This window comes from Paenibacillus salivarius, assembly GCF_051307165.1.
GTDB lineage: Bacteria > Bacillota > Bacilli > Paenibacillales > Paenibacillaceae > Fontibacillus.
On the sequence record NZ_CP195592.1, the window covers coordinates 155,001 to 212,671 of the forward strand.

General features: G+C 52.2%; 49 protein-coding genes, 9 tRNA genes, 1 rRNA gene and 1 pseudogene (2 of these 60 cut by a window edge). 47 read left to right on the top strand and 13 right to left on the bottom strand.

From position 1 onward, the window contains the following. From ACSFXJ_RS00745 to hisJ, 26 genes are all read left to right on the top strand, one after another. A 23S ribosomal RNA gene (locus tag ACSFXJ_RS00745) occupies positions 1-1,788 on the top strand; it begins 1,143 nt to the left of the window's first position. Positions 1,789-1,853: 65 nt separating this feature from the next. Beyond that, a tRNA-Ser gene (locus ACSFXJ_RS00750) sits at positions 1,854-1,945 on the top strand. A gap of 23 nt (positions 1,946-1,968) precedes the next feature. Further along, a tRNA-Met gene (locus ACSFXJ_RS00755) sits at positions 1,969-2,045 on the top strand. Positions 2,046-2,054: 9 nt separating this feature from the next. Then, positions 2,055-2,130: transfer RNA gene (locus tag ACSFXJ_RS00760), tRNA-Val, on the top strand. Between the two features lie 17 nt (positions 2,131-2,147). Continuing rightward, positions 2,148-2,223: transfer RNA gene (locus tag ACSFXJ_RS00765), tRNA-Thr, on the top strand. A 14-nt stretch (positions 2,224-2,237) separates the two neighbouring features. Continuing rightward, positions 2,238-2,314, top strand: a tRNA-Asp gene (locus tag ACSFXJ_RS00770). A gap of 79 nt (positions 2,315-2,393) precedes the next feature. Next, positions 2,394-2,466, top strand: a tRNA-Phe gene (locus ACSFXJ_RS00775). Positions 2,467-2,508: 42 nt separating this feature from the next. Further along, positions 2,509-2,593, top strand: a tRNA-Tyr gene (locus ACSFXJ_RS00780). An 8-nt stretch (positions 2,594-2,601) separates the two neighbouring features. After that, positions 2,602-2,674 (top strand) — tRNA-Lys (locus ACSFXJ_RS00785). Positions 2,675-2,818: 144 nt separating this feature from the next. Beyond that, the gene (locus ACSFXJ_RS00790; protein ID WP_435923343.1) at positions 2,819-3,925 is read left to right on the top strand and encodes a PucR family transcriptional regulator; all 1,107 of its coding nucleotides are present in this window, start codon (positions 2,819-2,821) and stop codon (positions 3,923-3,925) included. Between the two features lie 118 nt (positions 3,926-4,043). After that, positions 4,044-5,162 carry an ABC transporter ATP-binding protein gene (locus tag ACSFXJ_RS00795; RefSeq protein WP_435923344.1) on the top strand — a complete coding sequence of 373 codons (1,119 nt, stop codon included), beginning with the start codon at positions 4,044-4,046 and terminating at the stop codon, positions 5,160-5,162. 183 nt (positions 5,163-5,345) lie between these two features. Continuing rightward, positions 5,346-6,287 carry an HPr(Ser) kinase/phosphatase gene (gene hprK / locus ACSFXJ_RS00800; RefSeq protein ID WP_435923345.1) on the top strand — a complete coding sequence of 314 codons (942 nt, stop codon included), beginning with the start codon at positions 5,346-5,348 and terminating at the stop codon, positions 6,285-6,287. Between the two features lie 11 nt (positions 6,288-6,298). Continuing rightward, positions 6,299-7,312, top strand: a complete 1,014-nt coding sequence (gene lgt, locus ACSFXJ_RS00805) for a prolipoprotein diacylglyceryl transferase (RefSeq protein ID WP_435925650.1) — start codon at positions 6,299-6,301, stop codon at positions 7,310-7,312. A gap of 4 nt (positions 7,313-7,316) precedes the next feature. Then, positions 7,317-7,973, top strand: coding sequence for a pyrophosphatase PpaX (ppaX, locus tag ACSFXJ_RS00810; RefSeq protein WP_435923346.1), 657 nt, complete (start codon positions 7,317-7,319; stop codon positions 7,971-7,973). Continuing rightward, positions 7,970-8,479, top strand: coding sequence for an acyltransferase (locus ACSFXJ_RS00815; RefSeq protein WP_435923347.1), 510 nt, complete (start codon positions 7,970-7,972; stop codon positions 8,477-8,479). The genes ppaX and ACSFXJ_RS00815 overlap by 4 nt, the downstream gene beginning before the upstream one ends. A gap of 126 nt (positions 8,480-8,605) precedes the next feature. After that, positions 8,606-9,805: an acyltransferase gene (locus ACSFXJ_RS00820; protein WP_435923348.1), complete on the top strand. Its 1,200-nt coding sequence runs from the start codon at positions 8,606-8,608 to the stop codon at positions 9,803-9,805. A gap of 80 nt (positions 9,806-9,885) precedes the next feature. Continuing rightward, positions 9,886-11,103 (top strand): acyltransferase, encoded by a 1,218-nt coding sequence (locus ACSFXJ_RS00825; protein WP_435923349.1) that lies wholly within the window; start codon positions 9,886-9,888, stop codon positions 11,101-11,103. Positions 11,104-11,338: 235 nt separating this feature from the next. After that, positions 11,339-12,541 carry an ATP phosphoribosyltransferase regulatory subunit gene (locus ACSFXJ_RS00830; RefSeq protein ID WP_435923350.1) on the top strand — a complete coding sequence of 401 codons (1,203 nt, stop codon included), beginning with the start codon at positions 11,339-11,341 and terminating at the stop codon, positions 12,539-12,541. A gap of 249 nt (positions 12,542-12,790) precedes the next feature. After that, a complete protein-coding gene (gene hisG / locus ACSFXJ_RS00835; protein WP_435923351.1) occupies positions 12,791-13,429 on the top strand; it encodes an ATP phosphoribosyltransferase in 639 nt (212 codons plus the stop codon). Between the two features lie 24 nt (positions 13,430-13,453). Then, positions 13,454-14,770: a histidinol dehydrogenase gene (gene hisD / locus ACSFXJ_RS00840; protein WP_435923352.1), complete on the top strand. Its 1,317-nt coding sequence runs from the start codon at positions 13,454-13,456 to the stop codon at positions 14,768-14,770. Next, positions 14,751-15,368 (top strand): imidazoleglycerol-phosphate dehydratase HisB, encoded by a 618-nt coding sequence (gene hisB / locus ACSFXJ_RS00845; protein WP_435923353.1) that lies wholly within the window; start codon positions 14,751-14,753, stop codon positions 15,366-15,368. The genes hisD and hisB overlap by 20 nt, the downstream gene beginning before the upstream one ends. Further along, entirely contained in the window at positions 15,369-16,019 is a 651-nt protein-coding gene (hisH, locus tag ACSFXJ_RS00850) for an imidazole glycerol phosphate synthase subunit HisH (RefSeq protein ID WP_435923354.1), read from the top strand. A gap of 365 nt (positions 16,020-16,384) precedes the next feature. Further along, the gene (gene hisA / locus ACSFXJ_RS00855; RefSeq protein ID WP_435923355.1) at positions 16,385-17,128 is read left to right on the top strand and encodes a 1-(5-phosphoribosyl)-5-[(5-phosphoribosylamino)methylideneamino]imidazole-4-carboxamide isomerase; all 744 of its coding nucleotides are present in this window, start codon (positions 16,385-16,387) and stop codon (positions 17,126-17,128) included. A gap of 21 nt (positions 17,129-17,149) precedes the next feature. Continuing rightward, positions 17,150-17,908, top strand: coding sequence for an imidazole glycerol phosphate synthase subunit HisF (gene hisF / locus ACSFXJ_RS00860; protein ID WP_435923356.1), 759 nt, complete (start codon positions 17,150-17,152; stop codon positions 17,906-17,908). Further along, a complete protein-coding gene (hisIE, locus tag ACSFXJ_RS00865; RefSeq protein WP_435923357.1) occupies positions 17,905-18,636 on the top strand; it encodes a bifunctional phosphoribosyl-AMP cyclohydrolase/phosphoribosyl-ATP diphosphatase HisIE in 732 nt (243 codons plus the stop codon). The genes hisF and hisIE overlap by 4 nt, the downstream gene beginning before the upstream one ends. A 16-nt stretch (positions 18,637-18,652) precedes the next feature. Next, on the top strand, positions 18,653-19,489 hold the full coding sequence (gene hisJ, locus ACSFXJ_RS00870; RefSeq protein ID WP_435923358.1) for a histidinol-phosphatase HisJ: 837 nt from the start codon (positions 18,653-18,655) through the stop codon (positions 19,487-19,489). Between the two features lie 33 nt (positions 19,490-19,522). On the opposite strand, the gene ACSFXJ_RS00875 is transcribed toward hisJ, so the two are convergent. After that, complete coding sequence (locus ACSFXJ_RS00875; protein WP_435923359.1) at positions 19,523-20,083, bottom strand: hypothetical protein; 561 nt, start codon at positions 20,081-20,083, stop codon at positions 19,523-19,525. 333 nt (positions 20,084-20,416) lie between these two features. On the opposite strand from ACSFXJ_RS00875, the gene ACSFXJ_RS00880 reads away from it, so the two are divergent. The 3 genes from ACSFXJ_RS00880 to ACSFXJ_RS00890 all read left to right on the top strand — a co-directional run bounded on the left by ACSFXJ_RS00880 (position 20,417) and on the right by ACSFXJ_RS00890 (position 24,723). Then, positions 20,417-22,168, top strand: coding sequence for a tetratricopeptide repeat protein (locus tag ACSFXJ_RS00880; protein ID WP_435923360.1), 1,752 nt, complete (start codon positions 20,417-20,419; stop codon positions 22,166-22,168). Positions 22,169-22,251: 83 nt separating this feature from the next. Beyond that, complete coding sequence (gene trxB, locus ACSFXJ_RS00885) at positions 22,252-23,208, top strand: thioredoxin-disulfide reductase (protein ID WP_435923361.1); 957 nt, start codon at positions 22,252-22,254, stop codon at positions 23,206-23,208. A 384-nt stretch (positions 23,209-23,592) separates the two neighbouring features. Next, the gene (locus ACSFXJ_RS00890) at positions 23,593-24,723 is read left to right on the top strand and encodes a stalk domain-containing protein (RefSeq protein WP_435923362.1); all 1,131 of its coding nucleotides are present in this window, start codon (positions 23,593-23,595) and stop codon (positions 24,721-24,723) included. A gap of 46 nt (positions 24,724-24,769) precedes the next feature. Here ACSFXJ_RS00890 and ACSFXJ_RS00895 read toward each other — a convergent pair whose 3' ends face one another. The 7 genes from ACSFXJ_RS00895 to ACSFXJ_RS00925 form a co-directional block, all read right to left on the bottom strand. Next, the gene (locus tag ACSFXJ_RS00895) at positions 24,770-25,372 is read right to left on the bottom strand and encodes a response regulator transcription factor (protein WP_435923363.1); all 603 of its coding nucleotides are present in this window, start codon (positions 25,370-25,372) and stop codon (positions 24,770-24,772) included. Further along, the gene (locus tag ACSFXJ_RS00900; RefSeq protein WP_435923364.1) at positions 25,369-26,556 is read right to left on the bottom strand and encodes a sensor histidine kinase; all 1,188 of its coding nucleotides are present in this window, start codon (positions 26,554-26,556) and stop codon (positions 25,369-25,371) included. The genes ACSFXJ_RS00895 and ACSFXJ_RS00900 overlap by 4 nt, the downstream gene beginning before the upstream one ends. Before the next feature lie 3 nt (positions 26,557-26,559). Next, on the bottom strand, positions 26,560-27,309 hold the full coding sequence (locus ACSFXJ_RS00905; protein WP_435923365.1) for an ABC transporter permease: 750 nt from the start codon (positions 27,307-27,309) through the stop codon (positions 26,560-26,562). A 2-nt stretch (positions 27,310-27,311) separates the two neighbouring features. Further along, entirely contained in the window at positions 27,312-28,220 is a 909-nt protein-coding gene (locus ACSFXJ_RS00910; RefSeq protein WP_435923366.1) for an ABC transporter ATP-binding protein, read from the bottom strand. 1,236 nt (positions 28,221-29,456) lie between these two features. Next, positions 29,457-30,191 (bottom strand): ABC transporter permease, encoded by a 735-nt coding sequence (locus ACSFXJ_RS00915; protein WP_435923367.1) that lies wholly within the window; start codon positions 30,189-30,191, stop codon positions 29,457-29,459. Continuing rightward, entirely contained in the window at positions 30,192-30,908 is a 717-nt protein-coding gene (locus ACSFXJ_RS00920) for an ABC transporter permease (RefSeq protein WP_435923368.1), read from the bottom strand. Beyond that, positions 30,905-31,819 (bottom strand): ABC transporter ATP-binding protein, encoded by a 915-nt coding sequence (locus tag ACSFXJ_RS00925; RefSeq protein WP_435923369.1) that lies wholly within the window; start codon positions 31,817-31,819, stop codon positions 30,905-30,907. The genes ACSFXJ_RS00920 and ACSFXJ_RS00925 overlap by 4 nt, the downstream gene beginning before the upstream one ends. A 196-nt stretch (positions 31,820-32,015) precedes the next feature. On the opposite strand from ACSFXJ_RS00925, the gene ACSFXJ_RS00930 reads away from it, so the two are divergent. Beyond that, complete coding sequence (locus ACSFXJ_RS00930) at positions 32,016-32,903, top strand: fructose bisphosphate aldolase (RefSeq protein ID WP_435923370.1); 888 nt, start codon at positions 32,016-32,018, stop codon at positions 32,901-32,903. Between the two features lie 1,080 nt (positions 32,904-33,983). Here ACSFXJ_RS00930 and ACSFXJ_RS00935 read toward each other — a convergent pair. The 3 genes and pseudogenes from ACSFXJ_RS00935 to ACSFXJ_RS00945 all read right to left on the bottom strand — a co-directional run bounded on the left by ACSFXJ_RS00935 (position 33,984) and on the right by ACSFXJ_RS00945 (position 36,860). Further along, positions 33,984-34,636 (bottom strand): annotated as a pseudogene (locus ACSFXJ_RS00935) (transcriptional regulator). 122 nt (positions 34,637-34,758) lie between these two features. Further along, positions 34,759-36,150 carry a HAMP domain-containing sensor histidine kinase gene (locus tag ACSFXJ_RS00940; RefSeq protein ID WP_435923371.1) on the bottom strand — a complete coding sequence of 464 codons (1,392 nt, stop codon included), beginning with the start codon at positions 36,148-36,150 and terminating at the stop codon, positions 34,759-34,761. A 32-nt stretch (positions 36,151-36,182) separates the two neighbouring features. After that, positions 36,183-36,860 carry a response regulator transcription factor gene (locus ACSFXJ_RS00945; protein WP_435925651.1) on the bottom strand — a complete coding sequence of 226 codons (678 nt, stop codon included), beginning with the start codon at positions 36,858-36,860 and terminating at the stop codon, positions 36,183-36,185. A gap of 222 nt (positions 36,861-37,082) precedes the next feature. Between ACSFXJ_RS00945 and ACSFXJ_RS00950 the strand changes: the two genes are divergently transcribed. From ACSFXJ_RS00950 to ACSFXJ_RS01015, 14 genes are all read left to right on the top strand, one after another. Continuing rightward, the gene (locus ACSFXJ_RS00950; protein ID WP_435923372.1) at positions 37,083-38,348 is read left to right on the top strand and encodes a DUF438 domain-containing protein; all 1,266 of its coding nucleotides are present in this window, start codon (positions 37,083-37,085) and stop codon (positions 38,346-38,348) included. A gap of 443 nt (positions 38,349-38,791) precedes the next feature. Then, positions 38,792-39,742 (top strand): ROK family glucokinase, encoded by a 951-nt coding sequence (locus ACSFXJ_RS00955; protein WP_435923373.1) that lies wholly within the window; start codon positions 38,792-38,794, stop codon positions 39,740-39,742. An 87-nt stretch (positions 39,743-39,829) separates the two neighbouring features. After that, complete coding sequence (rapZ, locus tag ACSFXJ_RS00960; protein ID WP_435923374.1) at positions 39,830-40,720, top strand: RNase adapter RapZ; 891 nt, start codon at positions 39,830-39,832, stop codon at positions 40,718-40,720. Positions 40,721-40,797: 77 nt separating this feature from the next. After that, complete coding sequence (locus tag ACSFXJ_RS00965; RefSeq protein ID WP_435925652.1) at positions 40,798-41,742, top strand: gluconeogenesis factor YvcK family protein; 945 nt, start codon at positions 40,798-40,800, stop codon at positions 41,740-41,742. Between the two features lie 5 nt (positions 41,743-41,747). Beyond that, entirely contained in the window at positions 41,748-42,677 is a 930-nt protein-coding gene (gene whiA / locus ACSFXJ_RS00970; RefSeq protein ID WP_435923375.1) for a DNA-binding protein WhiA, read from the top strand. 114 nt (positions 42,678-42,791) lie between these two features. After that, the gene (locus ACSFXJ_RS00975; RefSeq protein WP_435925653.1) at positions 42,792-43,061 is read left to right on the top strand and encodes an HPr family phosphocarrier protein; all 270 of its coding nucleotides are present in this window, start codon (positions 42,792-42,794) and stop codon (positions 43,059-43,061) included. Between the two features lie 553 nt (positions 43,062-43,614). Beyond that, positions 43,615-44,373 (top strand): SIMPL domain-containing protein, encoded by a 759-nt coding sequence (locus ACSFXJ_RS00980; protein ID WP_435923376.1) that lies wholly within the window; start codon positions 43,615-43,617, stop codon positions 44,371-44,373. Positions 44,374-44,620: 247 nt separating this feature from the next. Next, entirely contained in the window at positions 44,621-46,462 is a 1,842-nt protein-coding gene (locus ACSFXJ_RS00985; protein ID WP_435923377.1) for a S8 family serine peptidase, read from the top strand. A gap of 231 nt (positions 46,463-46,693) precedes the next feature. Then, positions 46,694-47,662 (top strand): ABC transporter ATP-binding protein, encoded by a 969-nt coding sequence (locus ACSFXJ_RS00990; RefSeq protein ID WP_435923378.1) that lies wholly within the window; start codon positions 46,694-46,696, stop codon positions 47,660-47,662. After that, complete coding sequence (locus ACSFXJ_RS00995) at positions 47,659-48,507, top strand: ABC transporter permease (RefSeq protein ID WP_435923379.1); 849 nt, start codon at positions 47,659-47,661, stop codon at positions 48,505-48,507. The genes ACSFXJ_RS00990 and ACSFXJ_RS00995 overlap by 4 nt, the downstream gene beginning before the upstream one ends. Next, entirely contained in the window at positions 48,507-49,313 is an 807-nt protein-coding gene (locus ACSFXJ_RS01000; protein ID WP_435923380.1) for an ABC transporter permease, read from the top strand. The genes ACSFXJ_RS00995 and ACSFXJ_RS01000 overlap by 1 nt, the downstream gene beginning before the upstream one ends. Positions 49,314-49,590: 277 nt before the next feature. After that, positions 49,591-50,634: an ABC transporter substrate-binding protein gene (locus tag ACSFXJ_RS01005; protein WP_435923381.1), complete on the top strand. Its 1,044-nt coding sequence runs from the start codon at positions 49,591-49,593 to the stop codon at positions 50,632-50,634. 116 nt (positions 50,635-50,750) lie between these two features. Beyond that, positions 50,751-51,659, top strand: coding sequence for a copper amine oxidase N-terminal domain-containing protein (locus ACSFXJ_RS01010; protein ID WP_435923382.1), 909 nt, complete (start codon positions 50,751-50,753; stop codon positions 51,657-51,659). A 68-nt stretch (positions 51,660-51,727) separates the two neighbouring features. Continuing rightward, on the top strand, positions 51,728-52,819 hold the full coding sequence (locus ACSFXJ_RS01015; protein ID WP_435923383.1) for a PdaC/SigV domain-containing protein: 1,092 nt from the start codon (positions 51,728-51,730) through the stop codon (positions 52,817-52,819). A 261-nt stretch (positions 52,820-53,080) separates the two neighbouring features. Here the strand turns inward: ACSFXJ_RS01015 and clpP are convergent, their stop codons facing one another. Next, on the bottom strand, positions 53,081-53,677 hold the full coding sequence (clpP, locus tag ACSFXJ_RS01020; RefSeq protein WP_331849246.1) for an ATP-dependent Clp endopeptidase proteolytic subunit ClpP: 597 nt from the start codon (positions 53,675-53,677) through the stop codon (positions 53,081-53,083). A gap of 231 nt (positions 53,678-53,908) precedes the next feature. Further along, positions 53,909-53,983: transfer RNA gene (locus ACSFXJ_RS01025), tRNA-Arg, on the bottom strand. Between the two features lie 383 nt (positions 53,984-54,366). On the opposite strand from ACSFXJ_RS01025, the gene ACSFXJ_RS01030 reads away from it, so the two are divergent. From ACSFXJ_RS01030 to ACSFXJ_RS01040, 3 genes are all read left to right on the top strand, one after another. Continuing rightward, entirely contained in the window at positions 54,367-55,422 is a 1,056-nt protein-coding gene (locus ACSFXJ_RS01030) for a sugar-binding transcriptional regulator (RefSeq protein ID WP_435923384.1), read from the top strand. 104 nt (positions 55,423-55,526) lie between these two features. Further along, positions 55,527-56,537 (top strand): type I glyceraldehyde-3-phosphate dehydrogenase, encoded by a 1,011-nt coding sequence (gene gap, locus ACSFXJ_RS01035; RefSeq protein WP_435923385.1) that lies wholly within the window; start codon positions 55,527-55,529, stop codon positions 56,535-56,537. 231 nt (positions 56,538-56,768) lie between these two features. Further along, positions 56,769-57,671 carry the 5' portion of a phosphoglycerate kinase gene (locus tag ACSFXJ_RS01040; protein WP_435923386.1) on the top strand. The gene runs 279 nt beyond the window's last position, so the window shows 903 of its 1,182 coding nt (coding positions 1-903); its start codon is at positions 56,769-56,771; its stop codon lies off the right edge, out of view.

Below are 57,671 nucleotides of genomic sequence, written 5' to 3' on the forward strand. Positions count from 1 at the left end.
AATAGCTCACTGGTCGAGTGACTCTGCGCCGAAAATGTAACGGGGCTAAACACACCACCGAAGCTATGGCTTGATGCTTTGCATCAGGGGTAGGGGAGCGTTGAATGCGGGTTGAAGTCAGACCGGAAGGACTGGTGGACTGCATTCAAGTGAGAATGCCGGTATGAGTAACGAAAAGATCAGTGAGAATCTGATCCGCCGAAAGCCTAAGGGTTCCTGAGGAAGGTTCGTCCGCTCAGGGTAAGTCGGGACCTAAGGCGAGGCCGAAAGGCGTAGTCGAAGGACAACAGGTGGAAATTCCTGTACCACCGTAAACCGTTATGAGCAATGGGGTGACGCAGTAGGGTAGTGACGCGAGCTGATGGATGCTCGTCCAAGCAGTGAGGCTGATGTGTAGGCAAATCCGCACATCGTTAAGGCTGGGCTGTGATGGGGAGGGAAAATTTACAGTACCGAAGGTCATGATCTCACACTGCCAAGAAAAGCCTCTAGCCAGGTGAAGGTGCCCGTACCGCAAACCGACACAGGTAGGCGAGAAGAGAATTCTAAGGCGCGCGGAAGAACTCTCGTTAAGGAACTCGGCAAAATGACCCCGTAACTTCGGGAGAAGGGGTGCCTCGGTAGGGTGAATAGCCCGAGGGGGCCGCAGTGAAAAGGCCCAAGCGACTGTTTAGCAAAAACACAGGTCTGTGCGAAGCCGCAAGGCGAAGTATACGGGCTGACGCCTGCCCGGTGCTGGAAGGTTAAGGGGAGTGGTTAGGGAGCAATCCCGAAGCTATGAACTGAAGCCCCAGTAAACGGCGGCCGTAACTATAACGGTCCTAAGGTAGCGAAATTCCTTGTCAGGTAAATTCTGACCCGCACGAATGGCGTAACGACTTGGGCGCTGTCTCAACGAGAGATCCGGTGAAATTTTAATACCTGTGAAGATGCAGGTTACCCGCGACAAGACGGAAAGACCCCATGGAGCTTTACTGCAGCTTGATATTGGACTTTGATACGATTTGTACAGGATAGGTGGGAGCCTAGGAAGCCGGAGCGCCAGCTTCGGTGGAGGCGCCGTTGGGATACCACCCTGATCGTATCGGAGTTCTAACCTGGTACCGTGATCCGGTGCGGGGACAGTGTCAGGCGGGCAGTTTGACTGGGGCGGTCGCCTCCTAAAGAGTAACGGAGGCGCCCCAAGGTTCCCTCAGAATGGTTGGAAATCATTCGAAGAGTGCAAAGGCATAAGGGAGCTTGACTGCGAGACTGACAAGTCGAGCAGGGACGAAAGTCGGGCTTAGTGATCCGGTGGTACCGCATGGAAGGGCCATCGCTCAACGGATAAAAGCTACCCTGGGGATAACAGGCTTATCTCCCCCAAGAGTCCACATCGACGGGGAGGTTTGGCACCTCGATGTCGGCTCATCGCATCCTGGGGCTGAAGTAGGTCCCAAGGGTTGGGCTGTTCGCCCATTAAAGCGGTACGCGAGCTGGGTTCAGAACGTCGTGAGACAGTTCGGTCCCTATCTGTCGTGGGCGTAGGAAATTTGAGAGGAGCTGTCCTTAGTACGAGAGGACCGGGATGGACGCACCGCTGGTGCACCAGTTGTTCCGCCAGGAGCACAGCTGGGTAGCTAAGTGCGGACGGGATAAGCGCTGAAAGCATCTAAGCGTGAAGCCCCCCTCAAGATGAGATTTCCCAACTAGTAAGACCCCTTGAAGACGACGAGGTTGATAGGCTGGGGGTGGAAGCACAGCAATGTGTGGAGCTGACCAGTACTAATCGGTCGAGGGCTTATCCAAAGAACTAAACACGCAAATGAAGTTTCGTATCCGGTTTTCAAGGATTAAACCTTGAATTATGGCTTGGAGAGATACCCAAGTGGCTATAAGGGGACCCTCTGCTAAGGGGTTAGACTGCGTAAGCGGTGCGAGGGTTCGAATCCCTCTCTCTCCGCCATTTGTACAAGCTTAATTATATATGGCGGCGTAGCTCAGCTGGCTAGAGCGTACGGTTCATACCCGTGAGGTCGGGGGTTCGATCCCCTCCGCCGCTACCATATTTACCTGGAGGCTTAGCTCAGCTGGGAGAGCATCTGCCTTACAAGCAGAGGGTCGGGGGTTCGATCCCCTCAGCCTCCACCATTTAAATTTCATAGCGTGCCGTTGTAGCTCAATTGGTAGAGCAACTGACTTGTAATCAGTAGGTTGGGGGTTCAAGTCCTCTCGACGGCACCATCTTTACCAAATGCGGAGCCGTGGTGTAGAGGCCTAACATGCCTGCCTGTCACGCAGGAGACCGCGGGTTCGAATCCCGTCGGCTCCGCCATTTTTACAAAAAGCATATTTCCACAGTGAAGTGGGAAAGTTACAACTTAACCACTTTATTTTTTTGACCAATTTCATATGGCTCGGTAGCTCAGTCGGTAGAGCAGAGGACTGAAAATCCTCGTGTCGGCGGTTCGATTCCGTCCCGAGCCACTTTATGTTCCTTAAGGCTACGGTCTTAATGCGGCATAACCTGGAGGCTTAGTGAAGTGGCTAAACACGGCAGACTGTAAATCTGCTCTCTACGAGTTCGGTGGTTCGAATCCATCAGCCTCCACCATTTTTTTTGAGCCATTAGCTCAGTTGGTAGAGCACCTGACTTTTAATCAGGGTGTCGAAGGTTCGAGTCCTTCATGGCTCATCTTAAAAGTCGTCAACTTCGGTTGGCGGCTTTTTTGCTTTTTCGACAAGCAACCGCCCGTATGGCATTACCGTTCGCCGTATGGGTTATGATAAAATGACTGTAATGTAAAGAAAATTATTCGAATGGGAAAGGCATTACAGAATGGAAATCAACGCGTTGAAAAAACAGGTGGAAGAGATTCTGGGTATTTCTTTGACCGTTTCGGTGATCGGGATGAACGAATGGAAGTCCATCATGGCTGGCGGTGCGGAAACCTATCCGGGCGCTTACCGCAGCAACGGCAGATTTGTTTGGTTGTTGAGGGAAAGTGCCGCTGAGGTGCAGATTATCGAGACGGAATCGGATAGCCTGACGGAAAGGGAAGCCGGATTGGTAGAGCTTTTGCTTGCCGGCGCAAAGGAACAGGAGCAGCGGATGAAGACTCCAAGTCCGAAAAAGGATGAGGAGGCCAAAAGCCTTCAGTTGGGGGAGTGGATTCAAAGCCGCTTAGAAGAGGGAGATTTTCAGCGTCAGGTCCCCGATGATTTTGCGTTAAAACCTCGCCTTGCGCATCCTTTGCTGCCGTTGTTGTTGAGCTGGGATAACCGGCCGGCACAGGAAGTTCCTTTTTCCAAGCTTTACAAACTTCTTCGAAGTTATTTTGGCGGCGATCTTCTGCTGGTTCCGCTAAAAGAAAGCTGGATGATCCTGGTGAGCGAAGCGCTGCTCGCGGACTTGCGAGAACAGAGCGAAGAGGGGGCAGACACGCAGCGTGAGCTTTTGGGCGCTTTATGCGAGGGATTGTATGAATTGATCTCTAACGAATTGGGCGTCGGCGGTTGCCATTTGGCCGTGCATGAGTTGTTCGTGAATGACGGGCAGATCGCGGAGGCCGCGGCTTTCTTGCATGAAACGCTGGTGATCGGCCATCTTTTCCGAGTTACGGAGCATATTCATTTGCCTTGGGATCTCAAGTTGGAGCGTTTGGTCTTCTCCATACCGGAAACGGAACGGCAACGTTTCGTTACTGAGGCGGGCGGGCACGCTGGAATATTCTCGGACGAAGAGATGATGGCAACGTTGGAAACCTTTTTTCAAATGGACTGCAATGTCAGCGAAACGGCAAAGCGTCTTTACATTCACCGAAATACGCTTCTGTATAGAATCGATAAGATCAAACAAGAGACGGGACTCGATGTCCGTACGTTTAGAGATGCCGTACTTATGAACCTAGAGCTGCTATTGTACAAAGTGACAAAAAGGGTTTAGGATTTTTGTGCAATTTGTGTATAGCGGTTTCATGCCCATAAAGGTAATATAGTAAGTGTAAATTGTATCCGATTTCATAAACCATTAAATATTAAATTATACTTAGGAGGCTATCCAAATGGCAGGCGTACGCTTAGAACACATTTATAAAAAATACCCAGGTGCCGACAAAGCAACAGTAATTGACGTAAACCTTGATATCAAAGACAAAGAATTCCTCGTGCTGGTAGGTCCTTCCGGTTGCGGTAAATCCACTACATTGCGGATGATCGCAGGTTTGGAAGAAATCTCCGAAGGCAAACTGTACATCGGCGACCGCGTTGTCAACGACGTGGCTCCGAAAGACCGCGATATCGCGATGGTATTCCAATCCTACGCTTTGTATCCGCACATGAACGTATATCAAAACATGGCGTTCGGTTTGAAACTGCGCAAAGTGAAGAAGGAAGAAATCGATCAACGCGTTCGCGAAGCAGCGAAAATTCTCGATATCGAGCACTTGCTTGACCGTAAGCCGAAGGCTCTTTCCGGTGGTCAGCGTCAACGGGTAGCCTTGGGCCGCGCGATTGTCCGCGATCCTCAAGTGTTCCTCATGGACGAACCTCTTTCCAACTTGGATGCTAAACTCCGCGGTCAAATGCGTGCGGAAATCACGAAGCTGGTTAAACGTCTTGAAACGACTTGCATCTACGTAACACATGACCAAACGGAAGCCATGACGATGGGTGACCGGATCGTAGTTATGCAAGACGGTATCATTCAACAAGCCGCTTCTCCTGAAGAGCTTTACAACCAACCGCAAAACATCTTCGTTGCCGGATTTATCGGTTCCCCGACAATGAACTTTATCAACGGTAAACTGGTTGATCAAAATGGATCCGTATACTTCCAATCCGATGCTTTGAAAGTGGAAGTACCTCAAGGCAAAGCTTCCATTTTGAAAGAAAAAGGCTACGTAAACGGCAAAGAAGTGATCATGGGCGTGCGTCCTGAAGATATCCACGAAGAGCCGATCTTCCTGGAAGGATCGCCTAACACGATCTTCACCGCAAGTGTAGACGTAACCGAGAACCTGGGTCACGAAATGCTCTTGTACTTGGCAAGCTCTTCCCCATTGATCGCACGCGTGGACGGACGTTCCAACACCCGCGAAGGCGACAATGTGAAATTGGCGATCGATATGAACAAAATTCATATCTTCGACAAAGAATCCGAATTGAACGTATTCTTTTCCTAATCGACAAGAATCCGCATCATGAACCGCCCTTCGGGGCGGTTTTTTAATATCGGGGAATTTTCGCGGGTTCCCTAATGTCAACGGATCGGGCGTTGTGATTGATTTACGCCCCAATTTCCTATACGATGAATACAACGACAGAGGCATTGTATGTGTTTACATATTGCAGAAAGGAAGAACCCCATGGCTAAAAAAGTAAAGGTATCGGAATTGGTGAACCAATTCGGGCTGGAGGTTGTTTCCGGCGAGCAGGGACTGAAACGGGTCATCACCGTAGATGATTTGTATCGTCCGGGGCTTGAAATGGCCGGGTATTTCGAATACCATCCGCCGGAGCGCGTTCAAATTCTCGGAAAAACGGAGCTGGCCTTCTATGAAATGCTTCCGCTTCAGGACCGCAAGGACCGGATGGAGCGGCTGTGCAGCAGCGATGAGACGCCATGCATCATTGTGACAAGATCCTGGGAAGTTCCGCAGGAGTTAATCGACATTAGCTCCCAAAAAAATATCCCCGTACTGCGAAGCAGTATGGCGACAACGATCCTGTCCAGCCGGATCACCAGTTTTCTGGAGCGGAAGCTGGCTCCGACAGCGACGATCCACGGCGTCCTTGTCGACGTCTATGGCGTCGGCATGCTGATTACGGGAAGCAGCGGCATCGGGAAAAGCGAAACCGCCCTCGAGCTCGTTAAGCGGGGCCACCGCCTGATTGCCGATGACGCGGTAGAAATCCGCCAAACCTCGGATAATCAGCTGCACGGCACGGCACCGGAGCTGATCCGCCATTTGCTCGAAATCCGAGGCGTGGGCATCATTAATGTCATGACCTTGTTCGGGGCCGGAGCGATCCGGAACAACAAGCGGATCACTCTCGTGGTTAGGTTGGAAGCGTGGCAGCAGGAGAAGCAGTATGATCGTTTAGGCCTGGACGAAGAGACGACGCGCATTATCGATACCGATGTGCCGCTAGTCACGATTCCCGTCCGTCCCGGACGAAATCTGGCGGTCATTATCGAGGTGGCTGCGATGAACTTCCGCCTGAAACGGATGGGATATAATGCGGCCCTTCAGTTTACGACGAAGCTGACGGAGACGATTTCGGAAGATATGGACGATTTGGATTAGGAGCGTGAATGATGGGCACTTTGTTATTGAATCCGATCGCTTTTTCGATCGGCGGTCTTGAAGTACATTGGTACGGTCTGATTTTGGGATTCGGTGCATTAATGGGGCTTCTGCTGGCCATTTGGGAAGGTAAACGGTTCAACATTCCGCAGGAGTTTTTTATGGATTTGCTGCTGCTGGGAGTGCCTTCGGCCATTATTGCCGCGCGGATCTACTATGTCGCTTTTATGTGGGACGATTACAAACACAACCTGATCGACATCTTTAAAATTTGGAACGGCGGTATCGCCATTTACGGAGCGTTGATCGGGGCTATTATTTGCGCGGTTATTTTTGTGCGCCGCCGCGGATATAACTTTTGGCGAATCGCCGATATTTGCGCGCCTTCGCTGATTATCGGGCAAATGATCGGCCGTTGGGGCAACTTTGTCAACCAAGAGGCGTACGGCGGTCCGACAACGGAGGTTTTCTTACGGGAACATCTCCATTTGCCTTCCTTTATCGTGGATCAAATGAATGTCCAAGGCATATTCCACCATCCGACTTTTTTATACGAGTCGTTGTGGAATCTGGTGGGCTTGATTATCCTCCTTGTTTTGCGGAGACAAAAGTTTTTGCGGGCCGGGGAGTTGTTCCTTTCCTACTTTATATGGTACTCGATCGGCCGCTTCTACATCGAAGCGCTCAGAACGGACAGCTTGGGCTTCCAAGGCGCCGATTGGCTTGCATCCTTCGTTAACGGGCTTTGGACGCCGATGACATGGTTCGGCTTCGAGCAGGGGTATTTGGCTCCTTCCTACGGCAATGTGAGAATATCGCAATTGCTCGCCATCGTGTTCGTCGTGGTTGCCGTGGCTTTGATCATCTACCGCCGCAAAACGGTTCGCGACCTGCCAAGGTATAGCGATCCGATCGTTTCGACGCGAGTAAAGGAAGTCGAACCCGAACTGCCGGTCAAGGAAGCATCGGTTTCCCCTAGAGAAAGCAATAGCGAAGGATCCAAGGAGTCATCAACAAAGGAGTAACCGCATGATTAACACTGTATTATTCGATCTTGACGGGACGATCATCGACACGAATGAACTGATTATCTCGACGTTCTTGCATGTACTGGACAAACATTTTCCAGGCCAGCCGTATACGAGGGAGCAAATCATCCCCCATATGGGGATGACGCTGGAGCAGCAAATGCAGATTTTCTCGGGCAGGGATGAAGTATCCGGCTTGATCACCGACTATCGTTCGTTCAACAACCTGCATCATGACGAGATGGTTCGCGAATTCCCGCATGTGAATGAGGTCATCCGGACACTTCATGAGCGGGGGATCAAGCTTGGCATCGTCACGACCAAGATCAGACCGACAACGCTGCGGGCGCTTGAGATGTTCGGATTAAAGAAATATATGGACGCTATCGTAACCGTTCAGGATGTGGAGAACCCGAAGCCGCATCCTGAGCCGGTGCTGACCGCGATCCGGCAGCTCGGAGCCGATCCGACCCGCACATTGATGGTGGGGGATAGCGCGGCGGACATACAATCCGCGAAAGCGGCAGGCGTCAAGGCTGCCGGGGTGGCTTGGTCGCTTAAAGGGGTAGAGGTGCTGCAGAAGTACGAACCCGACTATATCCTTCAGGACATGACCGACCTGTTCGGCGTGTTAGGATGGGAGAACGTAGCCAAGTGAGAAGGGTAAAAAGATATCCGGTCGAAGGACCGAATGCTTTATGGCAGTTGTACCGGACGGTTAGCGCCTGGAAGGGAGTCAAAAACTTCATTTTCATCCAGATCAGCAGGTACTGTCCGGTGCTCTCCTGGAAAAATTGGATTTATCGGCGCATTCTCGGCATGAAGGTCGGAGAGCATACGGCCTTTGGCCTGATGGTCATGGTGGATGTGTTTTATCCGGAGTTGATCACCATCGGACGAAACTCCGTAATCGGGTACAATACGACGATTTTGGCGCATGAGTATTTAATTAAGGAATACCGGCTTGGCGAGGTTCGCATCGGCGATGAGGTGCTTATCGGGGCCAACACGACGATCTTGCCCGGAGTCACGATCGGCGACGGAGCCGTGGTGGCTGCAGGCTCGGTAGTACATAAGGATGTGGAACCGGGTACCTTTGTCGGAGGAAACCCGCTCAGGGTGCTGGAACGGAAAAGTCCGGAAGGAAGCATGAGGAATCTTTAAATCTTGAAAAGGATTTGGAGGTTCTTTTTTTTTTTGTTTTCTAACTTTCAGCTTCCACTCAGCTGTGATTCAGTTTGCGCGTGTATCCTAAATATGTTGAAAAACTACATTTAGGGAGAGTTCAAAATGAATCCACGCCCAAAGGAGAGACTGCCTCAGTTGGACTTATTCCGGGCTTTCGCCGTCTTCAGCGTGATCATGGTGCATGCGACTTCGGTTACGATGGCGGAACAAACATTATCGCCATCCCTGTTTTATTTCTATAACGCGATAAATATCTTATTTAAATTCGGGGTGACCTCATTTATATTTCTTAGCGGCTTCGTCCTTTTTTACAACTATTTCGATAAGCCGTTGAACCGGAGCATGCTCGTGAAGTTTTACAAGAAAAGACTGGTCAGCATTGGACTCCCGTACCTCCTGGTTTCCGGCTGCTATTACGGATTGGTCGCCTGGCAAAACGGCCGGCTGCTGACCGAGCCTGCAGGAACCCAATTGCGGTTGTTCGGCAAGGAGCTGATCCACGGTACGGCCTATACGCATCTTTATTTTATTTTTATCATGATTCAGTTCTATCTTCTGTTTCCTCTTGTGCTCTGGCTGCTGCAAAAACTGCGCAACCGCACGCTTTGGCTGATGATGACCATCCCGATCGGCTTCGGATTGCAGTGGGGGTTCTATTTCTGGAATAAATACCGGCTGCATCTGCCGAATAAAGGGAGCTTCGCACCGACTTATATTTCTTATTTTCTGGTAGGTGCGGTGATGGCCGTCTTTTACGATCGAATCCGCGGTTGGCTGAATACGGGCTGGAGGGGACTATCGGGAAAAGGACGCCTCGGTATAGCCGTTCTATGGATGAGCTGGATAGCCGTTACGATGTATCACATTCAATTGTGGTATGAGCTCAGAAGAGGCATAAACTCCGCAAGCACGCTTACGTTTGAAATCGTGTGGGTGGTAGAAATGGTTCTCTCCATATTGGTTTTGCTACATGCTGTTTTTCAAATTTACCTGCGATCCCGGAGCTTCTGGAAGAAGACGTTGACCCGGCTGGGAGGACTTTCATTCGGCATATACCTGTTCCATCCTGTTGTATTACGGGAATATCGTTTGTTCGTTTGCAGCCGTTATACCCTGGATCCGAACACCTGGATCTATTTCTTCTATATCGCGGGAGGTTCAATAGCCGCATTGTTCGGTTCATGGATATTCGTACAGTTTTGCTTTAAACACCTTCCGTTTGCCTCCTGGTTCCTCGGCAGCGTTCCGGCGTCCCTGAAAAAGAAGGCCTTGAAAACGGACATGAACATTCCGATAGCGTAACTTTATGATTTATGACGTCGTCTAATAAGGTACAGATATGGTAACATCAAGAAGCCAACAGAAAATTGGAGGTTAATGATGTGAGAGAAAAGGTCAAAGAACGGCTTCCGCAATTGGACTTATTCCGGGCATTCGCCATTTTCTGCGTGATACAGGTCCATGCCTCGTCTTTTGCGGCCGGGTGGCAAGCCGTGGAATCGCAAGCGTACTTTTTTTATAACTGGATGAACATATTTTTTCGGATCGGGACGAGTTCTTTCATTTTCCTGAGCAGCTTTGTCCTTTTCTACAATTATGTCGACAAACCGGTAAGCCGGGATTTGATCGGGCGGTTTTATAAAAAAAGGCTCACTTATATTATCCTGCCCTATTTGCTCGTATCTCTGTGTTATTACCTAGCCGTCGTCGTGGTGCAGCGGGATTATTTGAATCATTCCCCCGCCGAGCTGCTGCAGTCTTTAGGCTTCAAGCTGTTGACGGGGAGTGCCTACACGCATCTTTACTTCATTTTTATCAGCATCCAGTTCTATATCCTGTTTCCGCTGTTCCTATGGCTGATTCAATCCTGGAAAAAGAGCAGGTTGCCGGTAGCATGGATTTTTCCGATCGGATTGGCGGTGCAGTGGGCATTTTATTTTTGGAATAAATACAATTTGCATCTTCCGAATAAAGGGAGCTATGCTCCTTCATATATGTCGTTTTACATGCTGGGGGCCGTCATCGCCGTTTATTTCGATCAGATTAAAGGCTGGCTGACTACGGATTGGCGGGATTCCGGCAAAACCCAAAAAACGTGTTCCGTGCTGCTTTGGGCCAGTTGGCTGATTTTTGCCTTGGTGGACGTTCAATTGTACTACTTGTACAGAACCGGAGCGTATACCGCTACGACCACCGTGTTTGAGGTGATCTGGAACATCCATCTTCTTCTCTCGGCGATGGTGCTGATGAAGTTGGCATTCCTGGTGTACCGCAAGGGCTCGGCGTTCTGGATCAAGGCGTTGACCCGGCTCGGGGAGCTTTCGTTCGCCATTTATTTGTTCCACCCCGTTATTCTGCTGGTGTACCGGAGGTTCCGCGACTTTTTGGCGGGGGCGGATTTTTCCGTGGCCTATTTCTTCTTCATCATCGGCGGTTCGGCCCTCGCGTTGTTCGGGTCTTGGATCTTCGCCCAATTTTGTTTCAAGCGGCTCCCTTTCGCATCGCTGTTCTTAGGGAATGTGCCGGCATCGCTCAAGAAGACACCCGGGACCAAGGGGATGGATACCGGCTCAACGCCGAGTGCCAATGTCCATATGTAATCAGGAAAAACCGGTTTGCTTGCAGGCCGGTTTTTTTGTGTGCTTTTTTTGAGGTGCGCATTTTCAACCTGGCGATACGTCTGAAAAACCACCGGAATCGGCGGCTGACTTTTTGAGAATGGGCCTTGCCAACGTTGACGATGGCTGAGAAGATATGATAAGATATGGCATATTCTTTAATTTGGTAGTATGGTAGCACTTTAATATAGTAAAGAAATTATGCGAGGTGAACGAGTTGTCTAAACCGAAGGGCTTTGAGAAACCGGCCGGCGTTCGCGATTATTTGCCCTTTGCGGCGGAGAAGCTGAGGGCGATTGAACGTAGTGTGCTGGATTGTATGAGCGCCTGGGGATACCGCCAGATCATGACGCCGACGATGGAGTATTACGATACGGTAGGTGTGGCCAGCTCGACATCGGACCAGAAGCTGTTCAAGCTGCTGAATAACCGGGGAACGACGATGGTTCTCCGCTCGGATATGACGGCCCCGATCGCCCGGGTCGTTGCTTCATTATTGAAAGAGGAGCCGCTGCCGCTTAGGCTTTCCTATCACGCGAATGTTTTCCGGGCGATTGAAGAGGAAGCGGGGCGGGAGGCCGAGTTTTTCCAGACCGGCGTCGAACTGGTCGGCGACGATTCCCCCGAGGCGGATGCCGAGGTGGTGGCGCTGGCGGTCGCCTCTTTAAAGGCTGCGGGAGTTTCGACGTTTAAAATCGCGCTCGGACACGTCGGCTTTTTGAACGGGCTGCTTGAAGACACCGTGCCTGATCGGGAGGATGCCCGGGATAAGCTGAAGGAAGGGCTTCTGCACAGGGATTACGTCGGGTATCGCGAAACGTTGGCCGGCCTGTCCTTGTCGGCCGAGCAGCGCGCCGAGCTGGAGGGAATTCTCCGGCTCCGCGGCGGCAAGGAAGTATGCCGTCAGGCGTTAGAGTTGAGCGGCAATCCTGAAGCGCAGCACGCGGTCCGGCATTTGAGCGCGGTATGGGATGCGCTGGAGGATTACGGTGTGGCACAGCATGTGATGATCGATCTGACCATGATCGGCGACTTCTCGTACTACACTGGAATGACGTTCGAAGGGTATGCCGCGGAGCTCGGCTTTCCGGTATGCAGCGGCGGTCGTTACGACAACCTGCTTTCGCAGTTTGGACGTCCTGCCCCGGCGACCGGTTTCTCGCTGAAAACGAACCGGATTCTGGATGGCGTGGACGGCATTGAAGTGACGCGCGAGCTGCCGGTGCTGCTCCAATACGATGCAGCCAACCGCAAGCTGGCGTTCGCGGAAGCGGAGCGGCTGCGGGCCGGCGGACGCAGCGTAGTGATGCGTCACGTAGAAGGACCGGCGGAGGTGCTGGGCGAAACGGTGGCGCGCGAGGTGCGCACCGGGCCGCTCGGACCGGCGTACGGTGCGATCCGGACGTTCGTGAGTTTTTGAGAACTTGCCCGAATTAACAGGAAAAGCTCCCGATATTTTGATGAAGTATAAGAGATGAGAAGAAATAACGGGAAAATACGGTGCTATTTTTACGGTTTAGACGGAAAGTAGTGACTTTGAGCTGAAATAGAGGGAGGTTTTCCGGCTAAATTGCTGAAAATAAACAAATACGCAAAATTAGCGGGAGGATTTCCCATTAAACAATATCGTGCGTGCTGCATAGCGGTCGAAAGGAGGGCCTGAGCTGTTGTGAGTGAGATCATAAAAGTGGCAATGCCGAAAGGGCGTATCTATAAAAAGGCGTCAGCCCTGTTTCGTGAAGCGGGCATTCAGATTCCGACGGATGTCGATGAATCGCGCAAGCTGGTCATTCCGCTGCCGGAGATCGGCATGGAATTCATCCTGGCGAAGCCGGTCGACGTGCCGACTTACGTGGAATACGGCGTGGCCGATATCGGGATTGTCGGCAAGGATGTGCTGATGGAGGAGAACCGGGACGTTTACGAACTACTGGACCTCGGGATTGCCCGGTGCCGGATGTCGGTCATTGCGCTACCGGACTGGAAGCCGGGAATTCATCAGCGGGTGGCGACGAAGTATCCGAACGTGGCATCGCAGTATTTTAGGGAGCATGGACAGCAGGTCGAGGTGATTAAGCTTAACGGCTCCATCGAATTGGCACCGCTGATCGGTCTTGCCGATCGGATCGTCGATATGGTGGAGACGGGGCAGACCTTGCGGGAAAACGGGCTGGTCGAGATGGAGAGCATTTTTGAGATTACGAGCAGGCTCGTGGCCAACCGGGTCAGTTACCGGATGAAGAACGCCGAAATTCAGGCGGTGTGCGACGCGCTCGCCAAAGTGATTCCGCAAAAAAGCGAAGTGTAACCAAGGGTGAAGGAGGGCTGCAGGATGAAAATAGTTAAGGCGGAGGAATTCGATCTGCGGCGGGAGGTGGAGTACGGATCGCCGGAACAGAACCAAGTGGTCCGGACCATCGTCTCGGAAGTGAAAAGAGAAGGAGATGCCGCGCTGCTCAGCTACTCGGAGCAGTTCGACGGCGTTCGGCTATCGGCATCGGAGCTCCGGGTGACCAAGGCTGAGCTTGAGGCGGCGTATCATCAGGTGGAGCCTTCGTTCGTCGAAGCGATCTCGGCGGCCGCGGCGAACATCCGGGCTTTTCACGCCAGGCAGAAACGCAATTCCTGGATGGACCTGCAGCCGGACGGCAGCCTGCTGGGACAGATTATCCGGCCGCTGAAGCGGGTCGGCGTATATGTGCCGGGCGGGAAGGCGGCTTACCCGTCTTCCGTGCTGATGAACGTGATTCCGGCCCAGGTGGCCGGGGTGCCGGAGATCGTGATGGTCACGCCGCCGGCGACCGGCGGGAAAGCGGGTATCGACCCGTACATCCTCGTTGCGGCGGCGGAGGCCGGCGTGAACGAAATCTACCGGGTCGGCGGGGCGCAGGCCATTGCGGCGCTGGCCTACGGCACGGACACGATTGCTCCGGTCGATAAAATTTGCGGGCCGGGCAATATTTACGTCGCGCTGGCAAAGCGCGAGGTGTACGGAGCGGTCGATATCGACAGCATCGCCGGACCGAGCGAAATCGCCGTGCTGGCGGACGACAGCGCCGATCCCGCCTATGTGGCGGCGGATCTGCTGTCGCAGGCCGAGCACGACGAGATGGCGTCGGCGATTCTGGTGACGCCGTCGGAGGCGTTTGCGAAAGCCTGCCAGGCGGAGGTGGAGCGCCAATTGGCGGAGCTGCCGCGGCGGGAGATCGCAGGCGCTTCGATTGAGGGCTACGGCGCTGTGGTGCTGGTCGATTCCATCGAGGAAGGAATCGGCGTCATTAACCGGCTGGCGCCGGAGCATTTTGAGCTGATCGTGGAGGATCCGATGCGATACCTCGGTTTGATCGAGAACGCGGGAGCGATCTTCCTCGGGCCGTACAGCTCGGAGCCGGTGGGCGATTATTTTGCCGGACCGAACCATATTATTCCGACGAACGGCACGGCGCGGTTTTCGTCGCCGGTCGATGTGGACGATTTTATCAAGAAATCGAGTCTGATTTACTATAGCAAGGAAGCGCTGCTGCAAAACGGGGCGACGATTATGGAGCTGGCGCGCCGGGAAGGGCTGGAGGGCCATGCCCGGGCGATTGAAATCCGGCTGCGCAAAGAAGGAAAGGCGGGGGCTAACGATGACGATGGCAAACAATAATGCGGAAGTAAGGGAACGGCGAGCGGAAATCAGCCGCAAAACGAACGAGACGGACATCAAGCTGCAGTTTGCGGTGGATGGTACGGGGAAATCCGAGCTTGCGACGGATGTGCCGTTTTTGAACCATATGCTCGATTTGTTCACGAAGCACGGGCATTTCGATCTTGCGGTAGAGGCGCATGGCGATATCGAAATCGATGATCACCATACCGTGGAGGATATCGGCATTTGCCTCGGACAGTGCCTACGCGAAGCGCTTGGCGACAAACGCGGCATCAAACGGTACGCGAGCGTATTCGTGCCGATGGATGAGGCGTTGGCGCAGGTCGTGATCGATATTAGCAACCGGCCGCATTTTGAATACCGCGCGGAGTATCCGACTGACCGGGTCGGAAGCTTCGAAGTCCAACTCGTGCACGAGTTCCTGTGGAAGCTGGCGTTGGAAGCACGGATAACGTTGCACGTGATCGTACATTACGGTCAGAATACTCATCATATGATCGAGGCGGTGTTCAAGGCGCTTGGGCGCGCGATCGACGAGGCGACGAGCATTGATCCCCGCGTGACGGGCGTGCCGTCGACGAAGGGAGTGCTGTAGGTGACGATTGCGATAGTCGACTACGGCATGGGCAATTTGCACAGCGTCAGCAAGGCGGTCGAGCGGCTCGGATACGAGGCGCTGGTGACCGGGGACGCTGACGCGATCCTCGGCGCGGACGGCGTGCTGCTGCCGGGCGTCGGTGCCTTTGGCGACGCGATGGAGCATCTGCGCGCCTCCGGCCTGGACGCCGTGGTGCGCAAGGCGGCCGCGGACGGTAAGCCGCTGCTCGGCATCTGCCTCGGCATGCAGCTGCTCTTCGGCGAGAGCGAAGAGCATGGGCGGAACGAGGGCCTCGGCATTTTGCCGGGCAAAGCGGTGCGCTTTGCCGGTGCCGCCGCCGGCAGTGAGGGCAGCCTGAAGGTGCCGCACATGGGATGGAACCGGCTGGAGTTCCTTCAGCCGGATAGCCCGCTCCTGGCGGGCCTTGAGGAAGGACATGTGTACTTTGTCCATTCCTATCACGTGCTGCCGGAGCGGGACGGGGACTTGCTGGCCGTTACGGATTACGGCCACCCGGTCACGGCGATCGTCGGCCGTGACAATGTGTACGGCATGCAGTTCCACCCGGAGAAGAGCGGAGAGCTCGGCATGGCGCTGCTGCGGAATTTCCTCGTGCTGGCCGAGCGCGGCGCGGTCGGGACGGCTTAATATTTTTGTGCGATTGAGAATGGCTGATCTTTACGTGGATGGCACGATGTACCCATAGATTTAGTAGCTTTAGCATCCGATGCAGAATCTTGATTGGAAAAAATCTAATCAAGGATGCCTTGGTAGGTGCATATGTGCTCCTTCATTGGATTTTGTCCAATCATTTTCCCTAAATAGGAGCGAAAAGGGCCGGATTCGGACCAAATGATTGGAATTTTTCCAATCAGGTGATTCTTGGGGTGCTCTTCAGCCTGATTTGGTTGGATTTTTTCCAATGAAGGGGAGCGGACGTTGCGTTAAGGCATGTATCAGGCTTGGTTCGGTTCGGCGTCCATACTTATTAGAAAAATGCGGGAGGAAGAAAAATGTCTTCATTCGTGATATACCCGGCGATCGATATCCGGGGCGGAAAATGCGTGCGGCTCGTGCAAGGGGACTATGCCCGCGAAACGGTATACAACGAAAATCCGGTGGAGGTGGCCCGCTCTTGGGAGGCGCAGGGCGGATCGTTCATCCACCTGGTGGATCTGGACGGGGCGAAGGCCGGCCATCCGGTGAACGACGCGCTGATCGGCGAGATCGCCCGCAGCGTGCAAGTGCCGGTGCAGGTTGGAGGCGGCCTGCGGACGCTGGCCGATGTCGAGCGGCTGCTGGGTCTCGGCGTGAGCCGGGTCATTATCGGCACGGCGGCGATTGAGGACCGCGAGTTTACCGAAGCGGTGCTCGGCACCTACGGGGACAAGGTGGCTATCGGCATCGATGCCCGGAACGGTTTTGTCGCGACGCGCGGCTGGCTGGAAACTTCCGAGGTTCAAGCCGAAGTGCTGGCAAAGGAACTGGCGTCCAAAGGAGCGGAGACGTTTATTTTTACGGACATTTCGCGGGACGGTATGATGCAGGGACCGAACGTGGAAGCGATCCGCTCGCTCGCGCAGGCATCCGGCCGGACGGTCATTGCCTCGGGCGGCGTAACGGTGCAGGACGATCTTTTGAAATTGGCCGCTTACGCGGACCAAGGTATCGGCGGGGCGATTGTCGGCAAGGCGCTGTACACCGGCAGTATTGATCTCGCCCAAGCGATCGAAGCGATTTCGGCCGCGCAAAAATAACCGGAGGGAGCTGGGCGAACGATGCTGGCCAAACGTATTATTCCATGTCTTGACGTAAAGGACGGAAGAGTCGTCAAAGGCGTCAATTTTGTCAATCTCCGCGATGCCGGGGACCCGGTGGAGCTGGCGGCGCTATATGACCGCGAGGGAGCGGACGAAATCGTGTTTCTCGATATTTCCGCGTCTAACGAAGGCCGGGCTACGATGATCGAAGTCGTCCGGCAAACGGCTGGAGAAATCGCCATCCCGTTCACCGTGGGCGGAGGAATTTCGCATGTCGACGATATGAAGCGGATATTGCGGGCGGGAGCCGATAAAATCGGCATCAACACCGCGGCGGTGCTCAATCCGCAGCTGATTTCGGATGGCGCGCGCCGCTTCGGTTCCCAGTGTATCGTCGTTGCGGTGGACGCCAAGTTTAATCCCGAGTGGAACGAGTGGGAAGTGTTTACGCATGGAGGCCGCAAACCGACGGGAATCAAAGCCCTGGATTGGGTCAAGGAAGCCGAGAAGCTCGGCGCGGGCGAAATTTTGCTGACGAGCATGGACGCCGACGGAACGAAGGACGGCTTCGATCTGCCGTTGACCAGTGCGGTGAGCAAGTCCGTGGGCATTCCGGTCATCGCCTCGGGCGGTGCGGGAAAGCCGGACGATTTTTACGAGGTGTTTACCGAAGGGAAGGCGGATGCCGCCTTGGCGGCGACGATTTTTCACTATAAAGAAATTGCGGTACCGGATTTGAAGCGGGACTTGAAGTCTAGAGGGGTGGAAATACGATGACAGAACAACAACCGCTGCGGCTTACGCTGCCGCTTGAGGAATTGACGCAAAGCATCAAATGGGACGCGCAAGGGCTCGTTCCGGCGATCGTTCAAGACGCTTCGACCAAGGAAGTGTTGATGCTCGCGTATATGAACCGGGATTCGCTCGGCAAATCGGTCGAAACGGGCCAGACCTGGTTCTGGAGCCGTTCGCGCTCGGCGTTGTGGAACAAAGGGGCGACCTCCGGCAATACTCAGCAGATCCGTTCTTTGCGTTATGATTGCGACGGCGATACCTTGCTCGTGGAAGTGGATCGTCAAGGTCCGGCGTGCCACACCGGAGAAGATACCTGTTTTTTCCGCACGGCAGCGATCGGCGAAGGAGCATCAACGGGATGGACGGAATTCGTTCCGGTGCAGCAGGCCGCCGGGCAACAGGACGGTGCCGGCCGCTTTGCCGTGCTGGCCGAGTTGGAGCAGCTGATCGCGGAACGCTATAAGGAGCGTCCGGAAGGCGCGTATACGACATACTTGTTCGATAAGGGCATCGATAAGATTTTGAAAAAAGTCGGCGAAGAGACCGCCGAATCGATCATCGCGGCCAAAAACGGAGATAACGACGAACTCCGATACGAGGTCAGCGACCTGATCTATCACCTGCTGGTGCTGCTGCGCGAGCGCGATTTGCCGCTCGATGAAATCATGCGGGAGCTGGAACGTCGCCATGAGCGGCCGCGCCGGGATTAGGCAGGTGAGCCCAAACATGCTGATCGATTACCATACGCATCACGCCCGTTGCGGACATGCCGTCGGCTCGCTGGAGGAGTACGTCAAGCGGGGAATCGAGATCGGCTTGTCCCAGATCGGGCTTTCCGATCATATGCCTTTGCTGCACGTTGACCCGGCCACCTATTATCCCGAAATGGCGATGCCGATGGAAGAGCTCCCTCGATATGTGGAAGAGGCCTTCAGCCTAAAGGAAAAATACCGCGGACAAATCGACGTCCGGGTCGGATTGGAAGGCGACTACATCGAAGGCTGGGAAGAGCAAATCGAACGCATCGTTCGTGCCTACCCTTGGGATTATGTAATCGGGTCGGTTCATTTTCTCGGAGAATGGGATGTTTCGGACTTCCGCCAAGTCCACCATTGGGATGGACAGGATGTCTTTGCGGTCTACGAGCGTTATTATGACGCGGTGGCTAAAGCGGCGCGGACCGGATTCTACGACATTATGGGCCATCTCGATGTGATCAAGCGTTTCGGGAACCGGCCGGATCCGGCGCGGGAAGCCGAAACGATCGAGCTCGAGCTTAAGGCGCTAGCTGCGGTCAAAGAAGCAGGAGTGGCCATGGAGCTCAACGCTTCCGGGTTGTCCAAGCCCGTGGCGGAAATGTTCCCGAGCCGCCGCATCCTGGAAGCCGCCGTGCAGATGGGCATCCCGTTAACCGTCGGTTCCGATGCGCATGACCCGCTTAAACTGAGCGAGCATTTGGACAAGGCCCGCAGCTTGCTGTATGAGCTTGGGGTACGCAAGCTGGCGACGTTCGAGGGGCGCCGGAAAACGATGGTGCCGCTGGAGCAGGGAGATATTAAATAATATAAATTAGGCCGCCTGTTCAGGCGGCTTATCTTATTCTTTGCATGGGATAATTTCGCTGATAACTCCCAGCCTGGAAATAGTCACCTGTTCACACACGGTATTTTCTGTATTTGAGAAAATTATGATCCAGTAGTGATTTGTTTTATCCCAGTGGATACTCTTAAATAAATGACTACTGGTCGACTCATTTTTCTCTATTGCGAGCGAAATTGCTTTTTGTTTGCTCATTGGAGGAGTTGCATTCCAAAATATAATACCTTCCTTGGCGACAAAATGGCCGCAGAATGCAAGGATTACAAGAAGTCCCAGTGACATTAAGGGATAATTGACGAAGCGAAGCTGATTCAGACACTTGTAAACCAGAAAACAGCCAAGCACCAAATATGCAACTAACAAAATAATAAAGCCCATATGAAAGATTAAAGGATACGGAGGGGACTCAGTTAAAAATTCTTCAGTTTCCAATAGATATTTCCTGTGAGTGATTTTCATGGCCAGGAAGATGTAATAAACATATAACCCAAAACCGCCGACAGTTAAGTAAATCCCCGTGCAAAGCCCCAAAACAGCAAATTTCGCTCTTTTTTTCATAACTTCCCCCCGTTACTTGCGTCTCCCCCGACGGATGATGGACCGGGCGGCCCATACGATGAGTAGAATCGGAACCATCAATATAAGCAGAGATAATACGAGATTTTCCCAGACAATTTCCACTGCCATTCCTCCCCTCCCCCAAAAAATCCCTATTATTTCTTTTTGATAATCTATTCGACACCGCCGGCCTATTCCCTGTTTCTGGTATACATTCCTATGGATTGCGTGATTTTCCCTGAGGAATTCCGTGGGAGGACCGCCTTCACTATGGTATACTGTGAGATGGAGAAATAATTGAGAACCATTGAAGTAGGATAGGAGGTGCCTTGTTTGAAAGAGAATCAAGAGACGGACGGGAAACGGGGAAAAGTTCTGCCGATCTCGATGGACGCAGGTTTTTTCTTTGAGAAGGCAGTCTCTTCATTGGACCGTTACCAATACGACAAGGCATTGAAATATTTTCGCAAAGCGGTAGAGTACGAACCGAATAATCCTGTAAATCATTGCAACATGGCGGGGATTTTGTCGGAAATGGGGGATTACGAGGCGTCGAACGCCGCGTTGTCCGTCATTTTGGAGGACATCGATCCGACCATGACGGAATGTTATTTTTATATGGCGAATAACTATGCGAATATGGATATGTTTGAGGCGGCGGAAGAGGCGCTGATCACGTACCTGGAAAAGGACGAAAACGGCCAGTTTTTGGCCGAGGCGGAAGAGATGATGGACCTGCTCCAATACGAGCTGGACCGTCCGACGAAAGTGACGAGCATCAAAGCGATGGAGGGTGTGGTCGAACACGACCAGGCCCGGGCGCTTTTGGAGGAGGGGAAGTTTTCTCAGGCGGTCAAGCTGCTGGAGGAAATCGTGGAGAAACAACCGGATTTTCATGCGGCACGCAACAATTTGGCGCTGGGTTATTATTACCTCGGTTTATTCCCTAAAGCGCTGGATGCGATCGGCGAGGTGCTGGAGAGGGAGCCGGGCAATCTGCATGGGCTCTGCAATCTGGCGATATTTTATCAGCATATGGGTGAGCGCGACAGATTGCGGGATCTGGCCCAACGTCTGCGAAAAATCGTCCCGTTCCATCAGGAGCATGTGCTTAAGCTGGCGACGACGATGGGAATTTTGGGAGAGCATGAGGCGGCATACGGGCATTTTATCCGTCTGATCCGGGATCAGCGGCTTGAGCGGGACCCGTCGATATACCATTATGCGGCGGTCGCCGCGTACCATATGCGGAATTTCGAGGCTTCCCAGTCCTTGTGGAACCAAGTAAAAAGGCTTGACCCCGGAAACGGCGTCGCCGAATTTTATTTGCACCGCCTGAAAGAGCGGAACGAGCTGAACGAGAACGGAAATCCGGCAGCATCCCAATCCTTGCCTGTGAGCTATCATTATCATCTTCCTTTTGAAGAACAGTTTAAAAGTTGGGAATTGTCCACGGAAAATATCGCTTCGGAAATCGCGACGAATCCGCTCGTGCGCTCGTCCTTCATCTGGGCGCTGCGTCATGGAGACAATAAGACGAAACTGCAGGTCATCCAAGCGTTTGGCTTAATCGCGGACAAGGAAGTCGAAGAGGCGTTGAAGGAATTTCTGCTTGAGCCTGAAGAGGATTCTTATTTGAAGGATATCGCCTTGTTCGTGCTTCGGAATCTGGGCGTCAGCCATCCGTTGCCGGTTCGTTCCGGCGCGATAACGAAGCTGGTCGACCCTAGCCAAGTGGCCTCCGGCTTGCCGGTGTGGAAAAGCGAGTGGCAGGCGGTCGTCGATTTGGCGCTGGGGCAGATGAAGCGGAGCTTTGATTTACAACAGCAGCATGATCTGGAGACGTTATGGGCGGAATTTCTCACCCTGTTATATCCGGAAGTTCCTGAAATTACGCATATTGAAGGATGGGCGGCGGCGCTGGAATATTTAACGGCAAAAATTCACCGCAGGCCGGTAACTTATGAAGCCGTGGCGGAACGTTACGGTATTTCGGCTTCGACGGCACGGCGGTATACGCGCCGGATCGACGAGGTATGCGGAGTGAAGGAAAAGATAGAGGCTATCTTTCCTTCGGTCCAGTAATCTTCCATGCGGGTAAAGCAAGTCCAACTTGGGTAAAACTTAGATAGTGGAGTTTGGATAAGGTTATTCGAGGAGGCGGCGCCATGTATAGATCGATTATTATCGGGACCGGCCCGGCGGGGCTGACGGCGGCCATTTATTTGGCACGGGCCAATGTGAACCCCCTTGTCATTGAGGGAGTACAGCCGGGCGGCCAGTTGACCACGACGACCGAGGTGGAGAATTTTCCGGGATTTCCCGAAGGGATTCAAGGCCCGGAATTGATGGACAATATGCGGAAGCAGGCCGAGCGTTTCGGCGCGAAATTTCGCAGCGGCTGGGTAGAGCAGGTGGATTTTTCGGGACGCCCGTTTAAGGTGCGGCTCGAAGGCGGGGAAGAGCTGGAGACGGAAACCGTGATATTGTCGACGGGAGCCTCCGCCAAATATCTCGGCATTCCCGGCGAGCAGGAAAATGTCGGACGCGGCGTGAGCACATGCGCTACCTGCGACGGATTCTTTTTCCGCGGGAAAAAGATCGTCGTGATCGGCGGCGGCGACTCCGCGATGGAGGAAGCGAACTTCCTGACCCGTTTTGCATCCACGGTGACGATCGTGCATCGTAGGGATGAACTGCGCGCCTCCAAAATCATGCAGGACCGCGCCAAAGCCAATGAGAAGGTAGCATGGGCGCTGAACCGGGCGCCGCTCTCGGTCGATACCGACGAGACCGGTAAGGTTATCGGTTTGAAGGTGCGCAACAATGAGACCGGCCAGGAAGAGCTGATCGAGGCCGACGGCGTGTTCGTAGCGATCGGACATACGCCGAATACAAAGTTTTTGGGCGGGGCGATCGAAACGGACGATCACGGCTACATCGTGGTAAAGCCGGGAACGACGGAGACGAATATCCCCGGGGTATTTGCCTGCGGCGACGTGCAGGATACCCGCTATCGCCAAGCGATCACGGCAGCCGGTTCGGGCTGCATGGCCGCGATGGATTGCGAGAAATACCTCGAAGGCAGCATGGTGCATGACTGGAGCGAGACGCTGAACGAGTAGCGTTCTTGACGAAATAGAAGCCCTTCTTGTTTGTTACCCGGTTTCGGCCGGATATGCAAACGGGAAGGGCTTTTTGTATGATTTTTCATACATAAATCGGGCATTTGGCGAAATTCGATCATTTCTGTACGATTTATCGTACACAAATTGGCATTTGGCCGTAATTACAGACCATTATGTATGAATTTTCGACTAGAATGAGCGGAGTAGCCAGTTTTACGTAATATTATAGTCGTGTTTTCGTACACATTGACAAAGCAGCGCCTCCTTAATGGGGGCGGCTTTTTTTGCTTTCCGTTTACCTTGGGGTGAAACTTTTTGGAGATAGGAACTGTTATATTTTAGTAAACCCGATTAGACACTTGCTTAGGAAGGAGAGTAATTATGAGACAACGTATCGCTTTATTTCTGCTTGCCATTGCTATGGTTGGGGGAGGACTGGTTCCAACGCAAACATTGGCCGCGAATGGAAAAGGATCGGGATCCGCCTCCATCCAAATCATCATAAACGGCAGTCAGGTGAAGATGGATGTTCCGCCGCTGATTGACCAGGGCAATTTGTTGATTCCCATTCGCGCCTTGTCTTCCTTGGGACTGACGTACACTTGGGATGCCTCATCAAGCACCGCGTCCATCCGGAACAAAGAAGGAGATACCGCGGAAATCAAAGTTAACAGCCGAACGGCTTACGTGAACGGAAAGGCCCGTGAAATGGGAATCCCGGCACAGAGCAGCCATGGCCGAATCCTCGTTCCCATCCGTTTTGTCACCGAAGCTCTAGGTTATCAAGTGGAGTATAGTTCCGCACAAAAGACGGTAAACATCACCTCCCGGAATGTATCGGAAGAGGAGTATGATTTACCGGAAGCAAAGGTTCAGAAGCAGGAGAACGGAACGCTTCAAAAATGGGCGCTTGACGGATTCACGCTGAGTTTCGAGAAGAGAGAGACGGAAGGGGATGAGAGAGCGGACGGGAAGTACTTCGTTTCGTCGGTTTCCCTGCAGGTCCAAGATCACGCGTATCCGGTGGAGTTATCCGCGAAGCCTAACGATATCCGGAGCATGTCCTTGTCCGCTTCCGGGCAGTATCTGGCTTTGGAGCTCGTCTATACGAATGTGGGGAACCGGGTCATTGTGATGGATTTAATTTCCGGTAAACAAACCGATCTGAATCAGCTTGTCGCCAAAAACAGCCTGGAGGCGGAGACGATCCACAGTTATCAGTGGTCTCCCGAGGGGAATATATTGGCCTTTGGTTACCGCGACACGAGCAGCAGCCGAATCGGAGCCTATGACTTTGGCAAGAAGTCGGCTTTAACCTTATCCGCGGAGCCGAAGTTTATAACTACGGCGTTTATTTTATGGAAAAAAGACGGGCAGAGCTTCGATGTGATCGGAGAGCAGCCGTCGGATCAATTCAAAAAGTTCAGATACCGATTGACGGACGGTTCCGCGAAATTGATCTCGGAAGTGAATCGGGAGGAACTGGGACAATACTCGAAGTATAGACCCTAACGATTTTCAGGGCGTTCCCGTTCCTCCGCGATTCCTTTAGCCCTCCTCAAATCCAGCCCTTCTCCTCGGCCATGCGGATGGCTTCGATCCGGCTTTTTGAGTCAAGCTTGTTCAAGATTTCCGAAATATAATTGCGGACGGTGCCGTAGGAAAGGTGCAGGGCACGGGCGATTTCGCCGGCGCTTTGGCCGGCCGCCGCAAGCCGGAGGACGTCCTGCTCTCTCGGGGTCAGCGGGTTCTCCTCCCGCAGGCTGCCGAAGACGAGTTCCGGCGACACCTCCAGGTGGCCGTCCATGACGCGGCGGATCGCTTCGGCCAGCTTGTCGCTGGATTCGTCCTTGAGCAGGTAGCCGCGGATGCCGGATTTGGCCGCCCGTTCAAAATACCCCGGCCGCGCAAACGTGGTCAGGATGATGACCCGGCATGGGGAGTCCGCCGCTTGCAGCCGCTCGGCCGCATCGAGCCCGCTCAGTCGGGGCATCTCGATGTCCATCAGGCAAACATCCGGCTTAAGCTGCTCAATCAGGTCCAGCGCCTCGGCGCCGTCCGCCGCCTGTCCGACCACTTCAAGGTCGTCTTCCAGATCGAGCAGGGAAGCGAGCGCACCCCTTAGCAGACGCTGATCCTCTGCGATGACAATACGAATCATGCGGTTTCATCCTCCTTTTGTGATTTAACGACCAATGGAACGGTAACGGACAGCCGCGCTCCTCTCGGCTCCAGCGAAGACAAGGCCAGGGAGCCTTCAATTAAGGAAAGCCGTTCGGCCATGCCTTTCAGCCCGTTGCCTCCGAAAGCCTGGTCCGATGCAGGCAACGATGACAATGACGGGGATTTCCCCGGTTCGTGCAGCTTCCAGCCCATCCCGTTATCCTCAATCGTCAATCGGATATCCGCCTCGCCGGCAGTAACTGCGATTTTGCAAAGAGTGGCCTTGCTATGCTTTACAATGTTGGTGACCGCTTCTTTGATGCATAGGCTCAAAATGTTTTGCATCAAGTCGGAAACGCCGCCAAGCTCGATGTCCCCCTCCACTTCAAGGGCGATTTCGGCGGCCCGCAGCATTTCCCCGGCTTCGGCCAGTTCCTCGGCGACGCTGACGGCCCGCATGTCGGAGACAAGCTCGCGTACTTGCCGCAAGGCGGCGCGGGAAGTCCGCTGGATTTCCTGAGCTTCCTTTTGTGCGCGTTCCGGGTCTTTGACGGCCAGCTTCTCCACAAGCTGGCTTTTTAAGGTGATCAAGGACAGCGTATGCCCCAAAGTATCGTGCAAATCCCGCGCAATCCGCATTCGTTCCTCGCGTTTGACGAGCTCTTTAATCCGCTGCTGCGCCTCGTCCAGTTCCCGCTCCAGGCTTTGCCTGCGGGCCATGGACCGGATCCCGAAGGGCGAAGCCAGCATCAAGACCATAAAGGGAGACAAGGTGACGATGTCGCCGAGCGCAAGTTCCGGCAAAATCAATATTAGCGGGATGAGTAACACTACCGCAAAGGCGGCCATGAAAGTATTGAATTTGCGATGATCGGTATACCAACCGATAAAGTTTGCCGTGAAAAAGCCCATGAACAGATTGTACGGACTGTAGAATAAGCAGAGCACGACGATTAACGACATCTGCAAGGCGAGCCACCAGGAGAAAGCCCTTCCCGTAACGGAATATAGCTGGCGATAGGTGACGACGAACAAGGCGATCATGGCATAGCCGAGAAACAGCTTCAGTCCGGTCTCATTACGGATATTAAAAATGGGCAGGGCGATATAGATCAGCCACATGTATGGGAATAGACCGTACTTTTTCGGAAATAAGCTGAATTTGTTCCTCGTTGCCATCATGAATTACACCGCTTCCTGTTTTTTTCGGATATAGGTGGATAGTACCATAAACAAGACAAGGTAGCCCAGCAAAATCAAAATATTGCTCCAATGCGGGGCGGAACCGCGAACGATTTCCCAAGCGCCGTTTCCGAAATTGTAGGAAGGCAGCCATTTGCCGGTTTGCTGCATGACCTTAGGCAGCACGTCCATCGGCATCCACATGCCGCCCAGGACGGCGAGTCCCAGATAGAGGGCATTGCTCACGCCGCTGGCCGTGTCGACGCGCTTCATGGTACCGATCAGCGTTCCGATGGCCAAGAACGGAAGGGAACCGACGAGGATCCAAAGTCCGCTGTAAATCCAGACAGAGGCCGGCAAGGAAATCCCGTTGATCAATACGCCCGCCAAAAAGATAAACACGATCGAGATGAGATGCATCACGGTTTGGCCGAACATTTTGCCGAAAAAGTAAACCGATCCGGGCAGCGGCGTCACCCGCATAAACGTGGTCCAGCCCTGGGTGCGCTCCTGGACCAGACGGATACCGAGCGTCATGATCGCCGATCCCATCACGCTGAAGGACGCCATCGACATCAGGTAATGCGCCGCCCATTCCGCTTGCTCATTGCCTCCCGTATTTACGACCCGGGTAAAAATAAAGTAGAAACCGACCGGCATCAACAGGGACCAGAATACATAGTAGGGGTTGCGGATCACCCGCAGCAACTCGGCTTTGCACTGCTTAAGCAGCATGGTCATTGGATTTTTCATTGTTACACAGCCTCCTCTTGGTTTAGGGTTAATTGCTCGAACGCCTCTTCCAGCCTTCCTTGTTCGATCAGGATATTTTTCACGGCCAGCCTGTTTGCAAAAATCGCTTCCAACGCGAGATCGGTATCCTCCGCCGCCACATAGATCCTTCCTTCCTTGTCAAAGTAATCCGACAGGATCGGCAGCGACTTCAGCCGTTCCCGGAATGCCGGGCCGTCCTCTTGAGGGAGAAAGGAAACGGTACGCTTCACGATCCGGGCTTTGATTTCCTCAGGCGTTCCGTCCGCGACCAAGGCCCCTTGATGGAACAATAAAATCCGGTCGGCCGCATCGTCGGCTTCCTGGAGATAATGCGTCGTGAAAATAATCGTCTTGCCTTGCGCGGCCAGTTTGCGTACTCCCTCCCAAAAGCGGCGGCGGGACGAAATGTCCAATCCGACCGTCGGCTCGTCGAAAAAGAGCAGGTCCGGATTGCCGGCCATGGCCAGAGCGAAACCGAGGCTGCGTTTTTGTCCGCCGGACAGCTTCTCGGTATACCTTTTAAGATCGTTGTCCTTGAGCCCGGTCAAGGCGATGAGCGACTCCATATCCATCGGTTGCGGGTAATAGCTGCGGACCAGGTCCAGCACTTCCCGCACCTTCAGCCGGTCCATGATGCTGACTTCCTGGAGCATTGCCCCGGTTTGAGCGCGGACGGCTCCGTCTTTCGGGTGTTTGCCGAACACCTTGATTTCCCCCTCCGACGGATCGAGCAGGCCGAGGATCATCGACAGCGTCGTCGTTTTCCCGGCTCCGTTCGGGCCAAGAATCGCTGTGATGGAGCCTTTTTTTATGCTGAAGGAGATGTTTCGCACCGCTTGTTTATCCCTGAACGTTTTGCTCACGTGTTTCAATTCCATAATGGTTTCCACTTTCGTTTCGCCTCCGTTATCGATGATCTAACTTGTTGATCTAATCTTACCGAAAGGAAGAGGCCGCCGTTAGTAAGGAGTGTCATGATTTGAGGATGACAATTGTCATAAGACGAAAAAAGCCGCCCCGCCACGCTTGGTTGCGTGACTAAGCAGCTTAGTCAAGTTGACGGACGGTTAAAACGCTTGGAACAGTTTCACCAAAAGCACGATGCCGGCGATCATCGCGGCAAGTATCAAAAGATTCGAAATCTGTCTCCATAGGCTGGGCGGGCCCTCGGAGTGAAGCTTTCTCTCGTTGGTGTCATGATTTGCCTTGTGACTATGGGGATCCGGAGGGGGAGAGAACGGCCTGGGATCGTTGAACATATGCATCCCGTCCCTTCTAAATATTGGTATGCGTATACTATTAAGACGCTTGGGGAGGGGGAAAGTTGCTAAGGACGGTAAGGTTACTGGTGGTTAGGGTCGCTAGGGGCGCTAGGGTCGGCAAGGTCGGTAAGGTCGGTGGGTAGCTAGGTCGGTAAAGTCACTAAGGGCAGTAAGGGCACTAGGGCAGTAAGGGCACTAGGGCAGTAAGGGCACTAGGGCAGTAAGGGCACTAAGGGCACTAAGGGCACTAAGGGCCTAAGATCCGCTCGGTAAGGTTGGTGAGGTTGCTAAGATCGCTCGGGGCGATAGGATCGCTAAGATCTCTAAGACGCTAAGGGCGTTAAGGTAGGCAAGGTCGTTAAGGTGGCTAAGGTAGGTGAGGTCGCCGTGCGCTAAGTTCGCTAGGTTCGTTAAGGTCGCTAAGTTCGGTAAGTTCGGTAAGTTCGGTAAGTTCGGTAAGGTTGCAAGGTCACAAGGTCACAAGGTCGCTAAGGTCGCAAAGATCGCAAAGATCGCAAAGATCGCAAAGATCGCTAAGGTTGCTAAGTCCGCTAAAGTTCACACTGCTTACGCTAACGGATGTAACCGTCGTTATTTGGTACAAAACGGGCAAATCGAAACTCTAACGGTTGTCAGGGGCGTTATTTTGCGTAATGAGGCCCTGACTCATCATAGAATGGGAAATAAGAGCGCTGGTATCCGTTAGAATGCGAAATGGGGGAAATCAGACCGAATAGCGCCTCTCATAACCGTTAGAAAAATGAAAATCATTAGAGGGGGGCCCCCTCAATATAAAAGAAGGCAGTCAGTTTTATGACTGTCTGCCTTCTTTTCTTCCAGATAAAGTTCCCTACTAGCCCGCGATCAGATCTCCTTCCGCCGAAAATAAATCAGCCCCGCCGCGAAGAACAAAACGAAGCTGCCCAGCACGGTGATCATCAGGCTTTCGAGCGGCAGGTTGGCCGCAGCGAAATCCGCTTCGGCTCGGGGGATCATGCCGAGGATCGGTTGGGCCCATGGGTAGAATGGGCCGATTTTGGCGGAGTTGACGATGAGCATGTTGGGGATCGTCAACGAGACATTGACCGCGAGCGGGGCGGCGAAGCTCGCCCACGTGAGCGACACGCCGAGCTGCAGCGCAGCCAGCGGCAAGCAGGCCACCCAGCCGCTCAGCAGGCAGGTGAAGATCATGCCCCACGGAACCGGGGCCGTGATGCCATGGGTCCAGCCGGCAACGAACACGCCGGCGAGGAAGACCAGTTGGCAGGCTGCGAGCAGGCCTGCCGTAACCGCGAACTTGGCCAGGTAAACGGCCGTTCGCGACACCGGAAGCACGAGCAGCTGCTTCCAGCCGCCGCCGGTATGCTCGTACCGGCACAAGAAGGCCGGGAACAAGCCGGACATGACCGGCAGGAACAGCATCCCGTGCAGGATGACCATGGCGCTGAGCAGTACGGTCCAGGCCTCGGCCCCATCCGGTAAGTTGGCCATGGCGCCGATCAGGGTAGATAGTAGGGGGCTGGCTATAATGATGAACCAGATCCGAGATTTGGACATTTTTAGACGTTCCGAGGACAACACGCGAAAGAAACCGCCCATCTAGTCCACATCCTTTCGGTTAAAATGAATCATCCCCATCAGCATGATGACGGCGCCGCAGATTACGCCCGCGCCGATAAACCATTCGGCGTGAGGGCCGCTGTAGCCGAAGGCCGGCCAATTAAGCGGAAACCATTCCGAGAGTTGGAAGCCGAACGGGGAAACGAGAGCGATCCCCACTCCGAGCGAGACTGGCAAGCCCTGGTTGCGGAAGCTTAACGACAGCCAAAGTTGAAGCGCAAGCAGCGGTAACGCCGCCAAGTAAGGGAAGAAGCCCATTCGCACGATATCCCAATAAGGGATATCCGAGGCTTCGAAGCCGAGCGACAACCCTAGAACGATCGTCCCCATGGGCAATAAAACGCACGATACGGCGATCAACAGAAAGCATAGCGTAAATTTGGCGCTAAACACGGAGATCCGGGAAATGGGCAGCGCGAGCAGCTGCTTCCATGAACTCATTTGGTGCTCTACGCCGGCCACCAGTGAGCTGACCAGCGTCATGCCCAGATAAAGGGCAATCGGGACAAAGCTAACGACATTTTCGATCAAGCCGCCCCATAAATTATCCGCATATCGTTTTCCCAAATAATCGAACCGGAGTCCGAAGTTGAGCGCCTGCATGGCAACCAGGCCGATCGGCGCCAGAAAGATGAGGAACCAAATACCTTTGCGGCGGATTTTCAGAAAGTCGGAGGACAGCGCACGGAGCATCATGGCCGTCCCCCCTCCCCGACAACTTGCATAAAGATGTCTTCCAGCGACTTTTTGTTCTGCTCCACCCGGTAAATGTCGTGGCCGTTTTCGACCAGTTGCTTCACGAGCACGGCAACCTGTTTGTCCTGCATGCCCGGAAAAACGAGTGTTCCTTGGCGTAGCGTTCCGGCAGCCCCCAGGTCCCTGGCCAGCCAGAGCGCGGAGTCCGGTTCGGACACGACGAGCTCCATGTCATGGGACGCCTGCTGGCGTAAATTATGGATCGTATCCTGGAACACCATCCGGCCGTCACGTATTATACCGACGCGGTTGGCCATTTGCTCCACCTCGCTGAGCAGGTGGCTGGATACGAGCACGGTGATGCCGTACTGGGCCGGCATGCTTTTGATCAGTTCGCGGATCTCATGAATACCCGATGGATCGAGGCCGTTGGTCGGCTCGTCGAGAATGAGCAGATCCGGATTCCCGAGCAGCGAAGCGGCAATACCGAGCCGCTGCTTCATGCCGAGCGAGTAGCCCTTTACCGGGCGGCGGGACTCGCTCGTTAAGGAGACGATCTCCAGGACCTCGTCGATGCGTGATTTCGGCGAGCCGAGGATGCGGCGGATCGCTTCCAGATTATCGACGGCATTCAGATGGCCGTAATAGGACGGATACTCCACCAGCGACCCGATCCGGCGAAGAATCGCCAGCTTATCTTTTTGAAGCTCGCGCCCGAAAATCCGGATGGATCCTTCGGTAGGCTGAATCAAGCCGAGCAGCATGCGGATCGTCGTCGTTTTCCCGGCCCCGTTAGGCCCGAGGAATCCATAAATGTCTCCCTTCTCGATCTCCAGATCCAAATGGTCCACCGCCGGGCGTCCACGGTATTTTTTCGTTAAATTTTTCGTTTGAATAATCCATTCACTCACGTCATATCACCTCGGATATGATCATATCGCCCGAAGTTTAAGCGTGAAGGGGCCCCAAGTTTAAGTTTTGTTTAAAATCGCGCTGCCGGGGCGAAAATAGCAAAATCGGACAACCCGGCAAGCAAGCATCGGCCTCGTCGTAGTGTTATAATAAGTTTTGATCCATATAAACCCTAAATTGGAAGGAGAAACGCCCATGAACACAAAGCAATTGGAGCGGATCCGTACGGGAAATGGCTTTATCGCAGCATTGGACCAAAGCGGCGGAAGCACGCCGAAAGCCTTGAAGCTGTATGGAATTTCGGAAGACCGCTATTCCGGCGAGGAAGAAATGTATGCTTTGGTGCACGAGATGAGAACGCGGATTATCAAAAGCCCTGCCTTTGACTCACGGCATATTCTGGGCGCGATTCTTTTCGAGAACACGATGGAAAGGCAGATTGACGGGCAACTGACGGCCGACTACCTTTGGGAGCAAAAAGGAATCGTTCCTTTTCTGAAGGTGGATAAGGGACTTGCGGACCTCGAAGGCGGAGTCCAGCTGATGAAGCCGATTCCCGGTTTGGATGAGCTGTTGGATCGGGCGGTGAAGCGGAATATTTTCGGCACCAAAATGCGTTCGGTCATTAAAGAGGCGAATCCGGCAAGCATCGCAAAAGTGGTGGAGCAGCAGTTTGAGCTCGGAAAACAAATCGCCGCGAAGGGGCTCGTTCCGATCATTGAGCCGGAAGTGGATATCAACAGCAAGGATAAAGCGGCCTCGGAGAAAATACTTAAGGAAGAAATCGCGGGGCAACTCGCCAATCTAGGTTCGGAGATCAAAATTATGCTGAAGCTTTCCATCCCGACGGAGGACAATTTTTACGGCGATTTGATGGAGGATGCGCATGTGATCCGGATCGTCGCTTTATCGGGCGGGTATTCACAATCGGAAGCCAACGAGAAACTATCCCGCAACCACGGGCTGATCGCCAGTTTCTCCCGTGCATTGGCCGAAGGGCTGAATGCGGAGCAAAACGACGAGGAGTTCAATCGGATTTTGGGCAAAACGATACAAAACATATACGAGGCATCGAATACGTAAAACTTCAAAGTTTGCGGTTAAAAGGGACGCGGCTGGACTCTGAACTATGGGGTTTGCCGCGTCTTTTTGCTGCTGGGCTTGTTGAGTGGGTGCCTTATCCAGTAACTGAGGCTCATATCCGGTAGTTGAGGCATATATCCGCTAACTGGGGGTTAACTTCGGCCAATTGGGGGGCTTAACTACGCTAACTGGCAACCCTACCTCCGCTAACGAAGCTGGGTGTTCTTATTGCTTCGATTTCGACGCTCCGGCAATTCTAAGGAAACGTAGTAACGCTATTCTGCTGATTTGAGCCTCTGAAGCGGGGTTTTTCACTAAATAGCGATACTGAGATTCGTTAGAAAATCAAATCGGCTCTTTTCCCTCCAATAAGACTCTCCAGTTTCGTTAGCCGGTGGGTAGGGAGACATAGTGTATCCGGAGCGTCATTGGTTAAAAATTGGAGCTCAAATCCGCTAACCGGGGTTCATATTTGCCAAAAAGGGCCTCAAATCCGCTAACCGGGGTTCATATTTGCCAAAAAGGGCCTCAAATCCGCTATCTGGAGTTCATATTTGCCAAAAAGGGCCTCAAATCCGCTAACCGGGGTTCATATCGGACCAAAAGTGCCTCATATCCGCTACCCGGGGTTCATATTTACCAAAAAGTGCCTCTTACCCGCTAACTGGGGTTCCATATTTGCCAAACAGGTTCTCATATCCGCTAACTGAGAACTCATATCCGCCAATTGGGGGCCTCATCTACGCTAACCATCGACCCTACCTCCTCTAACGAAACTGGGTGTTCTTATTGCTTCGATTTCGGCGCTCCGGCAATTCTAAGGAAACGTAGTAACGCTATTCTGCTGATTTGAGCCTTTGTAGCGGGGTTTTTTACTAAATAGCGATACAGAGTTTCGTTAGAAAATCAAACTGGCCTATTTCTCTCAAATAAGACTCTCCAGTTTCGTTAGCCGGTGGGGAGGGGATACAGAAGCGGGTATCAGGAGCGACTTCCATTGAAGATAGTGGCCCCCATACCCGGGGTCGTCCGGGGCCCCAACAATGCAGGCTGCTCCGCAGAAACCGGCCCAAACCATATCTACCTGTCCGGCAAGCCGTAAGTACGGTACCGTTCCTTCCCGCCAACCACTTGAAGCAAGCGGGCCTCGACTAGTCCATGGAGGAGCCGTCTTGCATATTGAGGGCTAATATTCAGGTGCGTGGCCAATTCGGCCGGCGTGAAGGGGCGGAGTAGACGTCTCGCAAACCTGATCGATTCTGCTTCCAACCAATTTATATGGTGATGGGTCTCCATGCTCGAAAATTTCCCGATAAAAGCGAGGACAAGCTGTTGGCAGCGTTTCGGCTCGTCCACGATGGAAAGGTAGGCGACCGGCAGAAAAAGCCAATCGTCCAGCGCCAGTAGACAATGCCGCCAGCATAAGTCCTTAAAGCGCCGCACATCAAGGTCTCTCGCGTGAGGACCGTATCCCTGGATTTCAATGCCTCCTTTTATGCCTCCTCCGGGCATGTAGGCCAGATCCAGATAGCGGTATCCGTTGTTGAAATCGCGAACCTCCCACTCGGGTTGCAAATGGTCGAAGTTTTTTACGGCAGGAAACCACACGTTGCGCAAAAACTCCAAGGTCCCGTGGCCGAGCCCCTCTCCAACAATTCGATCCTTCGCGGGTTCTCTTCCCGGTTGATACAATCGTGCATCCACGCCTCCAAGGCTTCTTCGAATTTTTTCATTCCTACATTCCTCCTTATAAAAAAAATAAGCCGCTCCGATGCCCGCTCCCACCTGATAAGAAGGTGGAACAGGAATCAAAGCGGCGTGTGCTTCACGACCGATATATGTTTAAAGTTTATTTCTATCTCGGAAAAATGTAAATCTTCGTTCCGCCCCCCGGGGCGGGCTCCGCCTCGCGGACGAGCCCCATTTCGCGCAGCAGCAGATCGACGATCTGCAGGCCGAGGCCGGCGCCCTTCGCGGGGGAAGCGGTGCCCATGCCGGGCCCCCGGTCGGCGATGACCAGCGCGGTCCGGCCTTGCCGCCGCGCCAGCGAGATGCCGACGTAACCGCCGGACCCCGCGTGCCGGACGAGGTTTTGGAACAGGTTGTCGAGCACGCGCCGGAAGCCCTGCTCATCGATCCGCCAAACCAGCGGTTCATCGTCCGGCAGATCGATGTCGGCGGTGATGCCCTCCTTCTCCCACAGGGGATACCACGCAGCCGCGCTCACCCGGACGGAGCGAAGCACGTCCTGTTCCTCCAACGACAAGGCATATCGGCCGCTGGTCAGCAGATTATAGGAGAGCAGGTGATCGATCAGCCCGCTGAGATCGCCGATCTTGGTTTCCATCAGGGAGAGAGACTGGCTCCCCTTCTCGGAAAGCGGCTCTTTGCGGAACGAATACAGCTGGCCCGCGATGACCGTGAGCGGGGTCCGCAAATCATGGGACAGATTGCTGATCAGGCTTTTGCGCAGTTCTTCTTCCTCATGCTCCCGGCGTTTGCTGTCCTCCAGTTCGTCAACCATATGGTTGAAGGCTTGCTCCAGACGCCCGATTTCATCGGGGCGGCCTACGGGGATCCGGACGGGCAGTCCGTTAATCCCCGTCGTGGTCATCCCCGACTCCAGCTGAAGCAGTCGCTTCCGGATATCTCTGAAGAATAAATAACTAAGCAATACGAAGAAAGCGAAAATCAACACGATAAAAAAGCCGTAAAACCGCGAGTCGTTACTTCTTTCCTCCGACAGGGTGTACATATTTTTCCGGGGCAATTCAAATACCATAAATCCTTGGCCCGCCGCCTGATTCTTCCCGCCGATAAAGGCAACGATCGTAAAAGGATCGGCGTCCACCGCATTTTTCATGAACGAAACGGCATTCTCCGGATTCCACTTCTCGGGGAGGCTCGGCTGATCGGGCAGCATCAGACGGGTCACGCCGTCCTTATCCACCCAGAACATGGCGGCATCGGGATACTTGGCCCGCAGTTCCTTAAGCCGCGCATCGATCTGCTGCGCCGATTTTCCGTCCAACCCCAGAGCTTCGTTGTGCCACATTTGCTGAAGGTCGAGACCCGATCCGTAGGAACGCACAGGTTCGGCCTGCTCCTTGGGGACGGGAAAGAACAGTCGGCTGACGCCCCAGGAAGCCAAGAAGCTGACCGGCAGCAACACCGGAATGAAAATCAGAGCGGTCGCGATAATGATCAAATAACGCGACAGCAGCGAGTTGCGGAACTTCAGATTCATGCCCCGCCGGGATTCCCACAGCGAACCCGGTCTCATGGACGCACCCGGTAGCCGATGCCGCGGATCGTCTCGATAATTTCGGGAGAGGCGGGATCGCGCTCGATTTTTTCACGCAGGTGGCGGATATGTACCATTAACGTTTTGTCTCCGTCCAGGTAAGGCTCTCCCCAAACGGCTTCATATATCTGCTCCTTCGTCATAATTTGCCCGAGATGCCGCAGCAAGTATTGAAAAATATGAAATTGCTTCCCGGTCAGCACGATTTCTTCGCCGTTATCCCGGTTGCGGATGATGTTCTCCTTCTCAAAAACGAGCAGATGCCGAAGCTGCAGCGGTTCCGCGGAGGGAGCGCCGCTACGCCGAAGCAGCACCTCCAGCCGCGCGGCAAGCTCATCGGGATGGAACGGCTTGGTCAAGTAGTCGTCGGCAAATTCCAGCCCCTGCAGTTTGTCGTCGATGGAAGTCCGGGCGGACAGCATGAGGACCGGCAGCCCGGGGTATTGTTTTTTTAACCGCTGGCCGACCGTAAATCCGTCAAGTCCCGGCAGCATGACGTCCAGGATGGCCAGTTGGCACTCGGACGCCTCCTCCAAGGCCCGGTCGCCGCTCGTAAGCCACACGACGCCGTAACCGCGTTCCCGCAAATCCGAGCATACCCATTCCCCGATCTCCCGGTCGTCTTCGATGTATAAGATGTTTTTACTTGTCATCGTCATTAGGATCATTCCTTTCCGACTCTATTGTGACAAAACGGAAACGAAAAATAAACCATCGTGGTCAAACAACCTCATACTTGTGATTGTAATCACAAGTTGAGCGGGCCGGTCGTGTTATTTTACACACATGAGAACAATTATCACTCAAAATTTAACCTTTTATAGAAAGCATAATGAATAAATATCCAGGCCGGACCGGCAAAGGAGTTGTCGAAGATGAGCGAACTGATCAACAACCGGGAACACGGAGTATCTGAGCAAACGCGGCGGCAGGCGATGCTGAAGGAAATCATCAAGGAGCTGCATCAGGGCAAAAGCGTGGATGAAGTCAAGGCGCGGTTTGAAGAAGCGGTGGGCGATGTCACGGTTGCGGAAATTTCCGCGATGGAGCATGCGCTGATGGAGGAGGAGGGGATTCCCGTCAGCGAGGTACAACGGCTTTGCTCGGTGCATACGGCGATTTTCAAAGGCTCCATCGAACAGATTCACCGTTCTTCGAAGCCGGAGGAGCAGCCGGGCCATCCGGTGCATACGTTCAAACTGGAAAACCGCGAGATCGAGAAACTGGTTAATTTCAAGCTGGAGCTTCATCTGGACAAATTCCGGAAGGATGACGGCGAGGAGATCATCTTCAAGTTGCTTGAGGACTTGAGCCTGCTGCTGGATATCGACAAGCATTACAGCCGGAAGGAAAATTTGCTTTTCCCTTATCTTGAGAAGTACGGCATTTACGGACCGACCACGGTCATGTGGGGCGTCGACGACGGCATACGCATGATGATCAAGGAGGTCAAAGGAAATCTGTCGGCGTATAACGGGGACAAGGAGACGATGTGCATCGATCTCGAACGGATTATTAAAGAAGTGAATGAGATGATTTTTAAAGAAGAAAACATTCTGCTGCCGATGGCTCTGGAAAAGCTGACGGAAGACGAATGGGTGAAAATCGCCCGCGAAAGCGACCAGATCGGGTTCTGCCTTGCCGCACCGGAGCAGGAGTGGATCCCCGAACGGGTTCCGCTTGCCGGGTTCGATCAGGCGGAGGCGAATGCCGCGGACCAAGAAGAGTCGGCCCCTCAGGGCTTCGTCAAATTCCAGACCGGCATCCTGTCGGTGGAGCAGCTTGAAGCGGTCATGAATCACCTGCCGGTGGACCTCACCTTTATCGACGAGAATGACGTAGTGCGTTACTTTTCCCACGGCAAAGAGCGGATCTTCGCCCGGACCAAGGCCGTGATCGGCCGGACGGTACAAAACTGCCATCCGCCGCAAAGCGTGCATGTGGTGAACCAGCTGCTGGCCGATTTTAAAGCAGGCAAAAAGGACGCCGAGGATTTCTGGATCCCGGTCAAGGACAAGTTCGTCTACATCCGATACTTTGCGGTCCGCAGCGAGGACGGACGATATCTCGGCACGCTCGAATTTACGCAAAATATAGCCCCGATCCGCGAACTGGAGGGGCAAAAGCGGATTCTATCCTAACATGCAATAGGTGTCCCTTGAAGGGATGCCTTATTTTTTTGAGCGTCACGAATTCTTCATTGGAAATAATCCAACCATTTTTGGTGGATCGACGCCATCCTAAGCGTCCCATTTGAAATTTTCCAATCATTATGGCCTGGTTAGTCAAAATTGGGGTGCCCTGCTGATGAATCGTTGGATTTTCTTCAATCAAGCTCGCCCCCTTCCCCCTGTCATCGTGTTTCCATTCCTGTTTCAAGGCCCCGTTTTCAAACTCAAATCACCCGGGCAAGACCCCGATGTGACCCCTATCACATCCCCGCAACCCCTTGCCGTTGCTGGATTTTGGACATTCTTACCTCTCTTGACCGAACGGATGGGTTCGCTTATAGTTGGTACGTAGGCATAAACTTATGCCTTATTTTTAATGATTCTATTATTTAGAGAAAAAGGTGGCTTGTACAATGTCTGAAAAAATCTACATCGGTGTTGACCTGGGCGGAACGGCGATCAAAGTCGGCATCTGCAGCGAGGAGGGCCAGCTTCTCCATACTTTCGAAGGACCGACACAGTCCGATCAAGGTGCCGAAACGGTCGTGAACAATATCGAGCGTTATGTACGCCAGATCGTCGAAGAATCTCCTTATGAATGGGAACAAGTGGCGGGAGTAGGCGCCGGAGTCGCCGGTTTTACGAATGTGCGCGAGGGCATTATCATTTTGGCGCCGAATGTAGGTTTGAAGGATCTTCACATTCGTGAAATTCTGGAAGAACGCTTGGGCAAGCCGGTCAAAATAGACAATGACGCCAACGTGGCGGCACTGGGCGAAGCTTGGGGCGGCGCGGGTAAAGGCGTTGAAAACTGCGTGTGCTACACCCTGGGAACCGGGGTCGGCGGCGGCATCATCATCGGCGGCAAAATTTATCAAGGCTTCTCCGGGATGGCCGGCGAACTTGGACATATGCATGTCGTGCCGGATCTGGAAGCGATTCAATGCGGCTGCGGCCAAATGGGCTGCCTGGAGACCGTATCTTCGGCAACGGGGATCATCAAAATGGCGAAGGACGCCGTGGCCCGCGGAGAGCGTACATCGCTGTCCCAAGTGGAGAACATCATGGCGAAGGACGTGTTCGATGCGGCCAAAGCCGGGGACGAAACTGCGGTTCGCATCGTCAACCGCGCCGCTTTCTATCTCGGGAAATCGCTGGCGGCCGTCGCTGTCGTACTGAATCCGGAGCTGTTCATTATCGGCGGCGGCGTCTCCAAAGCCGGAGACATTTTGTTTGACGAAGTACGCAGCGTATTCGCAAAGCATACGCCTGAACCGGTACAAAAAGGTCTGCGGATCGTACCCGCTTCCCTCGGAAACGACGCTGGCATGGTCGGAGCGGCGGGTCTGTTCCTTCGTTCCTGATATTCCTGATATAAGATTCAATTTCTTTAGAATTAGTATAAAATATAGATATAATAGATATAGGAGACTTTGCGAGGAGGGAAAAGCATGCCGGAGAAGGAAGGATCTTCAGTTGCCAATTTGATCATTATTACGGGCATGTCGGGTGCCGGAAAATCGCTGGCCGTCAAAAGTCTGGAGGATCTCGGGTTTTTCTGCGTCGACAATTTGCCCCCCGTGCTGATTCCGAAGTTTGCCGAATTGATCGAGCAGTCCAAGGGCAAAATCGCGAAAGTAGCGTTGGTCATCGACTTGCGCGGACGGGAGTTTTTCACGGCGCTGTCGGAATCGCTCGCGTACATTAAGGACCATTTTACGATCAAAAGCGAAATTCTGTTTCTGGACGCAACCGATGCGGTGCTTGTTCAGCGTTATAAGGAAAGCCGCCGCCGTCACCCGCTTGCCCCGGAGGGAATGCCGCTCGACGGTATTCGCCTGGAGCGCAAAATGCTGGAGGAACTCAAGCTGTCGGCAACCCAGGTGATGGATACGAGCAACATGAAGCCATCGCAGCTGAAAGAGAAGATCATTTCCCGCTTTTCCCACTTGGAGAGCAGCAATTTATCTGTTAATATTACATCTTTCGGATTTAAGTACGGCATACCGATTGACGCCGATCTCGTATTTGACGTCCGGTTCCTGCCCAACCCGCACTATATCGAGCAGCTTCGTCCACACACGGGACAAGACAGTGAAGTATATGATTATGTTATGAAGTGGCCGGAGACCCAGGCGTTCCTGACCAAACTCCTAGACATGCTGCACTTCCTGCTGCCTCAATACCATAAAGAAGGTAAGAGCCAGGTCATTATCGGCATCGGCTGTACCGGGGGTAAACACCGTTCGGTGGCTATCGCCGAATACTTGGGCCGGATGCTCGGAGCCAGCGAAACCGAAACGATTCGCGTGAGCCACCGGGATGAGGGCCGAGACCGATAGAGGCTGCTTAGAGAATAAGAGGTGAGTCAGAAGTGATCAATCGGGCCAAGGAAGGAAGAGTTCCGCGAATTGTCGTGATGGGCGGGGGAACCGGCTTATCCGTCATGCTTCGCGGATTAAAAGAAAAGCCGCTCGATATCACGGCCATCGTTACCGTAGCGGACGATGGCGGCAGCTCCGGGATTCTCAGAAACGAGCTGCAGATGCCGCCTCCGGGCGACATTCGTAACGTATTGACCGCACTCGCGGACGTGGAGCCCCTGTTGTCCGATATGTTAAACTATCGTTTCGCCGCCGGGGCCGGATTGGCCGGCCATAGTTTGGGCAACCTGATTTTGGCTGCGATTACCGATATTTCAGGCGATTTCGTCACCGCGGTCCGGGAGCTAAGCCGGGTGTTCGCCGTACGCGGACGCGTTCTGCCTGCGGCGGGCCAGGCGGTGGTGCTCCATGCAGAGATGGAGGACGGCACGATCGTTACCGGGGAATCGAAAATTCCGGAAGCCGGAGGCAGAATCAAACGGATTTTCCTCGAGCCGGAAGAAGTCGAACCATTGCCTGAAGCCGTGGAAGCGATCCGCGAAGCCGATGCGATTCTGATCGGTCCGGGCAGCTTGTACACCAGCATTATTCCGAATCTGTTGGTGCCGAAGCTGGCGGAAGCGGTGCTGGAGAACGAAAATGCGATCAAAATTTTCGTCTGCAACGTGATGACCCAGCCCGGGGAAACCGATGACTATACGGTCAGCGACCACTTGCAGGCCGTATATGAACATGTGGGTCATCACCTGTTTGATTACGTCATTGTGAACGACGGAGAAATTCCCGCACAAGTGCAGGATTTTTACGCCGAGAAAGGCGCCAAGCCCGTCCAGGTCGACTGGGACGTGGTGACGGGGCGCGGATATAAAGTCATCGCTGATACGCTGGTGTTGTTCCGCCGCTATTTACGGCACGATGCGGATAAACTCAGCCATCATATCTATCAGCTGGTGGAGAACTGGATTACGCGAAAGAGGTGAGTCCCTTGTCGTTTGCGGCGCAAACCAAAAAAGAACTGACCATGGTCGAGGCGGATGCCTGCTGCGAGCGGGCCGAGTTGTCTGCCCTGATCCGGATGAACGGTTCGGTTCAGCTTACGAACAAAAAGGTCGTTTTGGATATTTCGACCGAAAACGCCGCGATAGCAAGACGGATTTATTCCTTGCTGAAGAAGCATTTTCAGATTCATACCGAACTCTTGGTCCGCAAAAAAATGCGTCTCAAGAAAAACAACGTCTACATCGTGCGGATTCCGGGCCGGGTTGAAGAAATATTGAATGAACTGCGGATCGTATCGGAGGGGTTTATTTTCACCCCGGGGATTAATCCGGAGCTCACCCGGAAAAACTGTTGTAAGCGGGCTTATCTTCGCGGCGCATTTCTCGCCGGAGGCTCCGTGAACAATCCGGAGGGTTCTTCTTACCATCTGGAGATTTCCTCGATGTATGAACAACATTGCCAGGCGCTGGTGGATCTCGCGAACGAGTTCCATTTGAACGCACGTTGCATCGAGCGGAAAAAAGGCTTTATTTTTTATATCAAGGAAGGCGAAAAAATTATCGAGCTGCTGAACATCATCGGCGCGCACCAGGCGTTGTTCAAATTCGAGGATGTCCGGATCATGCGCGATATGCGCAACTCGGTCAACCGGATCGTCAATTGCGAAACGGCCAATCTGAACAAAACGATCGGAGCGGCGGTGCGGCAAATCGATAATATTAAGCTGCTGCAGAAGGAAATGGGCCTGGAGAATTTGCCTGACAAGCTCCGCGAAGTGGCGGAGGTACGGCTGGCGCATCCGGACATGAACCTTAAGGAAGTCGGCGAATTGTTGAAAGGTACGGTAAGCAAATCAGGCGTCAACCACCGACTGCGCAAGATCGACGAACTCGCGGAAAAAATCCGCGGCAGCTAAAGTTGAGGTTTACTAGTGTGCCGCGGGGCGGTTGTATGCTATAATGGTATAAATTATAAAATTGCCCATCTTGGTGGGCACGTGATCGAAATTGTCATAGGGGGTAAGGTTTTGATGATCAAAAACCCGGTAACCGTTCGATTGAAAACGGGTCTTCACGCCCGGCCGGCGGCGCTTTTCGTTCAGGAAGCGAATAAATACTCGTCTGAGATCTTCGTCGAGAAGGACGATAAAAAAGTGAATGCCAAAAGTATCATGGGCATTATGAGCCTTGCCATCAGCACAGGCACCGAAATTTACATCAGTGCGGAAGGTCCGGACGCCGAGCAGGCTGCAAACGCTTTAATCAATTTGGTCAGCAAAGAGGAATTGGAGAACCAATAATTGGATTCATTACAACGGCTCAAAGAAGAGAGGCGCTTTCGTTCGCAAGAACGGGGGGCCTTTTTTAATATCTATACAACGTTAGCTCGGCGCGGCCTGTCGCGGCAAAGCTAGAGGAAGGTATGGTAGTTGTTCCGGTTCTAGGGTTTTGGTCTTTGACTTGGCCATGCCTCGGCTCCGGTTGGATTTAGCCTTGGTTGGGATATTCCGTGTCCGGCACTCGATCACTCTCCATAGGCTAACGAAACTGTGTAACTTTATTGCGGCAAAAAGGGGCCATTGGAGCGCCTAACGAAACTCAGACACCTTATTCAGTGGAAAAACGCTTCCCTCAGGTTCAAAAGGACCGAATAGCGATACACTGTTTCGTTAGATTTATTTTCTGGCCATAATGAAGCCAATAAGAGTATCCGGTTTCCTTAAGGAGTAGCAGGCATGGAGACCCTAAACGATCCGAGGAGTAGGATGAAAAAAAAATGTTCCTGCCGCTGCAACCCTTTGATCATGGACTGCGTTTAGTAGATAAATTCGCCAAAAAATGGAGGGTCTGTTCATGAATAAGTGGTTAAAACCGGTAGGAGCCGTGTTGATCGCGGGAACATTGGTGGTTGGAGGCAGCGCGTTAAGCGTATTGCTGGGACCGTCGCAGCAAGTTTCAGCCGATGCTGAGGCATTGAAGAATATCGTTAGCGTGGTCGGCAGCGGAGAAATTTCCGTCAAGCCGGATATCGCCTATCTGTCGATCGGCGTGGAAACGCAGGCGGCTACGGCGAAGGAAGCGCAAAGCGCCAATGCGGAGAAGATTGCCAAGCTAAACACGTTGCTGAAGGATACGTGGAAGATTGACGCGAAAGATATTCAAACAGGACAATTTTATGTACAGCCCAATTACACTTATACCGAAAAAGAAGGCCAAAAGGTCAAAGGATATACGGCCCAACATACCTTGAACGTGACTTACCGAGACTTGAGCAAGATCGGACAGCTGCTTGACGCGGCTTCGCAAGCCGGCGCCAACCGGATCGAAAACATCCGTTTCAGTACGGAAAATCCGGATCAATATCAGGAGCAGGTGATCGAGAAAGCGATGAACAACGCCAAGCTGAAGGCGTCCGCGATCGCCAAATCGGGCGGCAGAACACTGGGCGTGGTCGTCAGCGTGACGGAATCGGGCGGCGGCGCGACGCCGGTGTACATGCAAGCGGAGGCGCTGCAGATGAAGGTTGCGTCCGATTCGGCCGCCAGCACGGCGATTGAAGCGGGAGAAGTGACTTTGAAGACGACGCTGAGCGTGATTTACGAGTTGAAGTAGGAGTAAATCGTTTTAACACAGTAATAATTAGAACTAATAGGGGAATTGAGCTATCTATGGAGAGAGACTGTCATATGATGCCCAGTTCCCTTTGTTCACATAAATAATACAATATTACCCATAAATACATATTAAAACTATAATATTCTTGTTATAGTATATGTAGACATTGCTAATCTATTTAATAGGAGGTGTTTTTACAAGAATTGCTGAGGCTTAAAAAAAATTAAAATGGAAGGTGATTAGAGTGTTGAAAAAACGCGCAGTTTTTGTTGCTGTAGTATTGACTGTTATTTTTTCCAACATATCATTTGCCTACGGAGACTCCAACCAATTGTACTTTGATCCTTCAGTAATCAATAAGAAAAGTTTTGAAAATTCAGTCAACTTTAAGGACGTGGCCCCCTTTCAATTAAAACAGGTAACACCAAGGGGCTTGAATGGCAAAAGTCAGAAGCTAGAAGTTGAAAATAATGATAAGATCATTTTCAATGTAAATGAAGAATTATCCAAATTAGACAGCCCAAACGACAAGATTCTAATTCAAGTAATGCTAAACGATAATAATGATTCAGAGGCAAAGTTTTCTGAAGAAATAGAGTCGGCCTTCGGAAATGACTTAAACTACGAAATGGTTGGATATAAGACATTCAATCTGGCGGCTAATATTAAAGAACTGGAAATTTTAGAGGCTTTATCTTCGGTCGAATTTATCTTTAAACAACCTGAGAGTGATTCAGAGGTTTATATCTCTGAATCACTCTCAGGAGAAATCACACCCTTTTTAAATGCTTCCACTGAAATGATGGGCATTAAAAAGGCTAGGAGTGATTTTAAAGTCACAGGAGATTTAGATGGTAAAGAAAATAGTTATACGTCTAAAGATGTTGCCATTGCAATTGTTGATACAGGAATCGATGCAACCCATGTAGATCTTGATGGTGGAAAAGTCATTGGATGGTACGATGTTATTAATGGAAGATCTACTCCATATGATGATGAAGGCCATGGTACTCATGTTGCAAGTATAGCGGCAGGCACAGGCGAAGGTGACCCTGGAATACAAACTGGAGTAGCTCCCGGTGCGGCATTGGTTGGTGTGAAAGTCTTGAATAGTAGTGGAACAGGGAGTTTTAACCAGATCTATAAGGGGCTAAACTGGGTATATAATAATCTTGATACTTATAATATTAAAGTCGTGAATGTCAGTATAGGTACTCAAGCATCGTATAGTAGTGCGGCCGAGGTAATCAATATTATTAATAAGATTAGCGGTGCAGGAGTTCCTGTATTTGTCTCTGCAGGGAACGAAGGGGATGGGTATGACGGTTCAACTTTCTTAGGCAGATACTATGATACATTAAGCACCTTGGCTAAATATACTTCAACCTCAGTTGGAAGTGTGAAGGATCCATACGAAGGAGGATGGGGACTTAGTGAATTTTCATCAAGAGGAACAGGAAGTCAGGGTCCTTACGTTGTAGCTGCGGGTGAGAATATCAGGGCTGCTAAGGCTAATTCAAAAAGTGAATACGAAACTTTAAGCGGAACTTCAATGTCATCCCCTATAGTTTCAGGGATATATGCACTGATGTATGACGCTGCATATTCGCGAGGTGTATCAAGTTCTATAAGCTTCTCTGCCTTTGATATGGGGCAGAGTGGGTATGATAAGTTATATGGAAACGGAAATGTTTTGGGCTATGAATCTGTAAAAAATGCTGCGCAAGGCACAGGTACTTTTGATAATTACCGAACATATATTAGAGTACCAGACGGTTATGTTCAAAACGGATATATTGATTTGTACGAAATCAATCAAAACACAACGACTGCTGACCTTAATATCACTTTATTGATAACTGATGAAGGTAAGGAGAACCTAGACTTAGTGATTTGGGAACCAGGTGCTGATCCTTATCAAGGTGCGCCTTCCACGTATTATATACATGACAATAAAGAGTTACCTCAAGAAAGTTTTAGTATAAAGTTACCTAAAAAAGGTATTTACTATATAGGGGTCTATGGAATTGAAGATTCTGCAAACTATACGTTAGAAATTACAGGCAATCAAATCAAGCCTAATTAATAGTTGAAGTTTTTAATCTAACGCCTCTTTCTCCAAAGAGGCGTTTTTAATTTTTTGAACCTTTTTTCTTTAATTTGCCTTACCTCTGAATACACTTAAGAAAAATTGTTGTAACCCGCGCCAAAACAAGGTATATTGGATATGCAAAAAATGAATCGAAAGACTGTTAAAGCCATACCAATGGATATGGCTTTTTTTTCTTAATCCTACATTCAAGGAGTTGATGCATAGATGATCGAACTGTCCGGGGTCGAAAAACACTTTGCAGGACAAGTCGTTGTGCATCCGCTATCGCTCACCATAAAGGAAGGGGAATTCCTAACCTTGCTGGGCCCGAGCGGCTGCGGCAAGACGACGATTCTCCGCATGATTGCCGGTTTCGAGTATCCGTCCAAAGGGAAGATTCTGCTGGACGGCACCGATCTGACAAGCCTGCCGCCGAATCGCCGGGATCTCAACCTCGTCTTTCAACATTATGCCTTATTCCCGCATATGACGGTGGAAGATAACATCGCCTTCGGGTTGAAAATGAAAAAGATGCCGGCCAAGGAACAGCGTGAGCGGGTAGAGGAAGCGGTCGCGATGACGCAGCTGACGCCGCTCGTCAAGCGTTACCCGCATCAGCTGTCCGGCGGACAGCAGCAGCGCGTGGCGATCGCCCGCGCGATCGCGAACAAGCCTAAAGTGCTGCTGCTCGATGAGCCGCTTGGCGCACTGGACCTGCAGCTGCGAAAAAATCTGCAATCCGAATTGAAGCATTTGCAGCGGAGCCTGGGCATTACGTTCGTGTACGTTACGCATGATCAGGAAGAAGCGATGATGATGTCCGACCGGATCGTGATCATGAACAGCGGCAAGGTGGAACAAATCGGTACGCCGCGGGAGATTTACGCCACTCCGAAAACCTTGTTCGCCGCCACTTTTGTCGGGGAGAATAACATTTTCTCCATGGACGGGCGGTTGTTTGCCGTTCGTCCGGAGAAGCTCCGCGCGGAACGGAATCCCGAAGGGGCCAAACGGACGGGGGAAGTGCTCGACGTGCTTTACCTCGGCAGCATCCACAAGTTGGTCGTCCAGTTGGATGACGAGCCGATGACGGTCTCGATCGTCCTTGATTTTACGGATGACCGTCCGTGGGAAGTCGGAGAAAAGATCGGCGTGAACTGGAATCCGGAGGACGAGGTGGTTATCGGGCCATGAGAAGATCACGCTTAGGCCTGATGCCGGTCCTTTTGTGGCTGTGCCTGTTTCTGATCGTCCCGATGCTGATCGTGGTCGTGATCTCTTTTATGGGTCGGGATGTAAACGGCAATGTCGTGTTCGATTTTAATCTGGACTCTTACGCAACCTTTTTTGATCCGCTATATTTGGGCATTTATTGGGATACGATTGTTTTGTCCGTTGTAACGACCGTTGTATGCTTGTTGCTTAGCTATCCGCTGGCCTATTACATCGCGAACGCGGGACCCAAAATGCAGACCTGGGGACTTGCGCTCATTACGATTCCGTTTTGGATCAACTTTTTGATTCGGACGTACGCCTGGGTGCTTCTGCTCAGAACGCAGGGCATCGTGAACAACTTGCTAATCGATTTGGGATTCATCCAGGAGCCGTTGCAGCTGCTTTATACCAAAGGCGCGGTGCTGCTCGGTATGGTTTATACCTTTATTCCGTTTATGGTGCTGCCGATCTATGTGGCTTTGGAGCAAATGGATAAAAAGCTGCTGGAGGCCGCCAGCGATTTGGGTGCCACCGGATGGAAATCATTCTGGCATATTACGCTGCCGCAAACGAAGTCCGGCATTATGACCGGCGCGGTACTCGTCTATGTGTCTACGTCGGGGATGTTCGTTGTGACAGATATTCTTGGCGGCGCCAAATCGGCGATGATCAGCAATATCATCCAGAGCCAGTTCCTGGGGGCGCGGAATTGGCCGTTCGGTTCGGCGCTGTCGGTCATTTTTGTGATCACGTCGCTGATTTTGATCGTCCTCTTTAACAAGGCGATGACTTCCAAACATTTAACCGTGAAGGAGGGGCGCTGATGAAGGCGAAAAACCACCCTTTGCTCGGGATTCATTCCTTGCTGGTCATGATCTTTATTTATGTACCGATCGCGTTTATTATCGTGTATTCCTTCAACAGCTCACGGCTTGCCGCCGACTGGAGCGGATTTACGTTCGATTGGTATATTTCCTTGTTTCAAAACCGTCAGGTGATGGAGGCGCTGGTCAACACGTTGATCGTAGCTGTGGTGGCTACCGTATTTTCAACTCTGCTCGGCACGTTGGCGGCTCTAACGATTCGCAAAGCCGGCCGGAAAATGAAAACGGGGATGGGCGGCCTGCTGTATTTGCCGATCATCATTCCCGATATTATCATGGGGCTATCTTTGCTCGTTCTTTTTACGCAGTTTCATATCGAGCTCGGCAAGCTGACGATCATCATTGCGCATATCACGTTCTGTATTTCCTATGTGTATGTGATCGTGACGACAAGGCTGACGGGCACGGGGGGCCAGTTGGAAGAAGCGGCCCAGGATCTCGGAGCCGATGCCTGGCAGACGTTTCGCCACGTCACCTTGCCGCAAATCATGCCGGGGATCATTTCCGGCGCCTTGATCGCGTTTACGATGTCGCTGGATGATTTTATGGTCAGCTTTTTCGTCAGCGGCCCGAATTCCACGACCTTGCCGATCTACATTTACGGTCAGGTGAAACGGGGTATTTCCCCGGAAATTAACGCGCTGTGTACGATTTTGATCCTTGTGAGCGTTACATTGATTTTCCTGGCTCAATTCATGTTAAATCGAGGAAAGGGCCAGAAAAAACAATCGGTACTTCCGTTTTGAAGATAAAAAAACTAATTTATATAAGGTGGATATGTCATTTGGTTTAAGGCATGGGAGTAAAATGATTCCGGAGAAACTCAAAGCTTTCTGAAAGAAAGCTGCATCGGAAGCATAAGCTTGTGGTCGCCTTTGTGATCGGATTTCAACCTATTTTGAATCTGAATAATCAGAGAAATCCGGGAGCAACAGCGATCGTAGGAACATTTTACGGACTTGCTACCACAACCAAACCGGTTTCGCCTTATATAAGAGTCCACACCCGAAGGGAGATAGAGAATTGAAAAAAATGAAATGGGCCGGCCTGGTGCTGGCGGCGACGATGGCTCTCGGGCTTTTATCCGGTTGCGGATCTTCCAAGGAAACACTGAACATTTACAGCTGGGCCGATAACTTCGACGCGGACGTGCTCGCGGCATTCGAAAAAGAGTACGACGTGAAGATTAACTATGACGTGTTTGCCAACAACGAGGAGCTGCTCGCCAAGATTAAAGCGGGCGGATCGGGATATGACTTGATCCAGCCTTCCGACTATATGGTCGCCACGATGATCAAGCAGGACCTGTTGGCGCCGTTGAATATGAATAACATTCCGAACTTCGCGAATGTGGACGAAGCGTTCAAGGACCCGTCCTATGATCCGGGCAACAAGTATTCCGTCGTTTACACCTCCGGGGTGACGGGGATTGCATACAATACCAAGTATGTCAAAGACGAAATCGACAGCTGGGAGGATCTTTGGAACCCGGAATATAAGGGGAAAGTCATCCTGCTGGACGACAACCGCGAAATGATCGGCATGGCGTTGAAAAAAGCCGGCAAATCCAATAGCTCGAACGATGAAGGCGAAATTACCGCCGCCGTGGAAGATTTAAAGAAATTGCTGCCGAGCGTACTCGCTTTTGACACGGACAATATCAAGCAAAAAATGATTCAGGAAGAAGGCTGGATCGCGACGGTATGGTCCGGCGACGCCTCGGTAATCGCGAAGGATAATCCGGACGTGGCATACGTGGTGCCGAAGGAAGGCGGAACGATCTGGTCCGACAACTATGCGATTCCGAAGGACGCCAAGCATCAGGAACTGGCGGAGAAGTTCATCAACTACATGCTGGATCCGGAAACGAGCGCGAAAAACTACGAATCCATCGGTTACAGCGACCCTAACGTCAAAGCCCATGAATTCCATAGCGAAGAATACAATAATGATAAAATGATCAACCTGTCCCAGGACGAATTGTCCCGGACGGAATGGCTCGGCGATGTCGGCGAACAGCTTCAATTGTACGACCGTTTCTGGACCGAACTTAAGAGCGGACGGTAATCAAAGATGAAAGAGCGCGGGAAATCCGCGTTCTTTTTTTTCGTTTTGGAAACTTCTTGCATCCGGCAAGCGTCTAGAGGATATGACAATTTTAGACGTTAAGGAGAGGTTAAATCATGTTCATGCACTTGAAAAAAACGGCAGCCGCAGCCCTGATTGTCGGTTCCATGTTTGCGGTGGTGCCGCCCGCATCCGCGCTTCCTTCGGAGGATGGGCCTGCGGTGTATATTAACGGCAGGCAGCAAGGCGGAAGTATGACCGTGAACAACCGAGTCCTGGTGCAGCTATCGGAGTTGCGGGACCCGGATTGGCGCGTTGCTTACGACGCGAAGACGAAAACGGTAGAAGTCACGCAGGTCACAAAGAGTAAGACCATCAAACTCAAGGAAGGCCGGAAAACCGCCGAAGCGAACGGCAAAAAAATCGAGCTGGATGTTCCCGTGATCATTAAGAATGGACGTACCTTTGTTCCGATGAGGTTTGTCTCCGAAGAACTGGGGGGCTACGCCTCCTACAATGCCGCCGAGAAACGGGTCGTGATCCGGACGCCTTCGGGGCAGAAGGATTACGAAACGATGATGAGCGGTGATTTGACCGCAGCCCGGGAGGTGGTCACCGGTTTAGAGCCGGTGTTCAACCGGGGTTCGGAGCCGCTGCCGGTAACCGGGGAAGGCTTTACGACCTCATATACATTCCCTAAAGGGGAAGCGCTGCGTTCCTTCAGGGAACACAAAGGCATGGAGTGGTACGGAGAAGTCAACGAGGAAGGGCTTTGGATCGTAAAATGGCAGAAGGATTCGCTTGGCGATAAGGCGGAAGCCGGGACGCCTCCGAAGGCTTTTGGCGAGTCTTACTATTTCGCCGACAACTGGATGGCCGGTTTGGTGATGTACGGGGTCATCGCTGAGAATGGGGAGGTTAAGGAATTGGGAAGGATTTCGGACACGAATTACAGCGACGGTCAATATCCGTCCATCGCCCCGATCGAAGGGGAAATCCGCAAGGACGTCAAACCGAAACCTTAACCGATAAAGGCATAGCATGATTTTCATCGTTCCGGGCATAATTGGGTTAACTCCATGAAGAGGTGACGATGAGAATGAAAAAAGTGCTCTTTCAAATAGGTAAGACCCTGTTGGCGGCGCTCCTGCTGCTCCCGGGGGCTGCAGTCGGAACCGGTTCGGCAACTGCCGAAGCCTCCGCCTCCGATTGGGCCGTGACGGCCCCCCAGAGCAACCGACCGGTTAAGGTGACGGTGAAAGGAAAGCCGTTGAAGCAGGAAGGGCTGCAAGGGGAAGAGGGCGTTTTGGTGCCGCTGGAGCTGATTCGCAAAGGTTTGAACATCCCGGTAAAGTACGATGAGCGGACAAACACATATACGCTAAAACGTCAAAATGTCGTCGTTCAGCTGACACCGTCCGACATTGGCGCAAAAGCCGTCGTGGACGGAAGTACACAGGTGCTCCCTTACGCATGGAAGGTCGTTGAAGGGAAACCGTATGTATCCGCAGATGTGCTGACGAACCATCTAGGCTACACCTCGGATTGGGATAAGACGAAAAATACGCTGAACCTCGTACCGCATCGATTGAACAATATCAAGATCGAAACCCGAACGATGGAGAAGTCCCTTCCCGGAGCTTCGATTAAAGTCGAGTATCCGCAGGTCAGCGGCTTGCGCAGCAAAGAAGCGGGGCGCAAGATCAATGCGGAGCTGCAATCCAGAGCCGAGGCTTTTGTGAAAAAGTCGCTGAAGGAAGCGCAGAATGCTCTCCCCTCTCCGAGCGGAGCCCCTTACGAGTTTCTCGGCAACTATACGGTTACCTTCAACCGCGAAGGGCTGCTGAGCATCTTGGAGCAGACCTACGCGTATACCGGAGGGGCGCACGGCATCAGCTTCAGGGAAGGGCTGACGTTCCGCCTGAGCGATGGCAAACTGCTGACGTTGGACGAGGTGCTCCGCGCGAATCCCGACTTCCGCAATATTGTCGATCCTTCGATCGCGAAGCAGCTGCAGCAAACGGAAGGGTATTTCGGCGGCTTTAAAACGATCGGCAACAATCCCGACTTCTATCTGAAGAATGACGGGGTGGTCATCTTTTTCCAACTGTATGACTACTTGCCTTATGTATTCGGATTCCCGGAGTTCTACTTTTCGTTTTCGGAGCTGGGAGTCAAGAGGTAACTTTGTGTTTGCTGCTTAACGGAACTGGGAGACGTTATTTGCTCCGAATTCCACATTTCGAACATCTAACGGATCTATAAGCTCTTATTTGCCTTCTTCAGCTCAGTAATGGTGCTGATTGAGGGGAATAAGGGCTGTGGGTTCCGTTAAGTTCCGAAAGCCGGTGTTTTTGAAGAAATAACGGCTGTAGGTTCCGTTAGCGCAACAAAAAAAGGCTGTCCGCCGAGCGTAAAGCTCGACAGGCAGCCTTTTTGTTGTTTATTACACGCCTTGAGGCGTTACTTTCTCGATAACACGGTCGATCAGTCCGTATTCCTTCGCTTCCGCGGCGCTCATGAAGTAGTCGCGGTCGGTATCCTTTTCGATACGTTCCAGCGGTTGGCCCGTGCGCTCGGCCAAAATTTTGTTCAGCTTGTCGCGCATTTTCAGAATGCGGCGTGCGCGGATTTCGATGTCCGTAGCTTGGCCTTCCGCTCCGCCCAGCGGCTGGTGAATCATGATCTCGCTGTTCGGAAGGGCAAAGCGTTTGCCCGGAGCGCCGGCGTTCAACAGGAAAGCACCCATGGAAGCCGCAAGGCCCACGCAGATCGTGGAGACATCGGATTTGATGAATTGCATCGTATCAAAGATAGCCATACCGGCCGTAATGGAACCGCCTGGGCTGTTGATGTACAAATGAATATCTTTGCCCGGATCTTCCGCATCAAGGAACAGCATTTGCGCAATGATGGAGTTTGCGACGACGTCATTGACTTGGGAACCGAGGAAAATGATGCGGTCTTTCAGCAATCTGGAGTAAATGTCGTAGGCGCGTTCTCCGCGGTTACTTTGTTCTACAACCATAGGAATATAACTCACCGATAAAACCTCCTTATATATTGGATCGATGCTTGCACTCACAATCGGTTCAATCAACTTAAAAGGTTGTTTAAAAAAGCCATCCTTTTTAAACCCGCATTTTAAGAATTGACGGAATCGATGAATATTAACCTCATGATAAACAATTTTAAACAAAAAGTCAAAGAAGGTCAAACCCAGTGTAATAAAAAAGTCCGTTTCAGGACGGACATTCGATTTCATAAAGTTAAATGGCGCGCCCGCGAGGAATCGAACCTCGATCTCAGGCTCCGGAGGCCTACGTCATATCCATTGGACCACGGGCGCATATCAGTCATTCGTTTAGCGTAGCAAAAATGATTATATGATATCCCGACATAAAAAGCAAGCGACGATCCCAAAAAAATGAATGGTTCTTTTTGGAGGGATGCGGTTAATGATATGGGAGTCTACTGTTGCTGAGGATAGATGGTCGATCGTCGTCTATTTTACATCAATCGGGGGCCTTTTTTTGTTATCGGCCGAAACGATTAAGCCTCTACGATTTGGGGCATGCATAAGTAGAAAACACTTGGTAAATTATACGGACGTCAGGCTTGCAACAGGTGTAGAAATTGGTTAAAATAACAGTGGGACTTAAAAAGTTAACCCGGGACGTTTTAAGGCCAAGGAGAAGGAGAGAGAAGACGAAGCTTGCAGGAGTGGAAAGCATGCGAACGATTTTGGAAATGCAAAAGCAGCTTCTTCCTGATCTCATGGAAATTCTCAAGAAACGGTACACCATTCTTCACCAGATCTTGTTGTCGGGCGTAATCGGCCGCAGAACTCTGGCGGTGTCACTAAACATGACGGAACGAGTGTTGCGGGCCGAGACGGATCTCCTGAAGGCTCAGGGCCTGATTGAAATCGAGAATATAGGCATGAGAATCAGTGATTCGGGCAGAAAACTGCTGGAAGAGCTGGAGCCGATCGTGAATGAAATCTTCGGATTGTCCAATCTGGAAGAGAGAATCCGCACGGCATTCGGGCTTCGCAAAGTGGTGATCGTACCCGGTGACAGTGAAGCTTCACCGCTGGCCAAGAAGGAACTCGGCCGGGCAGGAGCCAAGGCGCTGCTTGGGGTGATGAATGGCGACGACGTTGTAGCCGTAACCGGAGGATCGACAATTGCCGAGGTTGCGGAACAATTGAATCCGCCGGCGAGCGTCTCGCTGAAGCATAGTTGGTTCGTTCCCGCACGGGGCGGACTTGGCGAGAGCTTGGAGATTCAAGCGAATACGATAGCTTCCAATATGGCGAAGCGGGTCGGAGCGGGTTATCGCCTGCTGCACGTTCCCGATTTGCTCGGAAAGGAAGCCTACGAATCGCTCGTTAACGATCCGAACATCCATGATATCGTAGGAATGATCCGCCAAGCGCGGGTGATTGTGCACGGAATCGGGGATGCTATGGAGATGGCAAGACGGCGCAAGCTTGGGGAAGAAATGCTCCAGGAGTTAAAGAAGGAAGGCGCGCTTGCCGAGTCTTACGGGTACTATTTTGACAAAGACGGCATTGTGGTTCATAAAATGCTGACCCTGGGCCTTCGGCTGGAAGACATCCGGAGGACGGAAACCGTCATCGCGATCGCGGGCGGCAAGAGCAAGGCGAAGGCGATTCACGCGGTGCTGCAGTTCGGACAGGAAGATATTCTGGTCACGGACGAAGCCGCAGCCGAGGAAATCGTGAAGGAAATCGAACTTCGTTCGGGCCGCGCGGCGGAATAGCGGGTTTCTTTTTCGCGGGGAATAATGAAATTATGTTTACTCATGACGGGTTAATCAGCCTGTCTTGAATAATAAAAAAAATTGAACACTGGGAGGATCTTTTCATGAGTGTAAAAGTTGGTATTAACGGATTTGGACGTATCGGACGCTTGGCTTTCCGCCGTATTCAAAACGTGGAAGGCATTGAAGTTGTAGCAATCAACGACCTGACAGACGCCAAAATGTTGGCGCACCTGTTGAAATATGACACGACGCAAGGCAAGTTCGACGGCGAAGTTGAAGTTCATGACGGCTTCTTCAAAGTAAACGGCAAAGAAGTTAAAGTACTTGCTAACCGTAACCCTGAAGAATTGCCTTGGGGCGAGCTTGGCGTAGACATCGTGCTCGAGTGCACAGGCTTCTTCACGACTAAAGAAAAAGCTGAGCTTCACCTGAAAGGCGGAGCTAAAAAAGTCGTTATCTCCGCACCTGCTACAGGCGATATGAAAACTATCGTTTACAACGTTAACCATGAAATCCTTGACGGTTCGGAAACGGTTATTTCCGGTGCTTCTTGCACAACGAACTGCTTGGCTCCTATGGCTAAAACGCTTCAAGACAAATTCGGTATCGTTGAAGGCTTGATGACTACGATCCATGCTTACACTGGCGACCAAAACACGCTTGACGCTCCTCATGCGAAAGGCGACTTCCGTCGTGCCCGTGCCGCTGCCGAAAACATCATCCCTAACACGACTGGTGCTGCAAAAGCAATCGGTCTGGTTATCCCTGAACTGCAAGGCAAATTGGACGGCGCGGCTCAACGCGTTCCAGTTGCAACAGGTTCCCTGACTGAGCTCGTTACTGTTCTTGAGAAGAACGTAACTGCAGCTGAAATCAACGAAGCTATGAAAGCCGCTTCCGACCCAGAAACTTATGGCTACACAGAAGACGAAATCGTATCTTCGGACATCAAAGGAATGACTTTCGGTTCCCTGTTCGACGCTACGCAAACGAAAGTATTGACTGTTGGCGACAAACAACTGGTTAAAACCGTTGCTTGGTATGACAACGAAATGTCCTACACCGCTCAATTGGTTCGTACTTTGGAATACTTCGCAAAAAAAGTTAAGTAATTAACAGATCCTTGATAACAAGACCAAAGAGGAGATACCTTCAACGAGGACTCCTCTTTGGTTCATGAATTTTTATTGATTCGACATTCACACACACCGTTTTAGATAAAAAGAGTTCCATTAGATAAAATGGTAGTTCAAAAAATCAGGTGACTTTTTTGAACTACCTCTAGAGAAGCAGTACCGCTTAGGAGAGAAATCTGGAGTCACGCCTATAGGAGGAACGTGGAGATGAACAAGAAAAGTGTACGTGATGTGGAAGTAACCGGCAAACGCGTGTTTGTCCGCGTGGATTTCAATGTACCGATGCAAGACGGTCAAATTACCGACGATACCCGGATTCGCGAAACGCTGCCGACGATCAAATATTTGATCGAAAACGGCGCGAAAGTCATTTTGGCGAGCCATTTGGGACGTCCGAAGGGCCAAGTGAACGAAGACATGCGTTTGACGCTGCCTGCAAAACGCCTTGGCGAATTGCTGGGTAAAGAGGTTGCTAAAGCCGACGAAGCGATCGGTGACGCAGTAAAAGCGAAAGTAGCCGCTATGAACAATGGCGACGTGCTTGTGCTTGAAAACGTCCGTTTCTATCCGGGCGAAGAAAAGAACGATCCTGAGCTGGCGAAACAATTCGCGGAGCTGGCCGATCTGTTCGTGAACGACGCTTTCGGCGCCGCTCACCGTGCGCATGCATCGACCGAAGGTATCGCTCACTATCTGCCAGCCGTTTCCGGTCTGCTGATGGAAAAAGAATTGTCCGTTCTCGGCAAAGCTTTGTCGAACCCGGATCGTCCTTTCACAGCGATTATCGGCGGTTCCAAGGTGAAGGACAAAATCGACGTGATCGACAACTTGCTGACGATCGCCGACAACGTTTTGATCGGCGGCGGATTGACATACACGTTCTTCAAAGCCCAAGGCTATGAAATCGGTCAATCCCTGTGCGACGACAGCAAGCTTGATGTTGCTCTCGGCTTCATCGAAAAAGCGAAGAAGCTCGGCAAAAACTTCGTGCTTCCGGTGGACATCGTAGTCGCTGACGACTTCAGCGCGAACGCGAACCACAAAGAAGTGGATATCGACAGCATTCCTTCCGACTGGGAAGGCGTGGACATCGGTCCTAAAACGCGTGCG

Excerpts from the sequence above, each read along its gene's own strand:
- ACSFXJ_RS00875 (WP_435923359.1), bottom strand. The coding sequence starts at position 20,083 with ATGAAAAAAAGAGCGAAATTTGCTGTTTTGGGGCTTTGCACGGGGATT.
- gap (WP_435923385.1), top strand. The coding sequence starts at position 55,527 with ATGAGTGTAAAAGTTGGTATTAACGGATTTGGACGTATCGGACGCTTG.
- ACSFXJ_RS00820 (WP_435923348.1), top strand. The coding sequence starts at position 8,606 with ATGAATCCACGCCCAAAGGAGAGACTGCCTCAGTTGGACTTATTCCGG.
- ACSFXJ_RS00940 (WP_435923371.1), bottom strand. The coding sequence starts at position 36,150 with ATGAATCTGAAGTTCCGCAACTCGCTGCTGTCGCGTTATTTGATCATT.
- ACSFXJ_RS00920 (WP_435923368.1), bottom strand. The coding sequence starts at position 30,908 with ATGATGCTCCGTGCGCTGTCCTCCGACTTTCTGAAAATCCGCCGCAAA.
- ACSFXJ_RS00965 (WP_435925652.1), top strand. The coding sequence starts at position 40,798 with ATGGGCGGGGGAACCGGCTTATCCGTCATGCTTCGCGGATTAAAAGAA.
- ACSFXJ_RS00975 (WP_435925653.1), top strand. The coding sequence starts at position 42,792 with ATGATCAAAAACCCGGTAACCGTTCGATTGAAAACGGGTCTTCACGCC.
- ppaX (WP_435923346.1), top strand. The coding sequence starts at position 7,317 with ATGATTAACACTGTATTATTCGATCTTGACGGGACGATCATCGACACG.
- ACSFXJ_RS00795 (WP_435923344.1), top strand. The coding sequence starts at position 4,044 with ATGGCAGGCGTACGCTTAGAACACATTTATAAAAAATACCCAGGTGCC.
- ACSFXJ_RS01030 (WP_435923384.1), top strand. The coding sequence starts at position 54,367 with ATGCGAACGATTTTGGAAATGCAAAAGCAGCTTCTTCCTGATCTCATG.
- ACSFXJ_RS00915 (WP_435923367.1), bottom strand. The coding sequence starts at position 30,191 with ATGGGCGGTTTCTTTCGCGTGTTGTCCTCGGAACGTCTAAAAATGTCC.
- ACSFXJ_RS00955 (WP_435923373.1), top strand. The coding sequence starts at position 38,792 with ATGTCTGAAAAAATCTACATCGGTGTTGACCTGGGCGGAACGGCGATC.
- hisD (WP_435923352.1), top strand. The coding sequence starts at position 13,454 with ATGAAAATAGTTAAGGCGGAGGAATTCGATCTGCGGCGGGAGGTGGAG.
- hisIE (WP_435923357.1), top strand. The coding sequence starts at position 17,905 with ATGACAGAACAACAACCGCTGCGGCTTACGCTGCCGCTTGAGGAATTG.
- hprK (WP_435923345.1), top strand. The coding sequence starts at position 5,346 with ATGGCTAAAAAAGTAAAGGTATCGGAATTGGTGAACCAATTCGGGCTG.
- hisB (WP_435923353.1), top strand. The coding sequence starts at position 14,751 with ATGACGATGGCAAACAATAATGCGGAAGTAAGGGAACGGCGAGCGGAA.
- trxB (WP_435923361.1), top strand. The coding sequence starts at position 22,252 with ATGTATAGATCGATTATTATCGGGACCGGCCCGGCGGGGCTGACGGCG.
- ACSFXJ_RS00945 (WP_435925651.1), bottom strand. The coding sequence starts at position 36,860 with ATGACAAGTAAAAACATCTTATACATCGAAGACGACCGGGAGATCGGG.
- hisF (WP_435923356.1), top strand. The coding sequence starts at position 17,150 with ATGCTGGCCAAACGTATTATTCCATGTCTTGACGTAAAGGACGGAAGA.
- ACSFXJ_RS01000 (WP_435923380.1), top strand. The coding sequence starts at position 48,507 with ATGAAGGCGAAAAACCACCCTTTGCTCGGGATTCATTCCTTGCTGGTC.
- ACSFXJ_RS01010 (WP_435923382.1), top strand. The coding sequence starts at position 50,751 with ATGTTCATGCACTTGAAAAAAACGGCAGCCGCAGCCCTGATTGTCGGT.
- ACSFXJ_RS00930 (WP_435923370.1), top strand. The coding sequence starts at position 32,016 with ATGAACACAAAGCAATTGGAGCGGATCCGTACGGGAAATGGCTTTATC.
- ACSFXJ_RS00790 (WP_435923343.1), top strand. The coding sequence starts at position 2,819 with ATGGAAATCAACGCGTTGAAAAAACAGGTGGAAGAGATTCTGGGTATT.
- ACSFXJ_RS00905 (WP_435923365.1), bottom strand. The coding sequence starts at position 27,309 with ATGAAAAATCCAATGACCATGCTGCTTAAGCAGTGCAAAGCCGAGTTG.
- ACSFXJ_RS00900 (WP_435923364.1), bottom strand. The coding sequence starts at position 26,556 with ATGATGGCAACGAGGAACAAATTCAGCTTATTTCCGAAAAAGTACGGT.
- ACSFXJ_RS00995 (WP_435923379.1), top strand. The coding sequence starts at position 47,659 with ATGAGAAGATCACGCTTAGGCCTGATGCCGGTCCTTTTGTGGCTGTGC.
- ACSFXJ_RS00950 (WP_435923372.1), top strand. The coding sequence starts at position 37,083 with ATGAGCGAACTGATCAACAACCGGGAACACGGAGTATCTGAGCAAACG.
- lgt (WP_435925650.1), top strand. The coding sequence starts at position 6,299 with ATGGGCACTTTGTTATTGAATCCGATCGCTTTTTCGATCGGCGGTCTT.
- ACSFXJ_RS00980 (WP_435923376.1), top strand. The coding sequence starts at position 43,615 with ATGAATAAGTGGTTAAAACCGGTAGGAGCCGTGTTGATCGCGGGAACA.
- rapZ (WP_435923374.1), top strand. The coding sequence starts at position 39,830 with ATGCCGGAGAAGGAAGGATCTTCAGTTGCCAATTTGATCATTATTACG.
- ACSFXJ_RS00895 (WP_435923363.1), bottom strand. The coding sequence starts at position 25,372 with ATGATTCGTATTGTCATCGCAGAGGATCAGCGTCTGCTAAGGGGTGCG.
- ACSFXJ_RS00990 (WP_435923378.1), top strand. The coding sequence starts at position 46,694 with ATGATCGAACTGTCCGGGGTCGAAAAACACTTTGCAGGACAAGTCGTT.
- hisA (WP_435923355.1), top strand. The coding sequence starts at position 16,385 with ATGTCTTCATTCGTGATATACCCGGCGATCGATATCCGGGGCGGAAAA.
- ACSFXJ_RS00890 (WP_435923362.1), top strand. The coding sequence starts at position 23,593 with ATGAGACAACGTATCGCTTTATTTCTGCTTGCCATTGCTATGGTTGGG.
- hisJ (WP_435923358.1), top strand. The coding sequence starts at position 18,653 with ATGCTGATCGATTACCATACGCATCACGCCCGTTGCGGACATGCCGTC.
- ACSFXJ_RS01015 (WP_435923383.1), top strand. The coding sequence starts at position 51,728 with ATGAGAATGAAAAAAGTGCTCTTTCAAATAGGTAAGACCCTGTTGGCG.